Consider the following 57,671-nt stretch of genomic DNA (forward strand, 5'->3'; position numbering starts at 1 on the left):
CCCACCCATGGCGACCCGAAGGCCTGATCGGACGTGACTCGGCCGCCGTTCTGGATGACGATCAAACCTGCTGACCGGATACGACCGGGCGGGACGCCCGGCCGTCCGCCGCGGCCGCACGATTCTGCGAGGACGACCTGCCATGAACCCACCGAGCCGCCCAGGCACCGTGCTGCTCACCGACTACGCCTGGCCTGACGACTCCGTCGAGCGATCGGTCATCGAGCAGGCGGGCCACACCCTGGTGACCGGCCCCGCCGAGCCTGCCGACGCCGAGGCGATCGAGGAACTGGTCGCCGAGCACCGGCCCGCCGGGATCCTGACCTGCTGGGCGCCGGTCTCCGCCACCGCGATCGACACCTCGCCGGATCTTCGCATCGTGGCCAGGCTCGGGGTGGGCCTGGACAACATCGCCGTGGACGCCGCCACCGAGCGGGGTGTGTGGGTCACGAACGTGCCGGACTACTGCGTCGAGGAGGTCTCCGACCACGCCGTCGGCATGGTGCTGGCCTGGACGCGGGGCCTGGCCGTGTTCGACCGAGAGGTCCGCGCCGGCCGCTGGGACCCCGCGAGCGCACGGCTGCGCCGACTGTCGACGCTGACGTGTGGCGTCGTCGGTTTCGGTCGGATCGGGCGCGCCACCGCGCGCAAGCTCGGCGCGTTCGGCTGCCGGATCCTGGCCCACGATCCGCACGCACCCAAGGACACCCCCGGAGTGGAGATGGTGGACCTGGAGGAACTCCTGCGCCGCAGTGACGTGGTGATCCTTCACGTGCCGCTGACACCCGGCACACACCACATCATCGGAACCGAACAGCTCGCGCTGATGCAGCCGGGCGGCCTGCTCGTTAACGTCAGCCGGGGCGGCCTGGTCGACACCGACGCGGTGATCAAGGCGCTCGACAGCGGGCACCTGGACAGTGCCGCCTTCGACGTCCTGGAGACCGAGCCCCATGTCCCCGCCGGGCTGTCGGCCCAGCCAGGGGCACTGCTCACCCCGCACGTCGCGTTCTCCTCCGACGCCTCGGTCACAGAACTGCGCCGCCGAGCCGCTGAGGAAGTGGTACGGATCCTGGCCGGCGAGGCCCCGGCGCACGCCTGCAACAGCCCCCGTGGACTGACCGCCGGGCCGCGTGACCAGCGATGAGCCCGACCCCCGCGCAGGCGGGCCCGGGCCCCGAGCCGGGCACCACGCTGACGGACTTCCTGATCGCCCACAAGCTCGCCGGGCCCGCCGCACCCGCTCGCTGGACGCCGCTGGCCGGCGGCGTCTCGTCCGACCTGTGGCGGGTGGACCTGCCGGGACGCTCGCTCTGCGTCAAACGCGCCCTGGCCAAGCTGAAGGTCGCGGCCGACTGGCAGGCACCGGTGTCACGCAACGCCTACGAATGGGCATGGATGCGGTTCGCGTCCCGACACCGCCCGGACAGCGTGCCCGACCTGCTGGCCCACGACCCCGAAGCCGGCCTCTTCGCGATGGCCTACCTGCCCCCCGAGCGGTACCCGATGTGGAAGGGGCAACTACTGGACGGCGAGGTGCGGGTGGCGACCGCGGCGGCCGTCGGGGAACTCCTCGGCAGCCTGCACGCGGCGAGCGCGGGCGACGCCGCCCTCGCCGCGGAGTTCGCCACCGACGACAACTTCCACGCACTGCGCATCGAGCCGTACCTGTCGGCGACCGCCGCGGCACATCCTGACCTGCGCGACATCCTCCAGGGCCTGGCCGACCGCACGGCCACCACGCACCTGGCCCTGGTGCACGGCGACGTCAGCCCCAAGAACATCCTCGTCGGCCCGTCGGGGCCCGTGCTGCTGGACGCCGAGTGCGCCTGGTACGGGGACCCGGCCTTCGACCTGGCCTTCTGCGTCAACCATCTGCTGCTCAAGAGCCTGGTGGTTCCCGGACGCCGCGCCGAACTCCTGCGCTCCGCGCGGGCGCTGGCCGAAGAGTACGTCCGATGCGTCGACTGGGAGCCTCGGTCCGCCCTCGACGAGCGGGCCGCGACACTGCTGCCGGCGCTGCTGCTCGCGCGCGTGGACGGCAAGTCACCGGTGGAGTACCTCACGGACGACCGGCACCGGTGGCTCGTACGCACGGCGGCAGCGGCCCTGCTGCGGGCGCCCGCTGCCGCGGTGGCGGACGTCGTGGACACCTGGGAAACCGCCCTTGCTCGAGGAGAGACCAATGCGCAGAGTCGTCACGGGGCATGACGAGAACGGCAAGTCGATCGTCGTCAGCGATGGCCCCATACCGCGTAGCCGGGAGTTCACCAGTCTGCCCGGCTGGGTGTCTCGCCTGCCCTGGGCCACCGAGCCCGGCGAACCGGCGAGCAGGACAGGGGAGGACCCCACGCCGAAGGTCACCAGCCTGCTGCCGGCGCCCGGCGGCACGCGGTTCATCGTGCTGACCTTCCCGCCGGAATCCGCGATGGCCGACCCGGCGTTCGACCCTGTCGCCTACGACCGGGAGCAGCGCGCCGACTCACCGGGCATCGCCGAACTCATCGAACCCGACGGCATGCATGCCACCCCCACCGTGGACTACGGCATCGTGCTGCACGGCGAGATCATCCTCGAACTCGACGACGGCCACTGCACTCCGCTCTCGGCAGGGGACATCCTGATCCAGAACGGAACCCGGCACGCCTGGCGCAACCGCAGCGGCCAACCGGTCACGATGGCCTTCGTCCTCATCGGCGCGGAGAACGACGATTGAGGGGTGGGAGACGCAGTCCGACTTCTTCCTGCCCCGGCCCGGATCGGGCGCTGGTGGCCGAGCGCCGCCCCGGCCAGTCGGTACCGCCGCGATCGGGGCGGTTGTGCATCTGCCGGCCTCACTTCAGGTGTCGGTCCAAGAACCGGCACCCGTCCTCCAGCTCACGATGCGCGGCTCGACCACCGCCAGCCGAATGCCGAGGGCGGTCCACCCCCCGGAGTACCCGACCGGGCCGCCGATCCCGGGCAGCAAAGGAGGGCGTCCAGAGTGGTCTGCCATTCCGGGACCGCGTTGTCGACCAGCGGGCCGATGAATGACTCCAAGATCCCACGTCGTACACGGCGCCCATCGACCAGTGCAGGGCGACCGCATAGCCGCCGCAGTCACGCACGACTCCCTTGGGTTTTCCGGTCGTTCCGGACGTGTAGAGGATGTAGAGGGGATCGGTGGCGGCGATGGGAACGCAGTCGGCCGGCGGCGCGGCGGCCACCAGGTCGGCCCAGTCGAGATCGTCCGGCCCCAACTCGGCTGGTTGCTGCGGGCGTTGCAGGATCACGCTCTTCTCCGGCTTGTGGACGGCGAGCTCGATCGCCCGGTCGAGCAAGGGCTTGTACGCGATGACACGCTTGCCCTCGATGCCGCAGGATGCGGAGACCACCACCTTGGGGGCCGCGTCGTCGATGCGGAGGGCGAGTTCGCGCGGGGCGAACCCGCCGAAGACGACCGAATGGACCGCGCCGATGCGCGCACAGGCCAGCATCGCGACGGCGGCCTCGGGGACCATCGGCATATAGATGACCACCCGGTCGCCGTGCCCCACGCCGAGCTGTGCGAGCGCTCCGGCGAAGGCCGCCACCTCGTCCCTGAGCTGTGCGTAGGTGGAGGTGCGCCGGGCGCCGGTGACCGGAGAGTCGTAGATGAGCGCGGGCTGGTCGCCGCGGCCGGCGTCGACGTGCCGGTCGAGCGCGTTGAAGCAGACGTTGAGCCGCCCGTCGGGGAACCAGCGGTAGAAGGGTGCGCCGGAGGAGTCGAGGGCGTGTCGGGGAGCTACGTCCCAGTCGATGGCCTCTGCCGCCTTCAGCCAGAAGCTCTCCGGGTCATCGGTACTGGCGCGGAAGACATCCTCGTACGTTCCCATCGCGCACTCCTTTGTGGCATCGAGGGACGGTGGTGGGGCTGCGTGCGGAATGGTGTCGGACACAAATACCGTATGCCGGTCGGCATGCAGGATGCCGGAGGCCGGTGGACCGGTCACCGGCATGGCGGTGGTGCGGCGGCCCGGCCGTCAGGTGCAGTCGCTGCTCACGCGCCGAGGTGCGGTCCGGCCGGGGACGCCGTCCGCGTCCACGCCTTGGTCCAATAGGCTCCTGAAGGCGCTCCGGGCCATGTGTCAGGAACTCGAGGTGCCCACCCCTGCTCTCTACGCGCAGATCCATACCTGACACCCGGCGAGTGAGGAACGTGATGGCCACGACAGCCAGGTCCGTGCGGAGACGAGATGACGACCGATGACTGATACCGCTGCCGTCGAGATTCTCGCCGACGTCCACCGGGGCGTCGGCCGGATCCTTTTGAACCGGCCCAAGGCGCTCAACGCCCTGACGACAGACATGGTCGTCGCCATCGACCGTGTGCTCACTGAGTGGGAACGCATACCGCTGTCCGCGGTGGTGCTCGCCAGTACCAGTACGAAGGCGTTCTGTGCCGGTGGAGACATCCGCACGATCCGCGAGCACAGCCTCGCCGGGGATGCCGAGGCCAGTGAGCGGTTCTTCGCCTCCGAGTACCGGCTCAACGCCCGGATCGCCGAATATCCCGCGCCGGTCGTGTCGCTCATCGACGGCCTGTGCATGGGCGGCGGCCTCGGCCTGTCCGTCCACGGCAGCTTCCGCGTCGTCACCGAGCGCGCGGCACTGGCGATGCCCGAGACCGGGATCGGGTTCTTCCCGGACGTCGGAGCCAGCTACTTCCTGCCGAGGCTGCCCGGCGCGATCGGCATGTACCTGGGACTGACCGGGCACCGGCTCGACGCGGCCGACGCCCTGTACACGGGGCTGGCGACGCACTTCGTCCCCGCGGACGGGCTCGACGCGATCGGGGATGCCCTGGCCGACCATGCCGGCGACCCGGTGGACGTGGTCCTGAACCGCCTCACCGGCCCTTCCCCGGTGGCGGGCAGCAGGCTGGCGGAGGTACGCGGGGACGTGGACTGGACGTTCGGTGCGTCGACTCTCAGCGAGATGGAGAAGCGCCTGCGCCACCTCGACACCCCCTGGTCGGCAGAGGCGCTGGCCGCCCTGGAGTCCGCCTCGCCGCACAGCCTGGAGATCACTCACGCCCTGCTGGCCCGGGGCAGGCAGCGCACGTTGCGCGAGTGCCTCAGCGCCGAACTCGCCCTCACGCGCACGACCATCCGCACTCCGGACTTCCTGGAGGGCGTGCGCGCGGCCCTGGTCGACAAGGACCGCACTCCCCACTGGCAACGTGGGTCGCTCGACGGACGGGCGTTGCCGTCCTGAGCACCTCCGCCGTGAGCGTCGGGAGCTGCGAGCCGTTGGTGCGTCTCGCCTGACCTGGGCGTGCCGGACGGAGGATCGGTGGCAGGCACGGTCTCAGTCGTTGTCGGACACCATCGAGACCACGACCTTGCCGGCCGTGGTGCGGCCCTGCTCGACGTGTGCCATCGCCTCCAGCGTCTGGTCGAACGGGAAGGTGCGGTCGATGACCGGGCGGAGCTTCCCGCTGTCGTAGAGGGCGCCGAGTTCGCGCAACTGGGAGCCGTTGGCCTGCATGAAGAAGAACTGGTAGCGCACGCCCAGCGCCTTGGCCTGCTTGCGGATCCTGCGACTGAGCGTATTCATGACCAAGCCCATGAATGACGGGGCGCCGAGCTGCTTGGCGAAGCCGGCGTCCGGCGGGCCGACGACGCTGACGGCCAGGCCGCCGGGCTCCAGCACGGTCAGCGACTTCTCGAGGTTCGCTCCGCCCAAGGAGTCCAGCACCAGGTCGTAGCCGGACAGCACCTTCGAGAAGTCTTCCTTGGTGTAGTCGACCACGACGTCGGCGCCGAGGCTCCTGACCAGCTTCTCGGTGCCGGTGTTTGCGGTCGTCGCCACTGTGGCGCCGAGGTGCTTGGCGAGCTGGATGACTGTCGAGCCGAGACCACCGGCACCGGCGTGGACGAGTACCTTCTGACCCGGCTGCAGGTGGGCACGGTCGACGAGGATCTGCCAGGCGGCCAGGGCGACCAGTGGCACCGCGGCTGCCTCGTGGAGGGTGAGGGATGCCGGCTTGGGCGCGACATCGTCCATGTCGATCGCGATGAACTCCGCGAAGGTTCCGATCCGCAGGTCGCGCGGACGGGCGTAGACCTCGTCGCCGACTTCGAAGCCGCGTACGGCGGAGCCGACCCGCGTCACGACGCCGGCCACGTCGTGGCCGAGCACGAACGGAAGCTTGTACTTCAGGAGCTGCTTGAACTCCCCGTTGCGGACCATTTTGTCCAGCGGGTTGATACTGGCGGCGCTCACTCTGACCAGGACGTCTCGGTCTCCGACCGTGGGCTCGGGTGCTTCTGCGGCGCGGGCGCCGTCCTTGCCGTACTTCGCGACGACGAATGCCTTCATGCCGCCCGCCTTTCTGCGTGGGTGTCACCACGCTACTTCCTGAGTATAGGAAAGTAAACTCAGGAGAGGTTGGGGTCACCCCCGGACCCTTGAGGTCGTGGGCGAGGAACTGCTGCCGCGCCGGCCCGGAGGGCCCGGCCGTACTGGCGCGACACCGCGGATGCGGCGTGAGGTGAGCGGTGTGCGCCAGACGCTCGTGGTGGACAGGAGCAGAGTGACGGTGTCTTGGGTGATCAGTGCCGGCGCGGCTGCGGCATCGGTGTCGGATGCTCGTGGTGCCGGCGGGCTCCAGATGTTCGTCGTGACGGCTACTACGCGTGCGTACCGCCGCGCGCGACCAAGCTCGCCGACTCTCGCTTCGCCGTCCGGGCGAGGCTCTGTCGCGTCTGGTCGACAGCGGCTCCGCCGTAGCCGTCGACGACGTACTCACCGTGCCGCGGGCGGTCGGAGCCAAGGTCGCGGTCCAGTCGACGAGCCTCCCCGTCGACATCGTGACCAGCCGGCAGCCGGCAGCCGGCCTTCCCGTCTCTGGTCTTTCAGCTGCGGCGACCGTGAGGTCGATGGCTCACGACCGGAGGCGGGCGCGGGCGCCTGTTCCCAGCCGGGCGGTGACTTCACGGGGAGTGAGGGGCGAGTGTTCCGCGGAGCACTCGACGACGACGCGGACCGGGGCGTCGCACTCGGTGTGACGGACATCCAGTACAGGACTCTCGGAGCCGAGGGCGTATGCCTCGCCCCACTGGCTCAGTGCCATCAGAACAGGCCAGAGATCCCAGCCCTTGCGGGTCAGGCGGTATTCGTTGCGGGATCGGCTGCCGGGCTCCCGGTAGGGGACGGTCTTCAGGATGCCGGCCGAAGTGAGCTTGCGGAGGCGGTCACTGAGGACGGCCTCCGACAAGCCGATGTGGCGGTGGAAGTCATCGAAGCGGCGCACGCCGTTGACGGCATCACGCAGGATCAGCAGCGTCCACTTCTCCCCGATCACGTCGAGCGTGCGCTGGACGGGGCAGTTCTCGGTGCTCGCCTCAAGCCACTCCATCTCGCCATCGTAAGCCAGCTGCCTTCGCTATTGACAGTCAGGTGAACAGAAGCCTAGCTTCATCTGGAAAAGTCAGCTGACAGTCAGAGGGAAGGGCGCTGGATCGTGGGGCGATCGCGTACGTATCAGTGGGACGATCCCGCGACCTCGGCGGAGGCCGCCGGGCGCATGGCCGGCATCGACTTCCTGCGCGAGGTGCAGGCGGGGCGGCTGCCGAGGGCGCCGATCAGCCACACCGTCGACTTCGCCCTGGACGAGGTGGAGCCCGGCAGGGCGGTCTTCTCGCTGGTACCGGGCGAGGAGCACTACAACCCGATCGGCAGCGTCCACGGCGGCGTCTTCGCCACTCTGCTCGACTCGGCGGCGGGCTGCGCCGTCCAGTCCACCCTCCCGCAGGGCGTGGCGTACACCTCGCTCGACCTGACGGTGAAGTTCCTGCGGCGGATCACCGTGGACACGGGCCCGGTGCGCGCCATTGGCACGGTGCTCAACAAGGGCCGCCAAACCGCTCTCGCCCAGGCCCAGTTGGTCGACGCGAACGACCGTCTCCTGGCCCACGCCACCAGCAGCTGCATGCTCTTCCCGGTGCCTGCCCCTCGGGTGTGACTCGGCGGGCAGGTCCCTCGATCCGGCGTTCTCTTCCCTGCTCAAGGACCTCGTCGGCGAACTTGCGGTCGGTGAGGGCGCGGGACGGTTGCGCTTGAAGCGGCGGCCGGCCTTCTGGCTTCTCCTGTGTGGCGAGGTCGAGTGGTCGGCCATGGCGTCGATGGCTGAGTATGTGAAAATAAACTCAATTCGGTTAGGATCGCTCCCATGGATGCGTGGACCGAAGTTCTTCTGGACCCCGGCATGGACCCCCGACTCGACCGGGACACGTCCAACTGCTCGATCGCGCGGACTCTTGAGATCGTGGGCGAGAAGTGGACGATCCTGATCTTGCGTGAGGTGTGGTACGGCTCGTCCCGGTTCAGTGACTTCGAACGTGTCCTGGGCTGTCCTCGTAACCTTCTGGCGACGCGGCTCCGGATGCTGGTGGAGGAAGGGATCCTGGCGACCGAGACATACAAGGAGCCCGGTTCGCGGAGTCGGCCGAAGTATGTGATCACCCCCAAGGGTATGGATCTGGTGCCGGCCGTGATGGGGCTGCTGCAGTGGGGCGACCGTTACCGCGCCGACCCGGAGGGGCCGGCGGTACTGGCGCGACACCGCGAGTGCGGCGCGCACGTCGACGTCCAGATCCGCTGCGAACTGGGCCACCCGGTTGAAGCGAAGGACATCGAGAGCGTCCCCGGCCCAGCCTTTCGTATGAGGTCGTCCGAGGGAGCTTGAGGGCTCCTCCGTCAGTTTTCCGTGAACCACCGGCCTCCGCGCTCACCGAGGCGCTCCCGGCAAGCCGCTCGCCGTCCGCGTCGCCCATCACTTCGTCGTACGCGGCGGGCTCATCGTCCGCTTCGAGCAGTTCGTCGACACCGCGCTGGTGCGCGAGGCGATGAGCGCCCGGACGGTTCCTGGAGGCATCGGCCGCAGCAGGAACAGCACGCGACCTGGAGCTGCGCCCCAGGAGGGAACGCGTGCTCAGGCGTCGTAGATGTGGAAGCCCCGGCCGCTCTTGCGGCCGAGGTGGCCCGCGGCGACCATGCGGCGCAGGAGGGCGGGCGGTGCGTACAGCGGCTCCTTGAACTCCTCGTACATCGACTCGGCCACGGCCTGGGCGGTGTCGAGGCCGATGAGGTCGAGCAGCCGCAACGGACCCATGGGGTGGGCGCATCCGAGTTCCATGCCCCGGTCGATGTCCTCCGGCTGTGCGGAGCCCGACTCCACCATCCGGACCGCGCTGAGCAGGTAGGGCACGAGGAGGGCGTTGACGACGAAGCCGGAGCGGTCGGGCGCCTGGATGGCCTGTTTGCCCAACTGCTCGGCGAAGCCGCGGGTGCGCCGCACGGTGTCCGCGCTGGTGGTGAGGGCGGGGATGAGCTCCACCAGTTGCTGCACGGGCACGGGGTTGAAGAAGTGCATGCCGATGACCTGCGCGGGCCGCTCGGTGACGACGGCGAGATCGACGATGGGGATCGAGGAGGTGTTGGTGGCCAGGACCGCCGCGGGGTCTTCGACCGCCTTGTCCAGGGTGCGCAGGACATCCGTCTTGATGTCGCGGTTCTCGGCGACCGCCTCGACGACGAACTGGCGGTCTGCCATGTCGCTGAGGTCGTGGGTGAAGGAGAGCCTGGCGAGGGCCTGGTCCCGCTGTTCCTCGCCGAGCTTGCCACGCCGTACGCCCCGGTCGAGTGAGGTGGTGAGCCGGCGGCGGCCTGCCTCCAGTGCGTCCGGCGTGGCCTCGGCGACGCGGACGTCGATGCCGCTGCGGGCCGCGACTTCCGCGATGCCGGAGCCCATGAGGCCGCATCCGACAACGCCGAGGCGGGCAACGGGATCCATCTGAGGTCCTATCCGGTGAGTCGCTGCGGGGTGGCTTCCGGGACTACGGGGCTCGGTCAGACGTTGCGGCGGTATTGGCCGCCCACCTCGAAGAAGGCCTCGGTGATCTGCTGGAGGGAGCAGACCCGGGTGGCGTCCATGAGGACGGCGAAGACGTTGTCGCCGTTCGTCGCCGCGTTCTTGAGAGCGGCCAGGGCGTCGTGGGCCCGGTCGCGGTGGCCGGTGTGGAAGTCCCGCACGCGCTCCAGCTGGGACTGCTTCTCCTCCTCGGTGGCCCGGGCGAGTTCCAGCTCCTGAGGCCGGCTGTCGCCGCCGGGGCGGAGGAAGGTGTTGACGCCGATGATGGGCAGGGTGCCGTCGTGCTTGCGCTGCTCGTACAGCATCGACTCGTCCTGGATGCGGCCCCGCTGGTAGCCGGTCTCCATCGCGCCCAGCACGCCACCGCGCTCGCTGATCCGCTCGAACTCCTGGAGTACGGCCTCCTCCACCAGGTCCGTGAGTTCGTCGATGATGAACGATCCCTGGAGGGGGTTCTCGTTCATCGCCAGGCCCCACTCGCGGTTGATGACGAGCTGGATCGCCAGCGCCCGCCGCACCGACTCCTCGGACGGGGTGGTGACGGCCTCGTCGTAGGCGTTGGTGTGCAGCGAGTTCGCGTTGTCGTAGATGGCCGTGAGGGCCTGGAGGGTGGTGCGGATGTCGTTGAAGTCCATCTCCTGGGCGTGCAGGGAGCGTCCGGAGGTCTGGACGTGGTACTTCAGCTTCTGACTGCGTTCGCCCGCCCCGTACTTCTCCTTCATCGCGACGGCCCAGACACGGCGGGCGACCCGGCCGAGGACGGAGTACTCGGGGTCCATGCCGTTGGAGAAAAAGAAGGAGAGGTTCGGGGCGAAGTCGTCTATGTGCATGCCCCGGGCGAGGTACGCCTCGACGTAGGTGAAGCCGTTGGCGAGGGTGAAGGCGAGCTGGCTGATGGGGTTCGCCCCGGCTTCCGCGATGTGGTAGCCGGAGATGGACACGGAGTAGAAGTTGCGGACCTTGTGGGCGATGAACCACTCCTGGATGTCGGCCATCATCCGCAGGGAGAACTCGGTGGAGAACAGGCAGGTGTTCTGGCCCTGGTCCTCCTTGAGGATGTCGGCCTGCACGGTGCCGCGCACGCTCGCGAGCGCCTGGGCCCGCAGCTCGGCCGCCTCCTCGGGCGACGGGTCACGGCCCTCGGCGGCTCGGAACTTCTCCATCTGCTGGTCGATGGCGGTGTTGAGGAAGAACGCCAGGATCGTCGGCGCGGGTCCGTTGATGGTCATGGAGACCGAGGTCGTGGGTGAGGTCAGGTCGAAGCCGTCGTAGAGGGCCTTCATGTCCGCGAGCGTTGCCACCGACACCCCGGACGTGCCGACCTTGCCGTAGATGTCGGGGCGTTCGTCCGGGTCCCGGCCGTAGAGCGTGACCGAGTCGAAGGCGGTGGACAGGCGGGTGGCCGGCTGGCCCTCGGAGAGCAGCTTGAAGCGCCGGTTCGTACGGAACGGATCGCCCTCGCCGGCGAACATCCGCGCCGGGTCCTCGCCGTCGCGCTTGAAGGGGAACACCCCGGCGGTGAAGGGGAAGTAGCCGGGCAGGTTCTCCCCGCGCCAGAACCGCACCAGCTCCCCGTGGTCGGTGAAGCGGGGCAGGGCGACGCGCGGGACCTTGTTGCCGGACAGGGACTCGCGGGTCAGCTTGGTGCGGATCTCCTTGTCCCGGACCGTCACCGCCTGCTCGTCACCGGAGTAGGAGGCGATGACGGCGGGCCAGTTCCCGATCTGCTCCGTGATCTGGTGCGGGAGCTGCTTGCGGGCGTCGTCGAGGAGCGACTGCACGTTCGCCGCGTCGGAGCCGGCCTCGGCGAGTTCGTCTCTGACCGCCTCCAGGTACTGCACCCGCCTGGCCGCCTCGGCCAGGCGCGCGGTCTCGGCGTGGTACGCGCGGACCGTGTCGGTGATCTCGGCGAGGTAGCGCACCCGGCCTGCGGGGACCACCTGCCGGATGCCGGAGGAGTGGCGTACCCCGGCCGGTGCCAGCGCGCCCTCGGACAGCGGCAGTCCCTTCTCGGCGAGGCACGTCTTCAGGTGCTGGTAGAGCGCGGTGACCCCGTCGTCGTTGAACGTCGCCGCCGACGTGCCGTACACCGGCATGTCCTCGGGCCGCATGCCGAACGCCTCGCGGTTGCGGACCAGTTGACGGCCCACGTCGCGCAACGCGTCCTGCGCGCCGCGCCGCTCGAACTTGTTGATCGCCACGACGTCGGCGAAGTCGAGCATGTCGATCTTCTCCAGCTGCGAGGCGGCACCGAACTCCGGTGTCATCACATACAGCGAGGTGTCGACGAACGGCACGATCGCCGCGTCTCCCTGGCCGATGCCCGGCGTCTCCACGATCACCAGGTCGAACCCGGCGGCCTTGACCACGTCGATCACGTCGGACAGGTGCTCGGGCAGCTCGCGACTGCCACGGGTGGCCAGGCTGCGGAAGAAGACCCGGTTCCCGTCCAGGGAGTTCATGCGGATCCGGTCACCGAGCAGTGCCCCGCCGCCGCGGCGGCGGGTCGGGTCGACCGCGATCACCGCGATCCGCAGCTTGTCCTGCTGGTCGAGTCGGAAGCGGCGCACCAGCTCGTCCGTCAGTGACGACTTGCCCGAGCCGCCCGTGCCGGTGATGCCGAGCACCGGCATGACCCGTGCCGCGGCGGCGGCCCGCAGTTGCTCCAGGAGATCGGAGGGCAGCTTGCCCAATTCCGCGCCGGTGACGGCGCGGGCGATCGCGAACCGGTCGCCCGCCAGCACGGCGGCCGCGTCGGCCGGCTGGCCGTCCCAGAGGTCGAAGTCGCAGTCCTTCACCACCGAGTTGACCATGCCGGCCAGGCCCATTCGCTGCCCGTCCTCGGGGGAGAAGATGGTCACCCCGCTGCCGCGCAGCCGGGCGATCTCCTCGGGCACGATGACGCCGCCTCCACCGCCCACCACACGGATGTGCTCGGCTCCCGCCGCGCGCAGCGACTCGACCAGGTACTCGAAGTATTCGACGTGTCCGCCCTGGTAGGACGAGACGGCGACGCCGTGGGCGTCCTCCTCCAGAGCGGCGTCCACGACCTCCCGCACCGACCGGTTGTGTCCGAGGTGGATCACCTCGGCGCCCTGCGACTGGAAGATGCGCCGCATGATGTTGATCGACGCGTCATGCCCGTCGAACAGAGCCGAAGCCGTGACCAGGCGGACAGGGTGCACGGGTCGGTGCAGATCACTCATGGGGGCCTTCCCGGACAGGGCGGTGGGGGTGCTGCTGACGCAATAGATACTAGGACGTCCTAGTAAATTGCTGGGGGTGATCGCCGTCACAGGTCGAGGACGAGACGAGTCCCGCACGAGCGGGAGACGCAGATGAGCATGGTGTCGCCGGCGGCCCGCTCGTCCTCGGTCAGCAGCGAGTCGCGGTGGTCGGGCTTGCCGTCGAGTACGCCGGTCTCACAGGTGCCGCACGTGCCTTCCCGACAGGAGAAGTCGACCGCGACACCGGCCAGTTCCACGGTTTCTAGGATCGAGCGGCCCGGCGGCACCGTGAGGGTGAGCCCGGACCGGGCGAGCTCCACCTCGAAGGCCTCCGCCGCGCCGGTCGCGGCCGTCCGTACCGGGGCGAACCGTTCGACGCCCAGCGTGCCGGGAGGCCAGCTCCCGCAGTGTTCCTGCACCGCCTGAAGCAGGGGCTCGGGACCGCAGGCGTGCACCAGCGTGCCCTCCTCGGGTACGCCGAGGTGGGCCGCGAGGTCCAGCAGGCCGTACTCGTCCTGCGGACGGACGAGTACCCGGTCCCCGTGCCGGGCGAGGCGGTCCAGGAATGCCATGGAGGTACGGGTGCGGCCGCCGTACAGCAGACGCCAGTCACACCCCGCGGCCTCGGCGGCCTCCACCATGGGAAGGATGGGCGTGATACCGACGCCGCCGGCGATGAACAGATGGCGCGCGGCGGGCCGCAGCGGGAAGTTGTTCCGCGGCCCGCGGACCCGCACGGCGGCGCCTTCGCGCAGGTGGTCGTGGACGTACGCGGAGCCGCCGCGGCCCTGCGGCTCGCGCAGCACGGCGATCTGCCAGGAGTCGCGTGCGGCCGGTTCTCCGCACAGGGAGTACTGACGGATCAGACCGCCGTCTTCGCCGTCGTCGCCGGCTTCTCCGTCCAGCAGTACGTCGATGTGGGCGCCCGGCGTCCAGGCGGGGAGCATCCCGCCGTCCGGGCGGCGCAGGGTGAGGGAGACGACGCCGTCGGCGGCGAGGGTACGGGCCGCCACGACAAGGGTCGTGTCGATCGAGGTCAGTTGGACGTTCATGATGTTCGGCTCCGGGGGTCAGTCCTGGGTCGGCACATGCAGCAACAGCGCGTCGCCCTGGCCGCCGCCCCCGCACAGGGCCGCCGCTCCGCTGCCGCCTCCGCGCCGCCGCAGTTCGGCCGCGAGAGTCAGCACCAGCCGGGCTCCGGTCATGCCGACCGGGTGCCCGAGCGCGATCGCTCCGCCGTTGACGTTCACCTTGTCGAGAGGGATGTCCAGCTCCCGTACGGAAGCCAGGGCCACCCCGGCGAACGCCTCGTTGATCTCGAACAGGTCCAGGTCGGCGGTCTTCAGCCGGCCGTCCCGGGACAGGGCGTCGCGGACCGCGCCGGCCGGCTGGACCAGCAGTGAGGGGTCGGGGCCGGCGACCGTGCCGTAGGCGCCGATCTCGGCGAGCGGGGTCAGGCCCTCGCGCCGGGCGCGTTCCGCGCTCATCACGACGACGGCCGCGGCGCCGTCGGAGAGCTGTGAGGAGTTGCCCGCGGTGATGGTGCCGGCGCCCGAGAAGGCCGGCCTCAGGCGCCCCAGGCTCTCGGCGGTGCTTCCCGGCCGTACGCCCTCGTCGGTGTCCACCACCGTCTCGCCCCGGCGTCCCGCCACGGTGACGGGGGTGATCTCCTCGGACAACGCGCCCGACGCTGGCCCGCCTCTTCAGGGAGGTGCGGCCGTTCCGCATCTACGACGGCCCGTCGGAGACGCACCGTTTCGCCATAGCGCGCCGCGCGGTGCGTCCATACCGGCAGCCGCGCACGGGTGCCGCGCCGACGGCTGATCTGACGGCGTCGAGCCAAGACGCAGCCAGGGGTATTGATCCGAGCGTTGCTCATCGTGTCGCTCCTGGTCGGCCGGGTGGCCGGCCGATCGGGCAGGGAAACGAAGGTCACTGACCCAGCTCCACCGTCGTCGTGACCCGTGTGAGGGTGGGTTTCCGGGGCACCGAACCGAACCCGAAGCGCACGGGAGGTTCGACCGGCGCCATGACACCGAGGTCGAGGCCCTCGAAGACCGCGGACACCGCGCCAACGGGCCGCATGTCCCGTACGCCGTACCACTCGCGGCGTCGCGCGCCCGTACGGCCGCGGGTCCGTACGTGGGCCGGCAGCAGGTGGGCGGGCCCGTTTGTCAGAGCAGCCCATGCCGGGCGGGCGGCGAGTGCGCCGGGTACGGCCCGCAGGAGGACGCCCGCCGGCCCTCGCCGGCCGACGGTGAAGCGCAGCTCCAGCGGCCCGGCGGTGACCGTCCAGGTGTCGTCCGCGACGCTCACGCCGACCGGCACGACGCGCACCGTGTCGAAGCCGTAGGTCCCACTGATGAAGTCCGCCGTCCGGGGCGAGGGGGCGAGCAGCAGCCGTTCCCCGTCGGCCCGCTCGATCATCACGTCGCTGAACGGCCCGAACGGCGACCGCTGCCAGTGCCCCAGCACGACGCGCGTCCCGGAGGAGGTGCCCACGCCCGCGATCCAGCCGTCGAAGCGCAGCCGCGGGCGCCGGCCGCGGATGCCGCGCGTGCGGCTCACGGTGCTACTCCCCGGACGGACCCGGCGCCGGGACACGCGGCCTCGACGCCCCGAGCCGCACGTGCCGCACTCCTTCCGAGAAGTGCACCAGGGGCTCGGAGGCGGGCGCGGGAAGGCCTGCCGCGGTGGTCAGCGTCTCCTCGAGCACGTCGACGGCGGCGTACGCCAGCGGCCAGGGCTCGTGTTCGACCGGCGTCTCCCAAAGCACGCCGAGCCGACGGGTGTACGCCCGCCAGCGCGAGGTCAGCCACACGTCCCGCTCCGTGGGCGTGATCGGGTCGCCGGGCCGGACCATCAGGCGGTAGGAGGCCTCGCCGAACCACCTGGACCCCGCGTACGAAACGGCGTCCCCCTTCAGGGAGACGCTCAGCGTGCCCGGGTTGTACGGCGCGCCGACCGCCCGGGCCGCCAGCATCAGCGGGCAGGCCACCTCGATGGACAGGAACCACAGCCCGTCCGTCCCATCCCGGTGCCGGACGTAGGTCCGCAGGTTGGTCTCCGCGAACGTCGGGAGCCCGGGCACCTGGGCGGGCACCGCGGGAGGGCGCACATCCGCCATCAGGAAGGGCGTGAACCCCACCCAGGCGGACCCCTCGTACTCGTCCACCACCAGTTCCTCGGGCAGCAGCGCCTGGACCGCGTCCGGCGGGAACGCCCAGTGGACGAACGTCTGCCTCAGCCAGCCGGCCCGAAGCGCGGGAACGCGCACGCGCTGCTCTGCTCCATACGCGACCACACACGGCGAGTCCCCCGGCGCGGCCGGCGGAAACGCCCGGCCGGTCTTCGACGACTGCTCCTCCGGGGCCGGTCAGGCGCCGGGGTGGGCGAAGCCGGTCTGGTAGGCGATCACCACGAGTTGGGCGCGGTCGCGGACGCCGAGCTTCGTCATGGCGCGGTTCACGTGGGTCTTGGCGGTCCAGGGTGAGACGTTCAGTTTTTCGGCGATGGCGTCGTTGGAGAGGCCGGCGGCCACGAGGACGAGCACTTGGCGCTCGCGTTCGGTCAGGCTCGTCAGCTCCGGGCCGGGAGCGTTCGTCAGGTCGGGTGTGGTCAGGTACTGGGCGATGAGTGCCCGGGTCGCCCTGGGTGACAGCAGCGCCTCTCCGCGGGCCACCAGCCGGACGGCGTCGAGGAGGTCGGACAGTTCCACGCCCTTTCCGAGGAACCCGCTGGCTCCGGCACGCAGCGCCTGGAAGACGTACGCGTCGGCTTCGAACGTCGTCAGGATCACCACCCGTACGCCCGCGAGGTCTTCGTCCGCCGAGATGGCGCGCGTTGCGGCCAGGCCGTCCATGACGGGCATCCGGATGTCCATCAGCACGACATCGGCACGGGTGCTGCGGGCCAGTCCGACCGCCTCGTCGCCCGTCGCCGCTTCTCCCACGACCTCCAGGTCCGGTTCCGAATCGATGAGCATGCGGAAGCTGGCGCGGACGAGGGCCTGGTCGTCGGCGAGCAGAACGCGAATGGTCATCCCGGCCTCCCCGGAACCGCGGTCGCGGGCAGGGTCGTGCCGGACCGACCCGCTGTGTGAGTCTCGGTCGGCGACGCCGCTTCGGGCAGCGGCAGACGCACATCGAGGCGGAAACGACTGTCGGGGTCCGCTCCGGCACGGAAGCTGCCGCCGACCGCGTGGGCGCGCTCGCGCATGCCCGTCAGCCCGTGTCCGGTGCCCGCCGCGGCCGGGACCGGGGACGGACCGGTGTGCAGCAGGTTGGTGATCCGGATGCGCAGTGCGTCGGGCGCGTAGTCGACGAGCAGGTCCGCCTCGGCGGTGGCACCGTGCTTGTGCACGTTGGTCAGCCCCTCCTGGATGACGCGGTAGGCGGCCAGGTCGACGGCGGTCGGCAGGGGGCGCGGCCGGCCTGCCGGTGGCGGACGCTCAGCCCGGCGGCGGTCAGCGATTCGAGGAGCCCACCGAGTCGGGACAGGCCGGGCACGGGTTCGGTCGGCTGCGTCTCGTCCGACGCGTCGCCGGACTGCCGTAGTACGTGCAGCAGCGAGCCCAGTTCGTCCAGAACGGTACGACCGCCGTCGCGGATGTGGCCGAGCGCCACGTCGGCCTGGTCCGGCCGGTCACGCAGGAAGTGCCCGGCGACGCCCGCCTGAATGGTGATCAGGGCGATGTGATGGGCGATCACGTCGTGCAGCTCCCGGGCGATGCGCAGCCGTTCCTCGGCGACGCGACGGCGGGCCTCCGCCTCCTTGCTCGCCTCCGCCCGCAGCGCTCGCTCCTCCACCGCGGCGACGTAGTCGCGCCAGGTGCGCACGGTGCCCCCGACAGCGGCGAACATCCCGGTCCAGGCGAACACGGCGCCGGCCTCCGGGCTGTAGGCCGAACCCATCGCATACGTGATGACGGCGTACAGGACGAGGGACGTGCCCCCCGCGGCGATCAGCGCGGTCCGCCGGGGGACCGTACGGGCCACCGTGTAGATGACGAGCAACACGGTGATCTTGAGCGCCCGCGACGGCTGTGACGCGAGGACGGTGAAGGCCACCTCGCCGAGCACGGTCAGCGCCAGGACGGGCAGCGGTGCCCGGCGGCGCGCCAGCAGCAGCAGGAACGCGGCCACGGCGGCGACGGCGTCGGCGCCCGACGCCCGGTCGCCGTCGGGCCATCGCCCGAACAGCACGGGCAGCATGCCCGCACTGCCCACGAGGGCCGCGAGGGCGGCATCCAGCAGGCGCGGGTGGGCGCTGGTCACCCGTCGCAGCGACGCCGGTCCGAGCACGGCTTCACCGTTCCTTCGTACGGGACCTCGATCCGCACGGACGCGGCTGCCCGCCCCCACGCCCGAAGGCGTACGAGGCGGCCGGCGGGGTGCCCGCGGCAGCCGGACTCACGCGTCGCGCCGCTTGAGCAGGACGGCCGCGCCGGCCAGGAGCACGACGAGGTACACGGCGAACACCGCCAGCCCGGATCCGGACGACAGCGAGTCACCGCTCGTCTGCACGGACATGAACGCGTTCGCCGCGTTGGACGGCAGGTACGGTCCGATGGCGTCGTTCCAGCTGCTCGGCAGGAGCTGGATCACACCCGGCAGCACGAACAGCGCGCCCACCACCGTGGTGATCGCCCCGGCCGTGTTGCGCAGCAGGACGCCGACCGCCAGGCCGATCAGCCCGGCACCGGTGAGGTAGACCGCGGCGCCGATCAGAGCACGGAACACACCTGGATCGGAGAGCGCGGCGGTGGTCATGTCGCGGGAGGACAGGACCGACTGACCGGCCAGGAAGGCCCCCAGGGCCGCGACCAACATGAGCACGAAGCCGACCACGGCGAAGACGATCACCTTGCCCCACAGCACCGGCAGGCGTGACGGGACCGCGGCCAGCGTGGCGCGGATGGACCCGGTGGCGTACTCGCCGGCACTCATCAGCACCCCGAGCACCGCGACGGCCAGCGAGGCGAGCATCACCCCGCCCAGGCTGATCGAGGTCGGGTCACTGAAGTCGTCCTCTCCGGGGCCCTGTCCCGAGCCCACCAGGCTGCTGAACAGCACTCCGAGGCCGATGACCAGGACCACGGTGATCGTCAGCGTGTAGAGCGTCGAGCGCAGTGACCGCAGCTTGATCCATTCCATGTGGACGACACGCGGAAAGGTCACCCGCAGACCGCCCGAAGGCCGGCCGGCGGTCCCGGTCGTCTTCTGTGTGTCCTGCGCGTCCTGTGTGCCGAGGGCAGTCGTGCTCATCGGTACGTCCCTCCAGTGGTGGCGAACTCGGTGGTCGTGGCGTGGTACTCGACGGCATCGCGGGTCAGCTCCATGAACGCCTCTTCCAGCGACGCCTCCTGGACGAACAACTCGTGCAGCACCAGCCCGGCGGCAGCGGCGCGTTCACCGATCTCGGCGGCCTCCAGCCCCTGGACGTCCAGGACGCCGGGCCGGCTGCCGGTGACCGAGACGCCGTCACCCACCAGCAGGTCCCGCAGGGCCCCGGCCTGCGGCGACTGCACCCGTACGCTCCGGCTGGAGGACTGGGCGACGAAGTCGGCGAGCGGGCCCGCGGACAGCAGCCGGCCCCGCCCGATGACGATGAGGTCCTCGGCGATCAGTGCCATCTCGCTCATCAGGTGGGAGGAGACGAAGACGGTCCGCCCCTGGTCCGCGAGATCCTTCAGCAGGTTGCGGATCCACAGCACGCCCTCGGGGTCGAGTCCGTTGACCGGCTCGTCCAGCATGACGATCCGCGGGTCGCCGAGCAGCGCCGAGGCGATGCCCAGCCGCTGCCCCATGCCCAGCGAGAACCCACCCGCCCGCTTGCGGGCCACCTCGGTCAGGCCGACCATGTCGATCACTTCCAGCACCCGCTGCCTGCCGATGCCGTTGCTCGCCGCCAGGGCCAGCAGGTGGTGATACGCCGAGCGTCCCGGGTGGATCGCCTTCGCCTCCAGCAGCGCCCCGATCGTCTCCAGGGGCGCCTCGTGCTGCTCGTACGGGCGGCCGCTGACGCGGACCTTCCCGGACGACGGCCGGTCCAGCCCCATGATCATCCGCATCGTCGTCGACTTGCCCGCGCCGTTGGGCCCGAGGAAGCCCGTCACCACACCGGGACGCACGGTGAAGCTCAGCGTGTCCACCGCCAGCTTGTCTCCGTACCTCTTACTGAGGTCGTTCACTTCGATCACGATCCACCTCCGGGTTGTCCGAGGCCTCAAGGTTCTTGCAAGGCGGTCGGTTCCCGCGTCGCCCCACGGCGGTCACTGCGCATACCACGACCGGAGTACGCCGCTGCCGACGGCAACGACCCTGGGGTGACGCCCGTGGTCACCCGGCGTGGTCGAACGGGGCTGAGCGCCGCCTCCGCAGGGCCGTGAGCTGAGGGTCATGCGGGTATGCAGCGGGAGCCGCAACGCCCAGGTCCCGGCCGACCGAACCCCCCGAAGGGAAATCCACCTGCCCACTTCCTCTTGACGTGTTACGCGTCACACCAGTACCGTCCCGGCAACCTGCATGTTTGAAACGATTCAATACGGAGTTGCCATGGGCGGAAAGCGCTCAGTCCTGCTCGAACTCCTCAGAGGCTTCGCAGTGCTCGCCGTGGTCGGAAGCGTGGCGATGCTGCCGGCGTCCGTGTCCTCCGCCGCGTCAGGGTCCGACGCTCCGTTCACCGTGAAGGCCCTGACCACCAATGGCCGCGTGAACCCTTTGGGCATAGGCGGTGAGGACCCGGTCCTCGGCTGGCAGTTGGCGTCGGCCCGGCGGGCGACGTCGCAGAAGGCCTACGAGATCCAGGTCGGGCGCAGGCCGGGGTCCGCCGACGTCTGGTCGTCGGGCAAGGTGGAGTCCGGCCGTCAGGTCGGCGTGCGGTACGAAGGTCCCGGCCTGGAGGCGGGCACCCGGTACTTCTGGCGCGTCCGGGCCTGGGACGACAAGGGAGCCGCCAGTCCGTGGAGCGCGACCGCGTACTTCGAGACCGGCTTGCTGAACTCCGGCGACTGGGACGGCGCCCAGTGGATCACTCGCCCTGCGGCCCCCGGTGAGCTGGACAAGTGGACCGACTACACCGCCACGGTCGACTTCAAGCTCGACAGTGCCGCGTTCGGGATGTTCCTGCGTGCCCCGGACGCGAGCAACGGTTACATGTGGCAGTTCAACGTGACGGGCTCCACCCCGATGCTGCGACTGCACAAGCAGGTCAAGGGCACCTACACCGTGGTCCAGCAGGTGGATCTCGCGCCCTACGGCTTCACCAACGCCGGTCTCCTCGACGGCCGGCACACCGTCCGCTACGACGTGGCGGGCACCACGATCAAGACGACCCTCGACGGCAAGCCGGTCAGCACCCTCATCGACTCCACGTTCACCAAGGGCTACATCGGCTTCCGCACACACGCCTGTTGCGGCGAACGGGGAACGGTCTACGACGCCGTCGTGACCGGCGCCGACGGCGGCACGCTGCTCGACACCGACTTCGCCTCCGCCCGGAACCCGTTCACCGGCGGTGACATCGCCGACTCCGCCCTCGTCGTGTCCGGCACCACGGACGCCCTCTACGGACCCGCGGCCCGGCCGCTGCCGCTGCTGCGCAAGGACTTCGCGACCGAGCCCGGCAAGAAGGTCGCCTCCGCACGCGTCTACGCGTCGGCACTCGGCCTCTACGAACTGGAAATCAACGGCAAGCGGGTCGGCGACCAGGTCCTCGCCCCGGGCTGGACGAACTACCACAAGCGCATCCAGTCCCAGACCTACGACGTAACGAAGCTGCTCGACGGCGGCGACAACGTACTCGGCGCGTCTTTGGCGGAGGGCTGGTGGGCCGGCAAGGTCGGGCTCGGCTGGAGCCGCCAGTACGGGGACACCCCCGCCCTGGTGGCGAAGATGCGCATCACCTACACCGATGGCTCGGTCCAGTGGATCGCCACGGACGGTTCGTGGAAGGCGTCGGAGGGCCCCTACGCCAAGGCTGATTTGCAGGACGGCGAGACCTATGACGCCCGTCTGGAGCCGTCGGGCTGGAGCCGGCCGGGATTCGACGACGCGACGTGGGAGCCCGCCGCGAGCCTTGAGTCCCGCACCGCCCTGCTGGTCCCGCAGAGCGACGAGCCGGTACGCCGGACCCAGGTGCTCCAGGCCAGGAAGATGACCGAGCCCACCACCGGGACCTACGTCTACGACCTCGGCCAGAACATGGTCGGCGTGTCACGGCTGACCCTCACCGGTTCCGCCGGACAAACCGTCAAGATCCGCTACGCCGAGGTGCTCAACAAGAACGGCACCCTCTACACCGACAACTTCCGCAGTGCCAAGGTCACCGACCGCTACACGTTTGCCGAGACAGGCACGGTCACCTACGAGCCCACCTTCACCCAGCACGGCTTCCGCTACATCGAGATCACCGGGGTGGACGAGCCGCCGGCCCTCTCGGACGTCAAGGGCGTCGTATGGGGATCCGACCTCCCGTCCACCGGCACGCTGAAGACCTCGGACGGCATGCTCAACCAGCTGGTGAGCAACATCTCCTGGAGCCAGCGCGGCAACTTCCTGTCCATCCCCACCGACACCCCGGCCCGCGACGAACGCCTGGGCTGGACGGGAGACATCAGCCTGTTCGCGCCGACGGCCAACTACCTCGTCGACACCCGCGCGTTCCTGTCCCACTGGATGGCGGACGTCCGCAACTCCCAGTACGCCAACGGAGACCTGCCGGCGGTCGTACCCACCCCTCAGGGCCAGTTCGGCGAGAGCGGTGTGGGCTGGTCCGACGTGATGATCACCGTGCCGTACTCCGTGTGGCGCTCCTACGGCGACACCCGGATCCTGCGGGAGAACTACCCCGCCATGCGGAAGTTCTTCCAGTTCGTGCGCGACAGCGCCGGACCGGACCTGCTCGAGCCCGGCCGCACCACCTTCTTCACCAACGACTGGCTGCACCTGGACGACCCCACCGAGCAGGGCATCCTGGGCACGGCCTACTACGCCGAGAACGCCCGCATGATGGCCGAGGTGGCCAAGGCCCTGGGCGACGAAACGGCGGCGTCCGACTACAGCAAGCTCTCCGCCGACATCCGCGACGCCTTCACCCAGGCCTACGTCGCGGCCGACGGCACGGTCAAGAACAACTCGCAGACCGGATACGCGCTGGCCCTCGGCATGGACCTGATCCCGGATCCGGCACTGGTCGAGAAGGCCGGGAGCAAGTTCGTGGCCAAGCTGGCGCTCACCGACTACCACCTGCGGACCGGCTTCATCGGCACACCGCTGCTGCTGCCCGCGCTGAGCAAGATCGGCCGGGACGACCTGGCCTACAAGATGCTGCTGCACAAGGACTACCCGTCCTGGGGCTACGAGGTCGCGGGCGGCGCCACCACCATGTGGGAGCGCTGGAATTCGATCATGCCCGACGGCAGCTTCGGCCCGGTCGACATGAACTCCTTCAACCACTACGCCTACGGTGCCGTGGGCGACTGGATGTTCCAGAACATCGGCGGCCTCTCGGCGATCGAACCCGGCTACAAGCGCTCACGCATCGCGCCGGCACTTGGAGGAAACCTGACGGAGGGCTCCGGAACCCTCAAGACCGTCTACGGCCTCCTGTCGTCTAAGTGGAGCACCGGCAACGGCGCAATCGACCTGAAGGTGACGGTCCCGGTCAACACCGTCGCCGAAGTCCACGTGCCGGCGCGGACCCGTTCGGCGGTCACCGAGGGCGGCCGGCCGGCCGACGCCGCCAAGGGAGTCCGGTTCCTCCGGATGGAAGACGGGGCCGCCGTGTTCGAGGTCGGGTCCGGGTCCTACAGCTTCGGCGTCGACACCGCCTTCGGCGGCCTCGGCGAGGCCGAAGACGCCGCGGGAGAACTGCGTGACCTGGTGTCGGGCCTGGACGCTCCGGGCGCGTGGACCGCGAGCGAGAAGGCTCGGCAGGTCGAAAAGGGCCTGTAACTCGACGACGCGGTAGGGGATGGCTTCTGTCAGTGGAAGCCATCCCATCCGCTCTGGTCTGTCTGCTACTTCTCGACCAGCGACATGTGGTGCGCGTTGTAGCGGTCCCCCTGTACTCCCGAGCCGCGCCTGGACGAACTGGGGGCCTTCCTCAAGGCACGCCGTGCGCAGTTGAGCCCCGGCGAGGTCGGGCTGGCCAGCAGGGGAGAGCCCCGGCGTGTCCTCGGTCTGCGCCGTGAGGAAGTCGCTCGGCTCGCCGTGATCAGCACCGATTACTACACGCGGCTCGAACAGGGCCGCGTCCAGGCGTCCGCGGCCGTCCTCGACGCCCTCTCGCAGGTGCTCCGCCTCGACGGCGATCAACGTGAGTACATCCTGACCCTCGCGGGGAAGACCGCCTTGCCCGCGGTCGGCAGGGGCGCTCGGCAAGAAGTCGAGCCGCAGATGCTGTACCTGCTCAACGGCTTCACTCTGACGGCGGGTTTCGTCATCGAAGGATCCCGAACAGCAGCTCGTCGTGTGGACCGCCGAACCCGGTAGCCGGACTCAGGACGCCTTGCGTTGTCTGGCTGCCGGGATCCAGAGGGCGCCGGATGGGCTGGACGGCGTCGCCTGACTCCGTGCACCCGCCCGCTCGCCCGGGCCGTGGCTTCATCGCGCAGGCGGACACCGGGAAGAATCTGATGAAAACGATTATCATGTATCTTCAGTGCGTTCCGGATCCCGAGAGAAGAAGCGAGGGCATCGATGCTGCGCCCACCGTCGAGACACGTCCGAGGCTGGATCACCGCAGCGATAGTGGGGTCCGTACTGGTCGGATGCGGCGCGTCCACCGAGCCGGCGGGCGAAGAAGCCCCCGCGGCCGGTACCAGGACCGACGTCACGGTGAAACCCATCAAGGCGGCACGGGAGTTGACCGACGCGAATGGCGTCAAGGTCTCCCTGGACAAGGAACCGCAGCGCATCGTCTGCCTGTTCGCGCTCTGCGACGACATCCTGACCGAGCTGGGCATCGTCCCCACGGCCACGAACAGCGAACTCCTCGCCCACCCCGACTTCCTGGGGGAGAAGAAGGCGAAGGAGGTCGACGTCATTCCCGGCGGGTTCATCGCTCCCGAGGTGGAGGCGATCCTCTCCCACAAGCCCGATCTCGTCATCGGCCTGGAGGACACCCACGGCAAGCTCGCCCCGGCCCTGAAGGACGCCACCACGTTCTGGCCCATGCAGCCCGAGACATGGCAGGACAGTGTGGGATACCTGCGCGATGTCGCCGCGCTCACCGGCCGCACCGCCGAGGGTGAGAAGGCCGAGAAGACCTTCCGCACCAAGCTCGCCGAGGCCGAGCGGACCAAGAGCGACAAGACCGCGCTCGTCATCTACGGCAGCGACGAGAACTTCGGTGTCGCCACGCCGGGGACGGACGTGGCCGGCGGGCTGTTCCCCAAGCTGGCGAACTATCCCTGGAAGTCCCGTGGCGTGGAGGGGAGCTACAGCCTCGAAGAGATCCTCGCGCGTGACGTGGACGTGCTGTTCGTCGAGACGATCGCCTTCGGCGACGCGGACGGCAAGCTGTCGGAGAAGCTGGCGAAGAACCCGCTCTGGGAGAAGATCCCCGCCGTGCGGAACGGGGACGTCCACGAGGTCGACTCCGAGGTGTGGGCCAAGGGCCGCGGCACCCGCTCACTGGGCATCGTCCTCGACGAGGCCACGGCCGCACTGCGGTGAGCGCACCGACCGCCACTGACAGCGCGGTGGGCGGGGTGGCGTCGGGCGGGCGGTACCGGCGACATCGCGGGGGCAGGCAACTCGCGGTGCTCATCGGCCTGTTGCTTGCGGCGTCCGCCTGCGCACTGAGCCTGGGCACGCCCTATGTCCCGCTGTACCGGCTGCCCGGTGCGCTGCTGGACGCCGACAGCACGCTCGCCGGGATCGTCGTCACGGAACTCCGCGTGCCCCGGCTGGTGCTGGCGCTGGTCGCCGGGCTCTGCCTGGGCGCGGCGGGGCTCGTACTGCAGGAGGCGCTGCGCAACGCCCTGGCCGTACCCGAGATGCTGGGCGTGTCGTCCGGGGCCGCGCTCGGGGTCGCCGCACCGCTGGTGCTGGCGGTGTCCATCCCCGCCGCCGTCGAGCCCCTGCTGGCCATCGGCGGGGCCGTGCTCGGAGGCGGGCTCACGCTGCTCGCCGCCGGGTGGGGGCGCAGCCCGTCCGCCGTCCTGCTCACCGGGGCCGCGGTCGCCGCCGCGCTGCAGGCCGCGCTGCTCGTGCTCATGGTGATGGCCGACCAGTTCGATCTCCAGTTGATCTACCGGTATCTCCTCGGCTCGCTCTCCGCTCGTACCTGGGACGACGTCACCGGGCTGTGGCCCTGGCTGCTCGTCGCGTTGCCCGCGCTCGTGCTGTGCGCGCCGGTGCTGTCGGTGCTGCGACTGGGGGACGAGGACGCCGAGGCGCTGGGGGTGCGCGCGCAGCGGGCCCGGTTCGGCGCGCTGGCCATCGCCATCGTGCTGATCGCGCCTGTGACGGCCGTGTGCGGGCCGGTGGCGTGGGTGGGGTTTCTCGCCCCGCACCTCGCCCGATGGCTCGACCCTGCGGCCGACGCGGTGCGCTGGCTGCCCTGGTCGGCGGCGTGGGGCGCGGTCGTGGTGGCCGTCGCCGACGTCCCGGCGCGGCTCGCGCTGGCGCCCGTGGAGACACCGGTCGGCGCCTGGACCGCCCTCCTCGGTGTGCCCGTCGGCGTCGCCCTGCTTCGGTCAGGCCCTCGGAAGCCGACGGCTCGGCGAGGAGCGACCCGGCCCGACGCCGCTCGCCCGGAGCCGCGGGGGACGGGTCCCGAAGCCGTTCCGGCCGCCGCGAAGGAGACCCGGTGAAGCGGCGCTTCGCGGTGTTCGCCGCACTCGCCGTCGTGTGCGCCTGCGCGGAACTGCTGGCTGGGAGGGGGATGTCCCCGGCGGTGGTCCGGGACGTCCTCGGCGGGGGYGGAGACGCGACCGAACGGCACATTCTGCTCCAGCTCCGCCTGCCCCGGATGCTGGTGGCCCTCGCCGCGGGGGCCTGCCTGGGCGTGGCGGGCCTGGTTCTGCAGTCCGCCCTGCGCAATCCGCTCGCCGGCCCGGAGGTCACGGGTGTGACGCCGGGCGCGGTGCTCGGGGCCGTCACCGCGACCGCTCTCGGGCTCGCGGGGTGGGAATCACCCCTCGCCGTGGTCGTGGCCGCCTGCGTGGGCGGGTGCACCGGAGCCGCGCTGCTGTGGCTGCTCGCGGGGCGTGGCCGGGGCGACCCCGCGCAGATCGCCTTGCACGGGGTGCTCGTCTCGGCGGTGCTCGGCGGGCTCACCGCCATGGTGCTGCTGGTCGCGCCGGGTGAGCTCGGCAGCGTCGTCCAGTGGCTCGTCGGCACGACCGAGGGCCGCGTGTGGCAGCACTGGCACCTGCTCTGGCCGTGGGCGCTCGCGTGGGGTGCCGTGGCGTGGCTGCTGGCCGGGCCGCTGACCCTGCTGCGGTGCGGCGACGACATCGCCGGTGCCGCCGGGCTGTCCGCCGCGCGGGCCCGGACCCTCGCGCTGCTGTGCGCGGTGGCGCTGACGGCCGGAGCGGTGGCCGCCGTGGGAGCGCTGGGCTTCGTCGGACTGCTCGTGCCGCACCTCGCGCTGGCCGTGTTCGGTGCGGACCTGCGGATGACGCTGCCCGGCGCCGCCCTGGTGGGCGCGGCCGTGGTGTGCGGGTCGGACGCCGCCGCGCAACTGCTGTCGCGGCTGCTGGCCCTCGCGCTGGACTCCGGGCGGCTCACGCTGCCGGTCGGGGCCCTCACCACCTGCGTCGGAGCCGCGCTGCTGCTGGCCGTCGTACGCCGCTCCCCGAGCCGAACGTTCTGATGCCGACGAAGGACAGAATGACCGAACCCGTGGGAATCCGCGCCGAGGGAGTCCACTTCGGCTACCCCGGACGCCCCGTGCTGCGCGGCGTCGACGTGACCGTCGAACCAGGCGAGCTGACCGCGCTCATCGGCCTCAACGGCTGCGGCAAATCAACCCTGTTGCGGCTCGCCGCCGGGCTGCTGCGGCCCGACCGGGGGCGCGTGCTGCTCGGCGGGAACGACCTCGCCCGGCTCTCCCGCCGCGCCACCGCCCGGCACGTCGCGCTGCTGCACCAGTCGGCCCCGGCCGTCCCCGGCATGACAGTGCGCCAACTCGTACGTCAGGGCCGGTACGCGGCGCGCGGCCCGCTCGGCATGCTGCGCGAGAGCGACGACCCCGTCGTACGGCGTGCGCTGCGCGATGTCGGCGTGGAGCAGTGGGCCGAGCGGGACGTCGACGCGCTGTCCGGGGGTGAGCGGCAGCGGGTCCGGCTCGCGATGGCGCTCGCGCAGGACACCCGGGTCCTCCTGCTCGACGAGCCGACCACGTACCTGGACCTGCACCACCAACTCGACGTGCTGCAGACCGTGGTGCGGCTGCGTGAGGAGCGGGGCCTCACCGTTGTGATGGTGCTGCACGACCTGGCCCACGCCGCCCGGTTCGCGGAGCGGATCGTGGCGCTGCGGGACGGCCGCGTGGTGGCCGACGGGCCGCCGAAGGAGGTCGTCACTCCGGGCCTGCTCGCCGATGTCCTCAAGGTGGCGGGGCGGGTCGGCCGGGACCCCGAGGGAGGCTGGCCGGTGTGCTACCCGGATCACCCCCTCCCCGGGGACGCGTATGAGGGGGCCTCGTGATCGTCCACCCCGAACTGCGTCGCGCCGCACGGCACGCACGGCGCCCCCTGCTCGCGGCCACCCTCCTCCAGGGGGCCGTCACCCTCACCCACCTCGCGCAGGCCGTGCTGCTGGCCGTCGCCCTCGCCGACGTGGCCACGGGCGACACCGACCGGCTCCCGCTGCTCGTCGGGGCGGTGCTCGGCGTCGTCGTCGCACGTGCCGGGCTCGGCTACGGGCAGCGGCGCTCCGCCACCCGAGCCGGAGCGCAGGTCAGGGTCCGTCTGCGGGACGAACTCCTCGACCACCTCGGACGGCTGGGACCCGCGCACCTGACCACGGCGCGTGCCGGCGCCGTCCGCACCACCCTGGTCGACGGGGTCGAGGGCGTCGACGCCTATGTCTCCCGCTACCTGCCCCAGCTCCTCATCACCCTCCTCGTGCCGCCCCTGCTGCTCGCCGCCCTGGCCGCGGTCGAACCGGCCGCCCTCCTCGGCCTCGTCCCCGCCCTGCTGCTCGCCCTGTTCGGGCCGCGCGCCTGGGACCGGCTCCTCGCCAGGCGCGGCAGGGAACACTGGGACACCTACGAGCAACTGGGCGCCGACTACCTCGAAGCACTCCAGGGCATGCCCGCCCTGCGGGCCGCGGGCGCCGTCGGCCGCACCCGGGAGCGACTGGAGGAACGCTCGGCGGCACTGCACCGGGCCACCGTCGCCAAGCTCCGCGTGTCGCTCGTCGACACCGGGCTCACCGACCTGGCCATCCAGGGCGGCACCGCGGCGGCCGCGCTGCTCGCCTGCTGGTCGGCCGTCACCGGGTCCACCACGGCGACCGGCACCTATCTGGTGCTGCTCCTGGCCTCCGAGTGCTTCCGGCCCGTGCGCGACCTGTCCCGCGAGTGGCACGCCGGCTACCTGGGCGTGTCGGCCGCCGACGGCCTCGCGGCGCTGCGCACCGCCCGACCCGCCGTGCCCGACACCGGAACGGCACGGGCACACTGGCCGGGCCCGCCCCAGCTGCGCTTCGAGAACGTGGAGTTCGCCTACGACGGCGCCGACGCGCCGGCGCTGCGGGACGTCACCTTCACGGCGGAAGCGGGACGGATCACCGCCGTCGTCGGCCCGTCCGGCGCGGGCAAGTCCACGCTGCTCGCCCTGCTCCTGCGCCATCGCGACCCACAGCGGGGCCGGATCACCGTCGACGGCCAGGACGTCACCGCGTACACGCTCGACTCACTGCGGCAGGGCATCGCCGTGGTCTCCCAGGAGACCTACCTCTTCCACGCCACGATCGCCGACAACCTGCGCCTGGCCCGGCCCGGCGCCCCGGACGACGACCTGATACGCGCCGCACGCACCGCGGGCATCCACGACGAGATCGCCGCCCTCCCCGACGGCTATGGAACGGTCCTCGGCGAACGGGGCGCCACCCTCTCCGGCGGCCAGCGCCAGCGCCTCGCCCTCGCCCGGGCCCTGCTGGCCGACGCTCCGGTGCTCGTGCTCGACGAGGCGACGAGCGCGGTCGACGAACGCCGCGAGGCGGACATCGTCCGCGCACTGCTCGCCGCCGCGGGAGGCCGGACCGTCCTGGTGGTCGCGCACCGGCTCGCCGCCGTCCGGCACGCGGACCGCATCGTGGTGCTCGACGGGGGACGCGTGGACGCCGTCGGTGCGCATGCCGCCCTCGTCGAGGCCGGGGGCGTCTACGCCGAGCTGGTCAAGGCGGGCCACACGTATGAAGGAGGACTCGTCGCATGAGCAGCACCACCGACGCCGACGTCGGCGTCTCGCACAGCAGCACCACCGACGCGTCCGTGCCCGCACGCGGCTCACTGCGTGCCCTGTTGCCGGCCCTCGGCGGACACCGGGCGATGATGGCCCGCACCTGCGCCGCGGCGCTCATGGAACAGGGCTCGCTGGTCGCGCTGCTGACACTGGCCGCGCACACCGTCGGTACCGCCGTCATCGCCGGCCACGCCCCCTCGCCCGGTACGGTCACGGCTCTGGTCCTCCTCGTCCTCGTACGCCCCCTGATGACCTGGCGCGAGATGGACCTCTCCCACGACCTGGCCTATCGGGTGCTGGCCGAGCTGCGAGTGCGGGTCTTCGACGGGCTCGCCCGCAGCGCACCCGCCCGCGTGGCCGGCCGGCGCAGCGGGGACCTGGCCGCGACGGCGATGGCCGACGTGGAGGCGCTGGAGTTCTTCTACGCCCACACCACGGCCCAACTCCTCGCCTCCGGCGTGGTGTTCACCGGCGGAGCCACCGCTCTGGCCACGGTGGAGCCCTGGCTGCTGGCAGCGGTGCTGCCGGTCGCCGCGCTGCTCGCCGTGGCACCCTTCGCCGACGCACGCGGACGCGCCGCACGCGGGGCCCGTACCCGGGCGGCCGCCGCGAAGCTGTCGGCCGACACCGTGGAGGCCGTCGACGGGCTGCGTGAACTGCTCGCCTTCGGCGGGCTGTCCCAGCGGCGCGGCCGTCTCGCCGAACAGGGCCGGAAGGTGGGCAAGGCCCAGCGTGCGGAGGCCACCTGGGAAGCCATGGCCGCCGCCGTACGCGATCTGCTCATCGTGCTCGCGGTCCTCGGCGTGGTCGCCGCCGCCGCGCAGTCCGTGGCCTCCGGACGGCTGGACGGAGCGTGGGCCCCGGCGGCGATGGCGCTCGCCCTGTCGGTGCTGGGCCCGGTAGCCGAGTCGGCCAGGGCGCTGAGCCAGGCCGTGGGGCTGCGTGCCGCGGCCGCCCGCGTCGACGCGGCTGTGAAAGCGCCCGCTCTCGCTCCGCCGCCCACCTCACCGCGCCCGCTTCCCCCCGGCCCGCTGGGCGTCCGGCTGCATCGGGTGAGTTTCGACTACGGGGGCCGGCCGGTGCTGGACGGGGTCGAGTTGACGGTCCCCGCGGGGCAGACCCTCGCCCTGGTCGGTGTTTCCGGAGCTGGGAAGTCCACGTGCGCCCATCTGCTGGCCCGTTTCTGGGACCCGTCCGAGGGAGCAGTCCAGTTGGTGCCCGGCGACGGCGCCGCCGTCGATCTTCGCGACCTGGCCGACGCCGAACTCCGCCGTGCCGTCGCCGTCGTGGGCCAGGACACGCCTCTCTTCCACGGCACCCTCGCCGACAACCTGCGCCTGGCCGCACCGGACGCGGACGACGACCTCCTCGCCGAGACGGCCCGGTTGTGCGGCGTCGACCGGATCGCCCCCATGGACACCCCCGTCTCCGAACGCGGCGCCTCCCTCTCCGGCGGTCAGCGCGCCCGGATCGCCCTCGCCCGCGCCCTGCTGGCCGACCCCAGGATCCTCGTGCTGGACGAGACCACCGCCCACCTGGACAACACCGGTGACGCTCAACTCGCCACCGCGCTCGCCCAGGGCGATCGCACCACCATCGTCATTGCCCACCGCCCCACCACCATTCGCCGCGCCGACCGCATCGCCGTACTCGAAGCCGGCCGCATCGCCGAACACGGCACCTGGGACGACCTCACAGCCCGCCCCGACGGCGCGCTCAACCGCGTACTGACTCCGGCCAGAGCGGCGTGACAAGCGATTACGCGACGAACAGGAGGACGCTGATCGCCGGCATCACCACGACGCTGGCGCCGTGGATGCCGTAAACGGCCGCCTTGGGCCCATTGCTGCGCAGCACGATCAGCGTCCTCGGTTTCGGCGTGCCGGGGATGCCGAAGCCAACCGGGGAGGAACCGCTCGAATTCCTCGTCACTCAGATCGCCGGCACCCCAGCGGCCGACCACGCGACAAAGGGCGTGCGGCACCGACCACTCCACGATCCCCGCCATGACCGAGGCAGTTCACAGCAGGACCACGCAGCCCCGCTGTTCCAGCTCGCAGAGCAGTTGCGGGGAGGGAGTACAGGGGTTCCAGCGCAGATCCAGCTTCTCCAGCGCAGGCATCCGTACGACCCAGCCCGGCAATTGGACGATGCGGTTGCTTCGCAGGTCGAGCTGGCGAAGCCGTGGAAGGCACATCACGGGCTCCGGCAACTCGTCGAGTGCGTTCTCCCGCAGGTCAAGGTGCCGTAGCTCGTCCAGTTCAGCGATCGAGGCCGGCAGACGTGTGAGCTTGTTCGCCCGGAGCCAGAGTTCGCGCAGCTTGCGGAGACAGCCGATGCCGACGGGCAGCGTGGTCAGCCGGCTGTATTGGGCGCGAAGTTCGATCAGCTCGGTCATCCGGCCGATGGTTTCGGGCAGGGCGGTGAGAGGGTTTTCACCGACGTTGAGATAGCGCAGCCGCACCAGGTTTCCCAGCGAGTCCGGGAGCCGGGACAGGTTGTTGTCGTGCAGGTAGAGGCAGCCGCTGAGTTCGGCCAGGTCACCCAGAGAGTCGGGAAGCGACGTGAGCTCGTTGTGGCCGAGATCCAAGGTCGTGAGCCGGTGCAGTTGTCCGATCCTGGAGGGGAGGTCCGTAAGCCCGTTGTCCGCCAGGATCAGCACCTCCAGCTCGGTTCGTCGCCAGACCGGCTCGGGCACTTTCCCGAGCCGGTGGCGCCAGAGGTTGAGTGTGGTGGGTGTGGGCTGCACGGCCGTTGGGTTCCCTTCCTTCGACGCTCCGGATACAGATTCTCGTGCCGGGGCTTGAGGTCCGTGCGGCGACGGGGCAGTTGGCTGGGACGTGCTGCCACGAGCCGACCGCTCACGCTCTCCGACTCTGCTATAGCATGCAGTGAATAATCTACTGTCAAGGAAGGCGACCAGTGGCGTACCGGCAGCGCCTTGACGGTGGTGCGGTGCGACCGTCAACAAACCCTCAGGTACATCGCGGGGCACCCGTCAAATTCGCCGACGAGGATCGGAGCCTCAATCCACTACCGATGAGGGATGCAGGCATGGCTACGCTCTTGTACCGGCTGGGCGCGCTCGGCGCTCGACGGTGGCGAACGATGTTGGTCGCATGGCTCCTGGCTCTCGGAGCGCTGATCGGCCTGGGGTTCGCGTTCGCAGGCTCCTTTCAGGACAGCAGCTCCATCCCCGGGTCACCGGCACAGACGGCTCTGACCAAAATGGACCGCCACTTCCCCTCCCCGGACGTGCAGTCCGCCCAGATCGTCTTCCAGGCCCCCTCCGGGCACAAGGTGACCGATCCGGATCTGCGGAAGGCGCTGGCATCCACCCTCGCGGCGACGAGCGACGTGAGCGGCGTGACCGAAGTCGGCGATCCGGCCGAGGACGGCACCGTTTCCCGGGACGGACGCACCGCGGTCGCGGAAGTCAGCTTCACCACCAAGGCGGATGAGGACGTACCCGCCGGCACGCTCGACGCGGTGAAGGCCGCGGGCAGCCAAGCCGAACAGGCCGGTCTGAAGACCATCTACGGAGGTGACGCCTACGAAGAGTCACATCCGCCCGTCGGGCCCACCGAGTTGATGGGGATGGGAGTGGCACTGGTCATCCTCGTCATCACCTTCGGATCGCTGGCCGCCGCCGGACTGCCGCTGCTCACCGCCATCCTCGGCGTTGTCGGCGCCATGGCCGCGATGATGGGCCTGGCGACGGTGTTCGGCGTGAGCGACAACGCACCCACCCTGGCCATCATGCTGGGTCTGGCCGTCGGCATCGACTACTCCCTGTTCATCGTCTCGCGGCACCGCGCCCAGCTCGCCTCCGGCATGCCTGTAGCGGAGTCCATCGCCAAGGCCAACGCAACCGCAGGCAGTGCCGTCGTGTTCGCGGGCGCCACTGTGATCATCGCCCTCGCAGGCCTCTCGGTCGCCGGCGTCCCCATGCTCACCTCCATGGGCCTTGCCTCCGCGGGAGCCGTCGCCGCCGCCGTCATCCTGGCCCTGGGCCTGCTTCCCCCACTGCTGGGAATGCTCGGCCGCAGGCTCATCCCCAAGCCCAGGACTCGCTCGAGTCGCAGGGCGGCACGGGCCGGCCGGACCCCGCTGGGCGTGCGCTGGACCGAGGGCGTGCTGCGTCGTCCGGTGCGTACCCTGATCATCGGATCCGTCAGCATCATCGCTCTCGCCCTTCCGGCGATGCAGCTGAAGGTCGCGGTCACTGACGAAGGCAACGGCCCCACAACGTCGGCGAGCCGTCAGGCCTACGACGCGGTCAGTGATGCTTTCGGCCCCGGAGCGAACGGTCCTCTCGTCATCCTCGTCGAAGACGACGACCCGACCGTCATCAAGTCCACAGCCACCGCCGTCGAGGACGCGCTGGGTGACATCGACGGCATCGCGGATGTCAGTGGCGTCGACGTGGCCGAGGACCAGACAGCCGCCCGCATCCAGGTGGTCCCCGACACAGGGCCGCGGACCGAGGAGACCAGCAAGCTCGTCTCACTCCTGCGTACCGAGATGCGGCCTCTCGCCCAGTCGAGCGGCAGCTACGTCGCCGTCACCGGCATGACCGCGGTCAGCATCGACGTCGCCGACAAACTCAGCGGCGCTCTGGCCCCCTTCGCGATCGTCGTCGTCGGCTTCTCGCTGCTCCTTCTGATGATCGCCTTCCGGTCTGTCGCCATCCCCGTCAAGGCCACCATCGGATTCCTGCTTTCCGTCGGTGCCGCGTTCGGAGCCACCGTCGCGGTCTTCCAGTGGGGCTGGCTGGCCGGCCCGCTGGGGGTGAGCAGCCAGGGCCCCGTGGCCGGCTTCATGCCCATCATCGTCATGGCCGTCCTGTTCGGACTCGCCATGGACTACGAGGTGTTCCTCGTATCCGCCATGAGGGAGGACTACGTCCACCACCGCAACGCACGCCTCGCCATCGTCACCGGAGCCCGCAACGCCGCCCGCGTGGTCACCGCGGCCGCCCTCATCATGATCTCGGTGTTCATCAGCTTCCTCTTCTCCCACGACGCCGACATCATGCCGATCGCGTTCGCCCTGGCCTTCGGAGTCCTGGTGGATGCCTTCCTGGTCCGCATGACCCTCGTACCCGCGGTCATGGCTCTCCTCGGCGACCGGTCCTGGTGGCTGCCCCGCCGACTGGACCGCGTCCTGCCGCACTTCGACGTCGAAGGCGGGGACGTCCAGGCCCCCGGCACGGTGCCTCAGGTTCCCCTCCAGCCCTCCACCCCAGTGACCATGTGACGCCATGAGACAGCAGGCCGATACCGGGACGTACATCGCTTCCGCCATGACGGCAGAAGCAGTGGCAGACGTCGGGCAACACGCACTCCGCCCGCACAAGGAGCACGTATGAACGCCGTCGACACACCAGGCACCACCGACCGCGTGCTCGTGATCGATGACGATCCCGGTATCCGGCGCCTGTTGATATCGGCCCTAGGCTTCGCCGGTTTCGAGGTCGACGTGGCAGCTGACCTGACGGAAGCCCTTCAGCAGATCGAGCGCCGGCCCCCCGACGTCATCGTTCTCGACGTCATGCTCCCGAGGGCCGACGGGTTCGAGATCCTCCAGCTGCTCAGGGCCCGTTCCGTGGACGTACCGGTCCTCTTCCTCACTGCCCGTGACGCGGTTGAGGACCGGGTACGCGGGTTGCGCCTGGGCGGGGACGACTACGTCACCAAGCCTTTCAGCGTCGTCGAAGTCGGCGCTCGTCTTCAGGCCCTCCTGCGCCGCACACGCAGTGAATCCCCCGCCCCTGAGGACACACCGCTGTGCTGCGCGGACCTCACCATGGACGATCGCCGTCACGAGGTCCACCGCGCAGGTCAGGCCGTCGAACTCTCACCCACCGAATACCGCCTCCTGAACTACCTTCTGAGCCACCAGGGCCAGGTTCTCTCCCGCGCCCAGATCCTCGAAGCCGTCTGGCAGTACGACTTCGGCGGCGACACCGTCGTCGTGGAACGCTTCATCTCCAACCTCCGCCGCAAGATCGACCAGGGCCATGCTCCGCTGCTGCACACCGTCCGAGGCATCGGCTACACCCTCCGGGAACAGGCCCAGAAGTGAACCTCCGCAGTCGCCTCACGTGGTCCCGCTCCAGCGTCCGTCTGCGCTTGCTGGCCGGCCTCGCCGTCCTCCTCGTGTGCGGCCTCACAGCCAGCGCGGCCATCAGTGCCTTCCTTCTGGAGGAGTTCATCGACAAGCGCTACGAGAGGACCCTCCGGCACAGTGCCGACCGCCTCACCGAAGTGATCGCACAGGGACCCCAGACCGCTGACGCAGACCAACTCGCCGCCCTGCTCGGAACCCCCCTCGGCATCGTCGCCGTCGATCCGGATGACAACGTCCTGGAAAGCACCGGATCCGCGACCCGGGCAGCCGACAAGATCGTCGAGCTCTGCGCGACGGCACCGGTCGGCAGCATCGTCACCTACGAAGGGGACGAAGGGCAGCACGGCCTCGCAGCGATCCGCATCCCCAGTCCCGGACTCATCGTCGACCGCGGAGGCGCCGACGACGTCGTCAAGCCGGCCGCCCTCGTCCTCACCATCGACACCTCCGTCGACGACAGCACCATCGGCTCTCTGATCAAGCGCCAACTCGCCCTGGTCGGTGCCGCTCTGCTGGTCCTGCTGGGACTCGCCGTCGTCGTTCTGCGCCTTGGCATGAGGCCCTTGGCCCGAATGGCCCGCAGTGCCGATGCCATTGCCGAGGGCCACCTCACGGAACGCCTGCCGGCCAAACGGAACGGCAGCGAAGTCGACCGACTCGCCGAAGCCGTCAACCGAGCCTTCGACGCACAGGCCCGAGCAGAGGCGACGGTGCGCTCCCTGGCCGCCGACACCTCTCACGAACTGCGCACCCCGCTCTCCACCATCTCCGGCTGGCTCGACCTGCACCGCCAAGGCGGTGTCTCAGGACCCGGCCTGGAAACAGCCCTGGATCACATCGAGAACGAAGTCGGACGGATGCGCCTGCTCGTGGAAGACCTCGCTCTGCTCGCTCGCCTGGATGCGGGCCGCCCCGTCGAGCAGGGCGACGTCGATCTCACCGCGCTGGCCGCCGGCGTCATCGAGGACGCGCAGATCATTTACCCGCTACGCAGCATCAGCATGACATCGGCACCGCCTGCTCCCGTCCTCGGCGATGCCAACCGTCTGCAACAGGTTCTGCGCAATCTCGTGGGCAACGCCGTCCAGCACACTCCCGCCCGGACCGCCGTACTGGTCGAGATCAGTCACCACCGTGATGACGTGCAGCTCTCCGTCATCGACGACGGCCCGGGCATCTCGCCTCAGGATCTGCCGCGTGTCTTCGAGCGATTCTGGCGCGCCGAGGCCAGCCGCAGCCGCGCCTACGGCGGCTCGGGTCTCGGCCTGGCCATCGTGGAAGCCATCGTGCACGCCCACCACGGCCAGGTGAACGTGGAGTCGGCGGTGGGAGTCGGGACCACCGTCACCATCCGGCTTCCTCACAGGCAGCGTAGGAGCTGACGGCTGGCAGCCCGTCACCTTGAGTGGCGACGAGGAATCCCGCATCGGCGACGTCGCGGACCCGAGCTCCCGCTTGTCAGCCGGAGAAGCGTGCGGCGAGGCGGGACGTGTTGGAGGTTCGGCTGTGCACGCGCATCAACTGCTCCGCGCGCTCGCCGTCTCCCGCCGCGATGGCATCGTAGATGGCGCGGTGCTGGCGGTAGCGGTCCCGCACAGCGCTGCGCCGGTCGCTGTTGACCTCGTGCAGGACACTGCCGCGCCGTTCGTCCGCGCCGAACGCGTCGACCATGTGCAGCATCTGAAGCAACGTGGAGTTACCACTTGCCTGGTCGATCACCGTATGGAACTGACGCATGCAGTCCAGGATCTCGACGACCAGCTCGCGTTCGCGTTCGCTGCCCGCACCGACTCCGTCGGCCTCGATGAGCAACTCGTCGGCCCTGTCGAGCAGTTCACACATGGTCCGCCGCTGTGCCACGGTCGACTTCTGCGCGGCGAGCCGCGCGGACAGTGCGCGCAGTGAGTCCTCGATCATGGTGAACTCGCGCAGTTCGCTCTCGTCGAACTTGGCGATCCGCACGGAGCGGGGACCGACCCTTTCAACGAGTCGGTCCTGTTCGAGGCGCCGCAGTGCTTCCCGGACAGGAGTGGCGCTGATGTCCAGCGATTCGGCCAGTCCCCGCTCGGTCACCTTCTCGCCGCGCTTGAGCGAGCCTGAGATGATTCCTTCGCGGATCGCTCGGTAGGCCTGGTCCCCCAAGGTCTCGGGCGCCATGAGTTGCGGCAGCTCTCCCATAGGCGGGATGTTATTTGCTGTAGCGTGTTCGGTCAACCGCAGCGGACGCGGTGGCTGTCGATGGGGGATCGCATGAAGATGTCGATCGACGACTTGCGGTTCTTCCAAGTCGTCGCTGCCAGCGAGACACTCACGGCGGCATCGCATCAACTCGGATGTTCGGTTTCCGTCATCAGCAAGCGCCTGAGGGCACTCGAGGAACGCCTCGACGTCCGGCTGGCCCAGCGAGGCACCCGCCGCCTGGTCCTGACCTCGGAGGGCGCCCTGTATGCGAGCAGACTCGACTCGATCCTCGATCAACTCCGGGAACTGGAAGAGCTTGTGACCGACAGCTCCGGGGAACTGCGCGGCTCCCTTGTCGTCCGGGCGACCCTCGGTCTGGGCCGAGCGCACGTGGCTCCGCTGCTGGCGGAGTTCGCAGCCCTGCACGCCCAGCTGCAGGTGCGACTCGACACGTCGGCGCTGCCTCTGCGGCCTCATCGGCGCGAGTTCGACGTGGCCGTTCACGTCGGCAGCCCGCCCGACTCCTCGATGCGGATGCGCCGGCTGGCGGAGAACCGTCGCGTGCCGTGCGCGGCACCGTCCTATCTGGACCGGCGCGGAACTCCCACCCGGGTAGAGGATCTCGCGCAGCATGACTGCATCGTGCTGCGCGAGAACGAGAGCGACTTCGCGCTCTGGCGGTTCGGTGATGTCACTGATCCGCGACATGTGCGGGTGCGCGGCTCCCTGTCGAGCAACGACGGGGACGTAGTGACCAACTGGGCCCTTGAGGGCCGCGGCGTGATCATGCGTTCCGAATGGCATGTCGGTCCCCATATCGAGAGAGGTGAGCTCGTTCGCGTCCTCCCTCACGTGCCGACGCCCGCGGCCGACATCTACGCCTTGCTCGAGGACGACGGACACGTTCCCCGCCGGGTGACGGAGCTGATCGATCATTTCGCGGCCCGCCTGCCTGCGCGTCTGGGGCGATCAGGGTGATGTGACAGAGCAGCCGAGCGCTCACAGCAGGCCGGTGCACGGGCTTTGGCCGCGCAGCGACCGGAACGGCACAGGCTTTCCAGAAGGGAAAACCCACCTTGCCGGTTACGGGCTTGTAACGCCCGTCGCCGCTGGCCAAGGTGGGCTCACGCCACGAGGTGGCCGCGACGCACCGGACCGGGCGTCCCCCACAGGCGTTCCCCACCGAACGAGCGCATCGACCACGCAGGCTGAGGAGTTGTTTCGTGCCGAAGACTTATCGCATCGCGGCGATCCCGGGCGATGGGATCGGCCGAGAGGTCGTCCCCGAGGGCCTGAGGTGTCTCCAGGCCGCCTCCGAGGTCCACGGATTCCGGCTCGACGTCACCGAGTTCGACTTCGCCAGCGCCGACTACTGGCTCGAGCACGGCACGATGCTGCCCGAGAACTGGCGGGAGCTGCTCGGCGCCTATGACGCGCTCTACTTCGGTGCGGTCGGATGGCCGGAAGTGGTCCCGGACCACGTGTCGCTGTGGGGCAGTCTCCTGCAGATCCGGCGAGGGTTCGACCAGTACGTCAATCTGCGTCCGGTCCGGCTGCTGCGCGGAGTGCGCAGCCCTCTGCGCGACTACCAGCCCGGTGACATCGACTTCTACGTCGTCCGCGAGAACACCGAGGGTGAGTACTCCAGCATCGGTGGCCGGATCTTCGAGGGCACCGACCGCGAGACCGTGATGCAGGAAACCGTGATGACACGGACGGGCGTCGACCGTGTGCTGCGCTACGCGTTCGATCTCGCTTCCACCCGCCCCCGCAGGCACCTGACCTGGGCGACGAAGAGCAACGGGATCTCGATCTCCATGCCCTACTGGGACGAGCGCGCCGCCGAGATGGCGGCCCGGTACCCCGGAGTGACCGCGGACAAGGACCACATCGACATCCTCACCGCCAAGTTCGTCCTGCAACCCGACCAGTACGACGTGGTCGTGGCCAGCAACCTCTTCGGCGACATCCTCTCGGACCTCGGTCCTGCCTGCACCGGCACGATCGGCATCGCCCCCAGTGCCAACATCAACCCGGACCGTACCTACCCCAGCCTGTTCGAGCCGGTCCACGGGTCAGCCCCCGACATCGCCGGCCTCGGCGTCGCCAACCCCGTGGGCCAGATCTGGAGCGGCGCGATGATGCTCGCGCACCTCGGCGAACACGAGGCCGCCGCGCGCGTCGTGGAGGCGATCGAGGCCGTTCTCGACGCACAGCCCGGTGTGCTCACCCCCGACCTCGGAGGCACGGGCACCACGGCCGAGCTCGGAAAGGCCATCGCGGACCGGGTCGTGGCGGACCTGCCCGCAGACGACAACGGGGGAGCGGTGGCCGTCGACCCGGCCGGAGAGGACACCTCGGCATCATGATCAGGCCTGTCTCCGACCCGATCGGCCTCGAAGTGCGATGGGACCGGCTCGCCGCCGCCACCGACGAGGCAGCCTCCACCATGCTCCGCACGGCCTTCTCCACGATCATCCGGGAGTCCCACGACTGCACAATCGTCCAACTCCCCGGTCATGACATGTCAGCAGAAAACGTCCCTGCGCGAGGGGAGGAGGCGAGCCGCGGTGTCCGGTCGATCCACTTCCCGGGACATGGGCTGACAGAGGCGACTGTCTGGAACCGATATGCGCTGACGGCCGGGACCGAACTGGCCGGCCCTGCCGTCTTCCAGGAACGAGAGGCGTCCTGCTCCTTCGGACCGGACTGCCGGATCAGGGTCGCTGACGACCTGCCCCTTCATCGTCGAGATCGGCCAGTGACTGTCCTCCGACACAGAGGGAGGGACGACCCCTCATGACGACGACGTCGGTAGGGCAGCGCTCACGGACCCGGCGCATCACGTTCCTGGTCGCTCTCGCGGTCTTCGCGCAGGAGTCGACCTGGAACTTCTACGAATCCCAGGTGCCACCGCTCCTGCGGGAACACATCAGCAGCGCAGCCGTGGTGGGTCTGCTGATGGGCATGGACAACCTGCTGGGCATTTTCATCCAGCCGTGGATCGGCAACCGGTCGGACCGCACGAGGACCTCCTGGGGGCGGCGCATGCCGTATCTCGTGGTCGGGATGCCCATCGCCGCCGCACTGTTCTTGACCATCCCGCACACCTCGGCGTCACTGCCCCTCCTGATCGCGACCATGTTCACGTACGCACTCGTGGCGAACACCTTCAAGCCGATCGCCGAAGCGCTCGTTCCGGACTTCATCGCGCCCGAGCGACGCAGCCGGGCCAACGCCGCAGTCAAGATCGCATCGAGTCTGACAGCCATCGTTGCGGCGGCCCTCAGCATTTTTCTGGTCGACAACCATCTGAGCATCGCGTTCGCGATCCCCGCGGTCATCATGCTGCTCTCCATCGGGGTGCTCGCGGCCACCGTGCGCGACAGCAGGTCCCCGGCCTACCGGGCCGCGGTGGCGGAAGGCCTTGAGATCCAGCACGCCGAGCGTAAGGAGCCACGCGTCCGGGACACCTTCTTCGAGATCCTCAGGGACACCGACCGCAGTCGGCTCCTGCTGCTCGTCGCGATCTTCCTGTTCGGCAGCGCGTGGGCCGCGTCCCGGTCGTTGATGACGCCGTACGGAACCGAGGCTCTCGACATGTCACGGGGAGCCGCCGGTGGCCTGACACTGCCCAGTGGTATCGCCTTCATCGTGGCGGCCTATCCGGCGGCGGTACTCGCCGAACGTTATGGACGTCTCCGGGTCATGGCCATCGGTATGTCGGTCTTCGCCGCGGCCATGGTGCTGGGGACGATCGTCCCGACACCGGCGGGCGCCGCCGTGGCCTTGTGCATCGCCGCAGCCGGCGCGACGTGTTTCCTGGTCAATGCGGTCGTGGTCCTGTGGAACCTCGCCCCTTCCGCCCGGGTCTTCGGGACCTACGCCGGCATGTACACCGTCGGCTGGGCCGGCGGTGGCTTCCTGGGCCCGGCACTGGTCGGCGCGATGGTCGACGTCACCGGCTGGCCCTTGATGCTTCTGGACGTCGCCGTCGTCGCCGCGCTGTCGATCGTCGTCGTCGTCAGGATCAGCGCCCTGCAGCGCCGAACCGCCCTGACCCTCGCCAAGTGACGAACCGAGTCCTGCGGCCCCATGCCATCCAGGCGACGGGCGCAGCCAGAGATGGGGAACGTGTGCCTCGCATCCTGATCACCACGGACTACCTACGGCCCGGCGACGAGGTCGACCAGTACCTTCGGACACACGGTCACACGACGGTCCACTCGCCCCTGGCCGGCCGACGCGAGCCGGAGCAACTCGTAGCCGCCCTCGACGGGGTCGACGCGGCGCTCGTCGCGAACGAGCCCTTGACCGCCGAGGTCCTGTCCCGAGCGCCCATGCTGCGGGCCATCGTGCGCACCGGCGTGGGCTACGACTCGATCGACGTCGATGCCGCGGCCGAGCTGGGGATCACGGTGAGCAATCTGCCGGGGATCAACGCCAACGCCGTGGCTGAGTACACCATCGCTCTGATGCTGGCTGCGGCCCGGCGCCTGGTGCAGAGCGCGGCGGGTGTCGAGGCCGGCGGCTGGCCGAGGGAAGACGGTCATGAACTGCGCGGCAAGACTCTCGGCCTGCTCGGGTACGGGGCCGCCGCGCGCGCCGTTGTGCCGCTTGCGCGGGCTTTCGGCATGCGGGTGCTCAGCACGACCGGTGTGCCGGAGAAGGAGCGAAGCGATGCGTCGGTGCGGTTCGTCGAGCTTCCCGAACTGCTGGCAACCGCCGACTACCTGTCGGTGCACACCGCGCTGACGGAACGGACGCGAGGTCTTCTCGGCGCCCCCGCTTTGCGTCAGATGAAACCGACAGCGGTCCTGATCAACACCGCGCGCGGAGCGATCGTCGACGCGCGGGCACTCGCCGATGCCGTGCGCACCGGACAGATCGCCGCGGCGGCTCTCGACGTGGTGAGCGACGAGCCGCTCGCGGCCGACAGTCCGCTGCGGAATGTGGACGGGATCGTTGTCTTCTCCCACCTGGCGGGGCAGACCGCCGAGGCCCGGGCGGCCGCCGGGCTCCAGGGCGCGGCAGAGGTGGTGGCCGCACTCGCGGGGCGCCCCCGGTTCCCGGTGAACGCTCACCTGTTGCCACAGACCTTCGCCGCAGAGTGAGCCGAGGGAGCCGAGTGACACCTAAGCGACAAGTGCCGAATGCCGATCGGAAAGATTCAGGAAGAGGAACGATGCGAAACGAACCGGATGGCTGCGTCAGGGTCCTGGCACCGACCGGCATGCTCGGGGCCGGCTTTCCCGAATCCACGATCGAGCACGGTCTGGAACTCGGCGCCGACGTGATCTCCGTGGACGGCGGGAGCACCGACTCCGGGCCCTACTACCTCGGCTCGTCCCAGCCCAAGACCACGCGCGCGGCAGTCGCCCGCGACCTGCGTGTGCTGCTGAAGGCCGCGGCACGTGCCGGCATCCCGCTGATCGTGGGCTCGTGCGGCACCAGTGGCACCGACCATGGTGTCGACTGGGTCGCGGGCATCGTCGCCGAGATCCTTTCGGACGAAGGGCTGCGCCTGCGGGTTGCCCGGATCTACAGCGAGCAGGATGCCGACACCCTCAAGGAGCGTCTGGCGTCAGGGCACATCCATCCTCTGCCTCCGTTGGGGGACCTGCAGCCCGAGACGATCGAGAACTGCACCCACATCGTGGGCATGATGGGACATGAGCCGATCGTTGCCGCGCTCGAAGCCGGCGCCCAGGTGGTGCTCGCAGGCCGCGCCACCGACACCGCCGTCGCGGCCGCCTATCCCCTCATGAAGGGGATGCCGTCCGGACCGACGTGGCATGCCGCCAAGATCGTCGAATGCGGCGGACAGTGCACCAGCAACCCACGTGCCGGTGGGGTGCTGGCCACCATCGACGCCGACGGCTTCACCATCGAGCCGCTCGACCCCGCCGTCTCCTGTACGCCGATCCTGGTTGCCGCGCACATGCTCTACGAGACGGCGAACCCCTTCCAGATGCGCGAGCCCGATGGAACCCTGGACGTCCGCGAGGCCACGTACACGGCTCTCGACGACCGCACGGTGCGGGTCGAGGGCTCGCGGTTCCACGTCGCCGACCAGCACACCATCAAGCTGGAGGGCGCCCGGATCACCGGCTACGAGACGCTGTCGTTCAGCGCTGTCCGCGATCCGCACATCCTTGCGAACATCGAGGACTGGGCCGATCTTCTGCGCGTGATGCTCACACAGCGGGTGGAGCAGACGCTCGGTCTCAGCGAAGACAAGTACGCCTTCGACGTACGTCTCTACGGCTACAACGCGGTACTGAAGGACCTCGACCCGGGCCAGGAGGCGCCTCGTGAGGTGGGAGTCATGCTTCTCGTCAACGCGCCGGACCAGGAGACCGCCACAGCCGTGGCGAAGATCGCCAACCCGTTGATGCTGCATCTGCCCACACCCGACATGGACTACCTGCCGAGTCTCGCGTTCGCCACCTCCCCGGCCGAGGTCGAGCGCGGGCCCGCGTATGAGTTCGTGCTCAACCATGTCGTCGACAGCATCACCCCCACCGACATGTTCCGCATCGAGATCGAGGAGACCTCACACCATGGCTGAGACCGGCCCCACCACTCTCGGAGACCTGGCGTTCGAGGTCCGGTCGAAGAACGCCGGGCCCTTCTGGGTCACCATGGAATTGTTCATGCGTGACTCGGACGGTTACGGCATCGCGGCTGACGAGTCGTTCCTCAACGAGCGCACGGTCGCCGAGCTCTACGGAGTCGACGAGAGCGAGATCCAGATGTTCCGCATCCCGTCGCTGAACGTCGTCAAGATCTCTTTCCCTCGTCCCGTCAGCCAGGCTTCGCTTCGCGACCGTGACATCCACTCCGGTCAACACCATGTGCCGCTTGCGATGTTGCCCGTGCCCCCTGCCGACGGCACCCGGGAGCGGTGAGCGCGGGAGGAGCCGATCCATTGGCCGCGGCGGCCTGAGTGAAGGACTGCGGACATGGGCGCCGAAGAACGTATAGACCCGCAGGTGCGGGCTCGCCTTGACCAGTATCTCAGCCTCGTCGGCCCTCAGGGGCTGAGCGGCATCGACAGCATCACGGCCCGACGGCAGAGGCAGGCTGAACTCTCCGCTCTCCGGCCCAAGGCCGCCGCACACCATGACGTCGATGTCCGTGACTTCTCGATCCGGTCCGACACCTCCCCGCATACCGCCGTTCAGGTGCGGGCCTACCGACCTGCAGGAAGTGCCGTGCCCGCGCCGTGCATCTGTTACGTCCACGGTGGAGGACTGGTCACGGGAAGCATCGCCGGTGACGAGGCGAAGGCCGTCGAGCTCGCACAGGCGACAGACTGTGTCGTCGTCTCGGTGGAGTATCGCCTGGCACCTGAGAACCCTTACCCCGCTGCGGTCGACGACTGCTATGCGGCTCTCGCCTGGACAGCGGCACGTCAGCATGAGCTGCGCATCGACCCGCACCGCATCGCTCTCTACGGACCGAGTGCGGGCGGCTGCCTGGTCACGGCCGCCGCCCTGCTCGCCCGTGACCGAGGCGGTCCTGAGATCGCTTACCTGACGCTCGTCTCGCCCATGCTGGACGACCGGCAGACGACACACTCAAGTCACGTCAACACCGGGTTCGGGGCATGGAGCCGCGAGGCGAACCGCCAGTCCTGGCAGGCGTATCTGGGAGAGGACTTCGGTACCGAGAGGGTGTCGCCCTACGCGGCACCGGCACGTGCCGGCAATCTCACGGGGCTTCCGCCGACGTACATCGACACTGGTGACCTCGACTTGTTCCGCGACGAGGCCATGGACTTCGCGCAAAGACTCATGTGGGCAGGAGTGCCGACCGAACTGTATGTCTACCCTGGCGGCATTCACGGCGGTGAGAGTCTTGCCCCCGAGGCCGATCTGAGCGTGCGAGTCCGGTCACGCCGTCACAGCGCACTGCGCAGGGTGCTCGCGACACCTCCGTCCACCGACATCGGCCCCGCCATGGTCAGGTGAGCTGGGCGGCGAGGAACTCCTTGACTGCCGCCAGCACCGCGAAGTGGTCGTGGGCTACGCCGGGGATGACATCGAGACGTGTATCGATTCCGTGGGCGCGCCAGTTGGCCCGCAGAGAGTTGATGCGGTCCATGCGGCTGGTCCCGGTGGGCGCGGCTCCGCCGGCGTCGGGAGGTGGCAGATCGGCGGTGCCGTTGTCGTCCTCGCCGATGACCAATTGCACGGGCAGGCCGCGCAGGGCGGCCGGGTCGGCATCGGTCGAGAACTGCTCCTTCATGTCGGCTGTGCCGTGCGGCCAGGCCCGTGTGGGGTCCAGGAGGGTGATGCGTCCGGGCGCGCCGATGGACAGCGAGGCCAGTCGGTCGGAGTGCAGGTAGGCGAAGCGGTGGGCGAACTGGCCGCCGCCGGAGAAGCCGTGCAGGTGGAAGCGGTCGGTGCGCACGTGCCAGCGAGCGGCGGCTTCTTCGACCATGTCCAGCAGCAGCTCGTCGGGGCGGAATCCGGTGGTGGACAGGAGCTTGTAGCTGTCCACGTCGTTGGGGCCGGTGATCCCGGCGGGGAAGAGCGGGGCGAGGACGACACAGTCGTGGGCCTCGGCGAAGTCGGTGAAGGCGTTGCGGAGCGTTTCGCTGCGCCGCCGCGTTCCGTGGACGGTGACCACCAGAGGGCGAGGCGGGACGTCGGGGCTGTGGTGTCGGGGGACGTAAAGGCAGTAGGAGAAGCGCGGGTCGCGGGCGAGGGCGAACTGCGCTGTGGGGCCGGTGAGGAACGAGATGCCGGGGTGGCCGGCGGGCAGGTCCCAGGGCGCCAACGGGCGTTCGGCGGTCATGCGGTGTGCTCCTTGCCCACGGAGAGGTCCATCAGCGGTGCGTACTACTGGTCTGCGTAGCAGTCGTTGTCACGCAGGTCGCCCGTGACCGTCGGGCGGGGGAGGGAGACTCCTTGCTGAGGAAGCCGCCGACTACGAGGGCGTCGTAGAAGGCTTGATCGTGGCACATGAAGTCGAAGGTGCTCACGTGGTGTCGAGCGCCGTGGCCCGGAGAAGCGGTGACAGGTCGGGCAGATTCTCGACGCCCCAGGCGAGGGAGAGGATCTCCTCGCGTTGGGCTTCGGGGGCGAGGGCTCGCAGCAGGCCGTGGAACTTCTCCTCGAACTGCTCGTCGGTCATCGCCACTCGCCCTCCACCGGGGGCGTCACGAACCTCCTCCGTCAGCACCTCACCTGAAGTGAGCGTGACGGCCACCCGGTTGGGGATGTACTCGGGAAAGATCTCGGTCAGGGCCGGATCCTCCCGTACCGAGATGCGTTGCATCAGGGTCAGAGCCGCTGGATCCCTGATCGCCTCGTCGCTGTAGGACTCGATGGTGATCGCGCCGTCCAGCAGCGCCCGGGCCACGGTGTACGGGAGGCTGTGGTCAGCGGTCTCTCGCGTAGTGGGCTTCCACTTCTCGGGGTCCTTGCCCAGGAACTTGTAGCCGACGTGGGTCGTGTCGACCTGCACGGAGTCGATGGCGTCAAGGTCCGCGATCCTGTCCCGCACCGAGACCGCAGCCCAGACCGCGGTCTGCATCTCCCCGTTCGTCGGCAGCATCTTGGTCAGTGTCCGTGAAATGGCATAGGACTGATTGTCCCGGTTCCCGAACTCGCCGACATCGAGGGAGAAGATGCCGGTGATCTGGTTCATGAATCCCATCTCACCTTCGAAGATCGGCGAGGGGCCGGTGAAGTCGTGCTTGGCGAGCTCCGCCGCGACAATGCCGTTCCGTGCGGCGTTGGGGGCGGAGCACCCCTTCCACTGGGAGAGGTTTCCGGACCGCACCTGCCGTAGGGCGATGTGGCTGTTCACGGCTATGTTGATCGCCTCGGTCAGCTGTTGCTGCGAGAGCCCCATCAGCCGGCCGGCCGCAACGGCCGAGGACACAAGCACGAAGTTGACGTGGTCCCACCCTCCGCTGTGGAGGTTGGCTGCGTCCTGGAACCTGCACTGCATCTCGTAGGCGAGGACGATCGCGAGGATGAGGTCCTCTCCGGACGCCTTCTGGGACTCGCCGACGGCCAGACAGACCGGGATGTTGTCACTGGGGTGCCCGACCTCCTTGCCGATGTAGCCGTCGTTGAAGTCGAAGTAGCGCACCATCGTCCCCGTGACGAACGCGGCGATGTCCGCGGTGGTGGTCTGCCTGGTTCCCAGAATGGTGGCTGCCGTGGAGGGGTGGGCCTCGGCGAAGGCCCGGCCGTTCCGCGAGGGCGGCGCGTGGAAGGCGCCGAGTCCGCAGCCGAGGCTGTCGACGAGGCGCTGCTTGGTCGTGTGGATGGCGTGCGGGCTGAGATCGGAGTAACGCAAGGACGTGGCGTACGAACTGAGTTCATCGGCGAGAGCCATGGGGTGGTCTCCTTCGGGCGGGACGACGGAGAGCTGCGGCCGTCGCTCTGTTTCGCTCCTGCTGTTTGCTATAGCTTTAGGGGTGGGAATGAAAACTCGTGAGCTGTAGCCTATTTGCTACAGCAGTGCTGTCAACAGAGCTTTGTGGTCACGGCTCCATGCCCTTGGAAGGCCGCAGAGCAACGTCGGCAGCTCCGCCTGGCTTTGCGTACCCGGCGCAGTGATCATCCTGCGGCAGCGTCCGAATGCACCCTGAAACTGCGTCGGCCTCGGATGACGCATCCACCGACGCACCAGCAAGGAGTGACACGCCCATGACCCTGTCCGCGTCTTCCACCCCCACAGCACCTGGCGCCCTCCCGGTCATCGGACACGGCCACAGACTGGCCCGCGACCCTCTGAGTTTCATGCGGTCCCTGCGTGACTACGGCCCCGTCGTCCGGATACGTATCGGTCCCACTCCGGCGTACGTCGTCACCGACCCCGCACTGGCACGGCACGTGCTGGTGACCGACGCTGCCCACTACATCAAGGGCGGGAGAATCTTCGATGCTCTTCGCACGTTCTTCGGCGATGGCATCGCCACGATCGCGGACGGCGATGCCCACCTGCACAACCGGCGTCTGCTCCAGCCGATGTTCAACCGGGCCCACATAGCCGAACGCACGGACCCTATGGTCGAGCGCGTCCGTGCCATGGTCCTTTCCTGGGGCGAAGGCCAGGAACGTGACGTCCATGCGGACATGAACGAGGTCACCCTGGCCGCCTTCCTCGTAGCCTTGTTCGGCACGAATCTTCCCGACCGCCTGGCAACCGAGTTCCCACAGCTCATGCCAGTGATCATGCGAGGGACCATCCGGCGGACGATCCAGCCTCCTTGGGTCACTCGACTGCCGTTGCCCGCCAACCGAACCCACGAACGCAACGTGCGGCGACTGCGTGTGATCGTCGGTCAGGCCATCGACCACGCCCGCGGGTCACACAACGCAGACCCTCTGCCGGCCGCCCCCATGACAAGTGGCTGCCCACACCACGCCCAGCAGGGAAAAGGGCTGCTGCAGGCCCTTCTCACAGCCAAGGACCCCCTCACCCCGCAGCAACTCCAGGACGAGGTCATCACCCTGCTCGTCGGCGCGATCGAGACCTCGGGAACGACGCTGGCCTGGACGCTGTACGAGTTGTCCCAGCATCACGAGATCACAGCGCGCCTGCGAAAGGAACTGGACACCGTATGCGGGCAGCGGCCTGTACGCCACGAGGACCTGGACAGCCTGCCGTACACCCGCCAGGTTCTGCAGGAGGCCATCCGGATGTACGGGCCCGTATGGCTGACCACCCGCCGGACCACTCGCGCCGTCGACCTCGACAGGCACCGGATCCCGGCGGGCGCCGATGTCGTCTGGAGCCCCTACCTCTACCAGCATGACCCTCAGGTCTTCGCTGACCCGGACCGTTTTGACCCGGACCGCTGGGCCCCGGAGCGCGCCAAAGAAGTCCGCGGCTCCTTCCTCGCCTTCGGCGCCGGCCGCCGCCAGTGCATCGGGGAAGCGTTCGCATGGACGGAACTGGTGATCACCCTCGCGACCATCCTGCAGACCTGGTCCGATTTCCGTCTGACGTCACGCGCTCCCCGGCAGCAGGCAGTCATGACTGTCACTCCGGATGTGCTGACCATGGCCTACTACCTCCAGGAGCCGGGGAACTGACCTGCGGTGGCCGATTTCAGAATGCCGAGCTTCGACCTGCCTTTCCCGGTGGAGTGCAATCCGTACCTGGAGCAGGCGTCCCCGGCGATGTGGGCGTGGATCGACACTTACGGCCTGGCGCCGACGGAGAAGGCACGCGCCAGAATGCTGCGCACGGGAGCCGACCTGTCAGGGGCTCATGTGTGGCCTCGTGCCGACCTTGGCATGCTGACCACCGGTCTTCAGTGGCTTGCCCTGACCTTCCGGATCGACGACCAGATGGACGAGGACGGCCTGACGGAAAGGCCGCAAGCACGGGTGGCAGCCATCGACGAGCTCTGCGACATCCTGCGGGGCCAGCCGGCTCCTGGCCCCTCTCCGGTCGCCCGGGCGCTGAGCGACCTGTGGGCCAGGACGTCCGTGGGCCGGCCCATCGCCTGGCGCAACGCCTTCCTCCGGCACTTCCGGGCGTTCCTGCAGTCCTACGCAACGGAAGCCAGTCTCAGTGCCCTGGGGACCACACCCCGCCTGGACGCATACCTCGGCTGGAGGATGTACTCCGTCGGGATGCCCTGGCTGTGGGACCTGGACGAGCTGCGCCTTCCCGTGTTCCTACCCGACTCCGTGCGCATGTGCGGTCCGATGTACAGACTGCGCCGCGCCGGCGCGGTGCACGTCGCTCTGGTCAACGACGTCTTCTCCGTCCACCGCGAAACCCTCGTCGGCTATCAGTACAACGCGGTCACCATCATCCGGGACACACACCACTGCTCTGTGCAGGAAGCCGTGGACCGGGTGGCGGAGCTGGCCGACGCACACGTCCACGCGGTCGTGACAGCACGGCAGGAACTCTCCGAGGAACTCGACAGGCAAGCTGTGCCGCGCCAGATCCGCGCTGCGGCATCCGATTACGCGGACAACATCGCTGCCAACCTGAGCGGGCAACTCCTATGGCACTCTTCGGTCGAGCGGTACGCCGTCGACGACCTCCAGCCTTCCGGCCGCTCCGCGAGCTACCCCGACGACCTGCTTCGCGGGTGACCTCGACTGCCGAACAGCCACGACGCGGGTCATGAGCGGGTGGGGCGCACGTTCGCGATCACGCTGATGCCCGCAGGCCGCAGCTCGAACCGCGATTCGGTTGTCACCCGTCAAGGTTGGTCATCGCTCGGTCGGGTGGCGGTCGAGGCCGGGTCGGGTCCTTCCTCAGGGGCGGCCCCTCTGGGGGGCGGTAACGGGGTGGCGGCGGGAGAAGCCGGGAGTTGAGACGCGGGCGGGTTTACCGAATGCGTGGGACGGTCGGCAGGGCGGACCGGGCTGTCCGGAGTGCTGTTCGTGAGGAAGAGCAATGCGAAGGCAGCAGCGGCAGCCAGACCCAACAGCACGATGACGGCCCGACGAGGGGGAAGCAACGGCCGCCTGGGCACCGTGGGAAGGACGGCAGGCCGCAGGTGTTCCGGGCCAGCGGTGTTGGCCCTGGCTTCCAGGGCGTCGCGCAGTCGTTGCTCGAGCGTCTCGTGGCGTATCTCGCCGAGGCTCATCGTCAGATCTCCGCGAAGTGCCGGCAGCGGGAAGGACAGGAACGGGGCCGATCGGGGTGTTCGGTCATCGAGATATCTCCAGTTGTCTGCCCAGAGCGTTCAGGGCTCGGTTGGCAGTTGACTTGACCGTTCCGCGGGAGACTCCGAGGGTGTCGGCAATCTGTGCTTCGGTGAGATCCGACCAGTAGCGCAGCACCAAGACCTCGCGTTGCCGACGGGTGAGATGCTGCAACGCGTTGATCACTTCCTGATGGGTCTCGGCAAGGAGCACGCTCTGGTCGGCGGACGGGACATGGTGTTGACGCTCAGGAATGTAGGCACGTGCAGTACGGCGGCGGCGCAGAACGGACCGAGCTGAATTCACCACGCTGGTGCGCAAGTACGCTTCGGGATCGTCCAGGCCCGAGAGTCGACGACCGTGGCGGTGCAGGAGCGCTGCGAAGGCGTCCTGTACCACGTCCTCTGCCGTTGGGAGGTCGTCCACCAGAAGCAGTGCCAGCCGCACCAGTGCCAGTCGGCGGTGATGGTAAAGCTCGCTGAAGCCATGTTCTTCCCCGGCTGCCGTCGCACTGAAGGACTCGGCTTTGAACTGCCATGTGCCACGGCCCTTCCGACTCGCCAGTGAACGCAGAGCGAGCCCGTCCCGCGTTCGGCTCATCAGATCCGCTCCGCTGCAGAGCAAGCGGTGCACCGGCCTGCACATGCTCCGCCACCGGATGACCGACGGTGCGGCGGTGGGGATCGTCGCGGTTCTCACATGTCTCCTGGACGTCGCGGTACTGGCCCGTCCGCCCGGAGCCCCGGGCGGACGGGTTGTGCTGCTCGGCCTGAGCCGTGCAGCGTGCATTCACGTGGTGTCGCCGAACGACCTGGAGCCGATCAGCGGGTCAAACGCTGGAGAGCCTCACTCGGCAGGAGTCGCCCGCTGCACCGGCTTGGCGGGCTTCGCGTCCCGCGGGACGTCGGTCTCCGAGCCAGGTACGTAGGGCTTGGCGGGCTTCGCGTCCCGCGGGACGTCGGTCTCCGAGCCCGGCACGTGTGGCTTGGCGGGCGTCTCGGAGCCAGGCACATAGGGCTTGGCGTGCTTCCCGGTGGAAGTGGACTTCATGGGAGTGGCCGCGCGCGCCTTCTGCGCACCGGCGGGAGCATCCTCCGCGGCTGAATCGGCATGCGCCGTGAAGGCTCCACCGAGAGCCAGCGCGGCGCCCACAACCGAGACGCTCAGCGCGGCGCGGACCCGGCCCGGGCGGGAGCTGCGGACAGCAGCGTGACGTACTGACATTTCCAGTCCTCGAATCATCGGTTCGATTTGCTCGGCTGACCGACCGTCAGGGGTGGCTTCCTCTGCGGCGGCCCTCTGCTGGAGGCGCATCCAATCCGACAGACGTCCGAAGGCCCCTGGGGTTGTCGGTCGGGCGAGGCGGATTCGGGGAATTCTCAGTGATCTGCGTCACTGCCATGAGGCCGGTCCACGGGCCGACCGGACGGCGTAGCGAGACGGAGTCCATCTCTGTTCGCGTCGTCCACGGGACCCAGCTCCGGGGCCGTCTTGTGGATCCCAGGCCCCCGGCGACCTCGGGGAACGACCTACCGGTCTCCGTCGTGACTTGCCATGTCGTGGCTTGCTCGTGTGCCGGACACGTTCGCTGCACCGACCGCCGCAGAGACTTCACGCTGAGGGGAGCGGGGCCTCACAGGTGCGGTGCGGCCGTGGAACCAATCTCAGCGGAGCGGCTTTGGCGCTTGGGTCAGCCCCGACCGCATCACGCCAGCCATCGAGGGCGTGGACGCGTGGGATGCGGTGAAAAGAGCTCCGTGGACGGCTGAGGACGCCGCGCGTCTGGCGTAGCGATCGGTATCCGGAGGCCAGGCGTCACGATCTTGGTGGATCAGAAGAGAAACCGCCCCGTGCACGCTGGCGCACAGCAATCTGGCGGTTTCGGTCTTGCTCTTGACCGGTACCCCGGCATCCAGACAGGCTGCCACCTTGTCCCGGAAGTAGCGGAAGCAGGCGTCCTCGTTCTGGCGGCTGGCTTCGGTGGCCTCGCCATCCATCACCAGTCGGTACTGGGAGGGGTGGCGAAGTCCGAATGCGATGTAGGCAATGCAGGTTTCATAGAGCGCCGTCACAGGATCCGAGACCGTTCGGGACACCGCTTCCAACTCGACGAACAATGAGCTCCACACGCGCAGGCACGTCGCATGGACGAGTTCCTTCTTCGAGGGGAAGTGGAGATAGACGGCTGGTGGGCTGACTCCCGCACTTGTTGCCACTGCGCGGATCGTAAGGGCGTCGGCGCCACCGCTTTCAAGTAGCTGATCAGCGATGTCGAGAAGCTGGGTTCGGAGCAGACCGCCCTGGCCCTTGGCGGCGCGAACTCGGGGGCCGGTCACGGGCGTCAAGATGTTTTCGGTTTGACGGCGGTCATCACTTGGGTCACCCGGACGCATAGTTCGCCCTCGGCATCATGAATGTCGACCTCGACGACAGCGTTGCGTCCCAAACGCAGGGGGCGAGCTGTCGCAAGGACGCTCGTGCGTGCCGGCCGAAGGAAATGCGTGCTCGACTCCACGGTGGCCGGTGCGGCGCCGGCTGGACCGTTGAGGGCGGCGCAAACGGCGGCACACACATCGGCGAGCCCCATCAACGCCCCTCCGTGGAGGCCGCCGCCCACCGTGGACAGGGAGAGATCGTGCTCCAACCTGGCTTGCACCCTGGCCGCTGTGATCTCCTCGAACACGACTCCGAGCGTCTTGGCATACGGCGCGAGCGCGTAGACGTCTTCGGCTTCAAGTGTGAGCACCGGCTACTCCCAGTGTAGATTAATGCCGATAACTTATCGGCGTTAACTCAGGCCGTCAACCCAGCTGGCTTCTGGTCTCTTCAGGGGCTACGTAACGGAGTTGAGGCAGTGTGACCTCCGCTCAGTCTCGGCCCCCAGGGCAGAGCTGCGCGCGCACCCATTCAGGATCGGGGTTGGTGTGCGGCCGGCCCGCTACGACGACAGTCGGCACTGTCTCATTGCCGGCGTTGGCCGTCCTCACTGCCGCGGCTCCTGCCGGGTCACGCCAGATGTTGACCCAATGCAACTGGCGGGCGCTGCGGCCCAGCCGGATGCGCAGTCGGTCCAAGCGCGCATCATGGTGACGCACGCTACCTCTGCACACCACGGTCCGGGGACCGGCGGATCAACCGCTGCCACCTCTACGAGGACAGCTACGCCGTTGCCAAGGCCTACTTCGACGACTGACGGAGCCCAGGCCGGCGGAGCCGCGCACCACCAGGATGTCGTCGGCGTCACCCCGGCCGGCCGCAGGGCAGGCGGGCCCCGGTGCCCATTCCGGCCTTCGGCGGGCGGAACTCACCGGTCTCCCTTCGTCCTTCGGGCGTCCATCCAGGCGCGGATCGCCGACACGGTTGTCTCCGCGTGTTCCCGCATCATCGTCAGATGGTCGCCGGGGACGGCCACGACGTCGTGAGCCGCCGGCCAGGACGTCCGCCAGTCGTCCGCGTCGGCGGAGGTCGCCATGGCGGGCGTGGGCCGCTGCGCGCGCACGAGGAGCGTGGGCGTGGCGATCGGCTCGGGGGACCAGCCGAGGAAGATCCGGTTGTAGGCGCCGATCGCGGCCAGGGTGCTGTCGTCGTCCCCGGTGAAGAGGGGTTGCCGGGTGTCCTGAGGCGGTGGAACGGCCAGGGACAGCAGCCAGTCCTTGTCGCTGTTGTCCGGCGTGATGTGGTAGGTGTCCAGCAGCACCAGACCGGTCGGTGCCCGGCCCGTGTTCTCCAGGTGGTGCGCCACCAGGTGCGCCACATTGCCGCCCGCCGACCGTCCTACGACCACGAAGGGCCGGTCCCCGACGTGCCGCAGCACGTTCTCGGCATGCGTACGCGCCAGCGCGGCGCGGTCCTGCGGTACGGCGGCCCCGGCGCCGATACCGGGGTGCGGGAACTCCAGGACCTCCAAGGCATCCAAGGCATCCAAGGTCTCGGGGTCGTCCTGGAAAGCGCGGTGGAACCGGGGGAAGTCTCCGCCGTCCGTCGTGAGCGACGGCTGGTAGGCCGGGAAGTAGACGACCGTCGGCCTTCCGGAGCCGGAGCCGGAGCCGGAGTCGGAGTCGGAGTCGGAGCCGCCGGGGGAGCGGCGGATCGGGGACAGTGCGTGCTCGCGGCCCTGGGCGGCCGTGAAGGTGGGCAGCGCCCAGGACGCGGTGACGAGCAGGTGCATCGCCGCCACAGGCTGTCCGGCGGCACTGACCGCCCGGAACAGCGAGGAGAGGGTGTACGCGGGCCGCTCGGGCCCCGTGGGCCCTGCGCCCTCGGCGGCTCCTGCGGCCTCGGGGGCGGCCGTGGTGGCCGCGGCGGCCGGTTCGCCGTCCAGCAGGCCCAGCAGGTGGCGTGCCAGTTTCTCGGCCGTGCGGTGCTCGAACACCACCGCGGCCGACAGCCGTAGCTTCAGCCCCATGCTCAGCCGGTTGCGGAGCTGCACGGCCGTGAGGGAGTCGAACCCCAGGTCGGTGAGGGATTTGCCGACCGGGAGCGCGTCGGCGTGCGGGTAGCCGAGCACCGCGGCCACGTCGGCCCGCAGCAACTCCACGAGCGCCGCCTCCCGTTCGCCCGGGTGCATGTCGGCGAGCCGCTTCCGCCAGGCTCCCGGCACCGGCATCTGCCCAGGGGAGCCGGCGGAGCCGCCCGAGGCCGTCGCCGCGGCGGGCGGCCGGTGCTGCCGGACGAGTCCGCGCAACGGCGGTGGCAGGTGCCCCGCACCGGACCGAAGCGCCGCCCGGTCCAGCAGGATCGGTGCCAGGACCGGCTCCGTCGAGCGCAGTCCGGCATCGAACAGGGCCATGCCCTGCTGTGTGGACAGCGGCACGAGCACGTCACGTGACTGTGGGTGCTGTGGGGGCTGCCCCACCGCCATGCCGTCGGCGTGCTCCCACGGGCCCCACGCCAGCGAGACCGCCGGCAGTCCCTGGGCGGCGCGGCGGTGGGCGAGGGCATCGAGGAACGAGTTCGCGGCCGCGTAATTGCCCTGGCCCGGCCGGCCCAGCAGACCGGAGACCGAGGAGAACAGGACGAACGCCGAAAGACCCATGTCCCGGGTCAGTTCGTGCAGGTTCCAGGCCGCGTCGGTCTTCGGCCGCAATACGGCCGCCAGCCGCTCGGGGGTCAGCGAGTCCAGCACGCCGTCGTCCAGAACCCCGGCGGCGTGCACCAGCGCGGTCAAC

At 69.5% G+C, this 57,671-nt stretch carries 48 protein-coding genes and 6 pseudogenes (1 of these 54 running past the window's edge); 29 read left to right on the forward strand and 25 right to left on the reverse strand.

The genetic code is table 11. The features are described 5' to 3' along the window. The first annotated feature begins 142 nt into the window (after window positions 1-142). The 3 genes from CA983_RS00520 to CA983_RS00530 are packed head-to-tail and all read left to right on the forward strand — an operon-like array spanning window position 143 to window position 2,716. Window positions 143-1,147, forward strand: a complete 1,005-nt coding sequence (locus CA983_RS00520) for a C-terminal binding protein (RefSeq protein WP_086598863.1) — start codon at window positions 143-145, stop codon at window positions 1,145-1,147. Further along, window positions 1,144-2,211, forward strand: coding sequence for a phosphotransferase family protein (locus CA983_RS00525; protein WP_086598864.1), 1,068 nt, complete (start codon window positions 1,144-1,146; stop codon window positions 2,209-2,211). Before CA983_RS00520 ends, CA983_RS00525 begins: the two co-directional genes overlap by 4 nt. After that, on the forward strand, window positions 2,186-2,716 hold the full coding sequence (locus CA983_RS00530) for a cupin domain-containing protein (protein ID WP_086598865.1): 531 nt from the start codon (window positions 2,186-2,188) through the stop codon (window positions 2,714-2,716). The genes CA983_RS00525 and CA983_RS00530 overlap by 26 nt, the downstream gene beginning before the upstream one ends. A 135-nt stretch (window positions 2,717-2,851) precedes the next feature. Here the strand turns inward: CA983_RS00530 and CA983_RS47485 are convergent. After that, window positions 2,852-3,081: pseudogene (locus CA983_RS47485) on the reverse strand (alpha/beta hydrolase); the annotation flags it as partial. Beyond that, window positions 2,973-3,854, reverse strand: a pseudogene (locus CA983_RS00540) (AMP-binding protein); the annotation flags it as partial. The pseudogenes CA983_RS47485 and CA983_RS00540, both read right to left, overlap by 109 nt. Window positions 3,855-4,224: 370 nt before the next feature. Between CA983_RS00540 and CA983_RS00550 the strand changes: the two are divergent. Further along, on the forward strand, window positions 4,225-5,235 hold the full coding sequence (locus CA983_RS00550) for an enoyl-CoA hydratase/isomerase family protein (RefSeq protein WP_086598867.1): 1,011 nt from the start codon (window positions 4,225-4,227) through the stop codon (window positions 5,233-5,235). Between the two features lie 93 nt (window positions 5,236-5,328). Here the strand turns inward: CA983_RS00550 and CA983_RS00555 are convergent, their stop codons facing one another. Both CA983_RS00555 and CA983_RS00560 read right to left on the reverse strand, forming a co-directional pair. Beyond that, window positions 5,329-6,342 (reverse strand): NADP-dependent oxidoreductase, encoded by a 1,014-nt coding sequence (locus tag CA983_RS00555; RefSeq protein ID WP_086598868.1) that lies wholly within the window; start codon window positions 6,340-6,342, stop codon window positions 5,329-5,331. A 565-nt stretch (window positions 6,343-6,907) separates the two neighbouring features. Then, window positions 6,908-7,381, reverse strand: coding sequence for a winged helix-turn-helix transcriptional regulator (locus tag CA983_RS00560; protein WP_086598869.1), 474 nt, complete (start codon window positions 7,379-7,381; stop codon window positions 6,908-6,910). Window positions 7,382-7,486: 105 nt separating this feature from the next. Here CA983_RS00560 and CA983_RS00565 point away from each other — a divergent pair, with 105 nt between their 5' ends. From CA983_RS00565 to CA983_RS47490, 3 genes and pseudogenes are all read left to right on the forward strand, one after another. Next, complete coding sequence (locus CA983_RS00565; RefSeq protein ID WP_086598870.1) at window positions 7,487-7,987, forward strand: PaaI family thioesterase; 501 nt, start codon at window positions 7,487-7,489, stop codon at window positions 7,985-7,987. A 243-nt stretch (window positions 7,988-8,230) separates the two neighbouring features. Then, window positions 8,231-8,710: a winged helix-turn-helix transcriptional regulator gene (locus CA983_RS00570; protein ID WP_086598927.1), complete on the forward strand. Its 480-nt coding sequence runs from the start codon at window positions 8,231-8,233 to the stop codon at window positions 8,708-8,710. Between the two features lie 52 nt (window positions 8,711-8,762). Next, a pseudogene (locus tag CA983_RS47490) lies at window positions 8,763-8,876 on the forward strand (nuclear transport factor 2 family protein); the annotation flags it as partial. A gap of 80 nt (window positions 8,877-8,956) precedes the next feature. Here the strand turns inward: CA983_RS47490 and CA983_RS00580 are convergent. The 4 genes and pseudogenes from CA983_RS00580 to CA983_RS00595 form a co-directional block, all read right to left on the reverse strand. Then, window positions 8,957-9,817: a 3-hydroxybutyryl-CoA dehydrogenase gene (locus CA983_RS00580; protein ID WP_086598871.1), complete on the reverse strand. Its 861-nt coding sequence runs from the start codon at window positions 9,815-9,817 to the stop codon at window positions 8,957-8,959. 56 nt (window positions 9,818-9,873) lie between these two features. Then, window positions 9,874-13,101, reverse strand: coding sequence for a fused isobutyryl-CoA mutase/GTPase IcmF (icmF, locus tag CA983_RS00585; RefSeq protein WP_086598872.1), 3,228 nt, complete (start codon window positions 13,099-13,101; stop codon window positions 9,874-9,876). An 86-nt stretch (window positions 13,102-13,187) separates the two neighbouring features. Next, window positions 13,188-14,174 (reverse strand): PDR/VanB family oxidoreductase, encoded by a 987-nt coding sequence (locus CA983_RS00590; RefSeq protein WP_086598873.1) that lies wholly within the window; start codon window positions 14,172-14,174, stop codon window positions 13,188-13,190. 18 nt (window positions 14,175-14,192) lie between these two features. Continuing rightward, window positions 14,193-14,810, reverse strand: a pseudogene (locus tag CA983_RS00595) (acetyl-CoA C-acyltransferase); the annotation flags it as partial. A gap of 2 nt (window positions 14,811-14,812) precedes the next feature. Between CA983_RS00595 and CA983_RS49080 the strand changes: the two are divergent. Further along, window positions 14,813-14,926 (forward strand): annotated as a pseudogene (locus tag CA983_RS49080) (acyl-CoA dehydrogenase family protein); the annotation flags it as partial. Between the two features lie 128 nt (window positions 14,927-15,054). On the opposite strand, the gene CA983_RS00605 reads toward CA983_RS49080, so the two are convergent. From CA983_RS00605 to CA983_RS00635, 7 genes are all read right to left on the reverse strand, one after another. Then, a complete protein-coding gene (locus tag CA983_RS00605; RefSeq protein ID WP_086598928.1) occupies window positions 15,055-15,690 on the reverse strand; it encodes a hypothetical protein in 636 nt (211 codons plus the stop codon). A gap of 4 nt (window positions 15,691-15,694) precedes the next feature. After that, on the reverse strand, window positions 15,695-16,399 hold the full coding sequence (locus CA983_RS00610) for a YqjF family protein (protein WP_208636851.1): 705 nt from the start codon (window positions 16,397-16,399) through the stop codon (window positions 15,695-15,697). Window positions 16,400-16,498: 99 nt separating this feature from the next. Next, entirely contained in the window at window positions 16,499-17,164 is a 666-nt protein-coding gene (locus tag CA983_RS00615; RefSeq protein WP_086598876.1) for a response regulator, read from the reverse strand. Next, window positions 17,161-17,484, reverse strand: coding sequence for a sensor histidine kinase (locus tag CA983_RS00620; RefSeq protein ID WP_086598877.1), 324 nt, complete (start codon window positions 17,482-17,484; stop codon window positions 17,161-17,163). Before CA983_RS00620 ends, CA983_RS00615 begins: the two co-directional genes overlap by 4 nt. A gap of 5 nt (window positions 17,485-17,489) precedes the next feature. Then, window positions 17,490-18,425 (reverse strand): sensor histidine kinase, encoded by a 936-nt coding sequence (locus CA983_RS00625; protein ID WP_086598878.1) that lies wholly within the window; start codon window positions 18,423-18,425, stop codon window positions 17,490-17,492. A 108-nt stretch (window positions 18,426-18,533) separates the two neighbouring features. Next, window positions 18,534-19,388: an ABC transporter permease gene (locus CA983_RS00630; protein ID WP_086598879.1), complete on the reverse strand. Its 855-nt coding sequence runs from the start codon at window positions 19,386-19,388 to the stop codon at window positions 18,534-18,536. Then, window positions 19,385-20,323: an ATP-binding cassette domain-containing protein gene (locus CA983_RS00635; RefSeq protein WP_086598880.1), complete on the reverse strand. Its 939-nt coding sequence runs from the start codon at window positions 20,321-20,323 to the stop codon at window positions 19,385-19,387. The genes CA983_RS00630 and CA983_RS00635 overlap by 4 nt, the downstream gene beginning before the upstream one ends. Before the next feature lie 355 nt (window positions 20,324-20,678). Between CA983_RS00635 and CA983_RS00640 the strand changes: the two genes are divergently transcribed. From CA983_RS00640 to CA983_RS00675, 8 genes are all read left to right on the forward strand, one after another. After that, window positions 20,679-24,077: a family 78 glycoside hydrolase catalytic domain gene (locus CA983_RS00640; protein WP_208636852.1), complete on the forward strand. Its 3,399-nt coding sequence runs from the start codon at window positions 20,679-20,681 to the stop codon at window positions 24,075-24,077. Between the two features lie 138 nt (window positions 24,078-24,215). After that, a complete protein-coding gene (locus CA983_RS00645) occupies window positions 24,216-24,617 on the forward strand; it encodes a helix-turn-helix domain-containing protein (RefSeq protein ID WP_425276407.1) in 402 nt (133 codons plus the stop codon). A 207-nt stretch (window positions 24,618-24,824) separates the two neighbouring features. Further along, on the forward strand, window positions 24,825-25,802 hold the full coding sequence (locus tag CA983_RS00650) for an ABC transporter substrate-binding protein (RefSeq protein ID WP_208636853.1): 978 nt from the start codon (window positions 24,825-24,827) through the stop codon (window positions 25,800-25,802). A gap of 101 nt (window positions 25,803-25,903) precedes the next feature. Continuing rightward, window positions 25,904-26,944, forward strand: a complete 1,041-nt coding sequence (locus CA983_RS00655) for a FecCD family ABC transporter permease (protein WP_244206537.1) — start codon at window positions 25,904-25,906, stop codon at window positions 26,942-26,944. Then, window positions 26,941-27,948, forward strand: a complete 1,008-nt coding sequence (locus tag CA983_RS00660; RefSeq protein WP_086598882.1) for a FecCD family ABC transporter permease — start codon at window positions 26,941-26,943, stop codon at window positions 27,946-27,948. The genes CA983_RS00655 and CA983_RS00660 overlap by 4 nt, the downstream gene beginning before the upstream one ends. Window positions 27,949-27,965: 17 nt before the next feature. Further along, a complete protein-coding gene (locus CA983_RS00665; protein WP_086598883.1) occupies window positions 27,966-28,784 on the forward strand; it encodes an ABC transporter ATP-binding protein in 819 nt (272 codons plus the stop codon). Beyond that, window positions 28,781-30,520, forward strand: coding sequence for an ABC transporter ATP-binding protein/permease (locus CA983_RS00670; protein ID WP_086598884.1), 1,740 nt, complete (start codon window positions 28,781-28,783; stop codon window positions 30,518-30,520). The genes CA983_RS00665 and CA983_RS00670 overlap by 4 nt, the downstream gene beginning before the upstream one ends. Beyond that, window positions 30,517-32,298 (forward strand): ABC transporter ATP-binding protein, encoded by a 1,782-nt coding sequence (locus CA983_RS00675; protein WP_107500184.1) that lies wholly within the window; start codon window positions 30,517-30,519, stop codon window positions 32,296-32,298. The genes CA983_RS00670 and CA983_RS00675 overlap by 4 nt, the downstream gene beginning before the upstream one ends. 269 nt (window positions 32,299-32,567) lie before the next feature. On the opposite strand, the gene CA983_RS00685 is transcribed toward CA983_RS00675, so the two are convergent. After that, the gene (locus tag CA983_RS00685; protein ID WP_425276406.1) at window positions 32,568-33,245 is read right to left on the reverse strand and encodes a leucine-rich repeat domain-containing protein; all 678 of its coding nucleotides are present in this window, start codon (window positions 33,243-33,245) and stop codon (window positions 32,568-32,570) included. Window positions 33,246-33,601: 356 nt separating this feature from the next. On the opposite strand from CA983_RS00685, the gene CA983_RS00690 reads away from it, so the two are divergent. The 3 genes from CA983_RS00690 to CA983_RS00700 all read left to right on the forward strand — a co-directional run bounded on the left by CA983_RS00690 (window position 33,602) and on the right by CA983_RS00700 (window position 38,061). Next, complete coding sequence (locus CA983_RS00690; RefSeq protein ID WP_244206530.1) at window positions 33,602-35,806, forward strand: MMPL family transporter; 2,205 nt, start codon at window positions 33,602-33,604, stop codon at window positions 35,804-35,806. 108 nt (window positions 35,807-35,914) lie between these two features. Continuing rightward, a complete protein-coding gene (locus CA983_RS00695; protein WP_086598887.1) occupies window positions 35,915-36,634 on the forward strand; it encodes a response regulator transcription factor in 720 nt (239 codons plus the stop codon). A 47-nt stretch (window positions 36,635-36,681) separates the two neighbouring features. Then, on the forward strand, window positions 36,682-38,061 hold the full coding sequence (locus CA983_RS00700) for a sensor histidine kinase (protein ID WP_158101814.1): 1,380 nt from the start codon (window positions 36,682-36,684) through the stop codon (window positions 38,059-38,061). A gap of 76 nt (window positions 38,062-38,137) precedes the next feature. Here CA983_RS00700 and CA983_RS00705 read toward each other — a convergent pair whose 3' ends face one another. Continuing rightward, window positions 38,138-38,857, reverse strand: a complete 720-nt coding sequence (locus CA983_RS00705) for a GntR family transcriptional regulator (protein ID WP_086598889.1) — start codon at window positions 38,855-38,857, stop codon at window positions 38,138-38,140. A 72-nt stretch (window positions 38,858-38,929) separates the two neighbouring features. On the opposite strand from CA983_RS00705, the gene CA983_RS00710 reads away from it, so the two are divergent. The 8 genes from CA983_RS00710 (at window position 38,930) to CA983_RS00745 (ending at window position 46,836) form a co-directional block, all read left to right on the forward strand. After that, on the forward strand, window positions 38,930-39,838 hold the full coding sequence (locus CA983_RS00710; protein ID WP_086598932.1) for a LysR family transcriptional regulator: 909 nt from the start codon (window positions 38,930-38,932) through the stop codon (window positions 39,836-39,838). Between the two features lie 245 nt (window positions 39,839-40,083). Next, complete coding sequence (locus tag CA983_RS00715; protein WP_086598890.1) at window positions 40,084-41,229, forward strand: tartrate dehydrogenase; 1,146 nt, start codon at window positions 40,084-40,086, stop codon at window positions 41,227-41,229. Continuing rightward, on the forward strand, window positions 41,226-41,663 hold the full coding sequence (locus CA983_RS47035; protein WP_086598891.1) for a hydantoinase B/oxoprolinase family protein: 438 nt from the start codon (window positions 41,226-41,228) through the stop codon (window positions 41,661-41,663). The genes CA983_RS00715 and CA983_RS47035 overlap by 4 nt, the downstream gene beginning before the upstream one ends. Further along, window positions 41,660-42,934, forward strand: a complete 1,275-nt coding sequence (locus CA983_RS00725) for an MFS transporter (RefSeq protein WP_086598892.1) — start codon at window positions 41,660-41,662, stop codon at window positions 42,932-42,934. The genes CA983_RS47035 and CA983_RS00725 overlap by 4 nt, the downstream gene beginning before the upstream one ends. After that, window positions 42,931-43,974, forward strand: coding sequence for a phosphoglycerate dehydrogenase (locus CA983_RS00730; protein ID WP_244206531.1), 1,044 nt, complete (start codon window positions 42,931-42,933; stop codon window positions 43,972-43,974). Before CA983_RS00725 ends, CA983_RS00730 begins: the two co-directional genes overlap by 4 nt. A gap of 71 nt (window positions 43,975-44,045) precedes the next feature. Continuing rightward, window positions 44,046-45,431: an acyclic terpene utilization AtuA family protein gene (locus CA983_RS00735; RefSeq protein ID WP_086598894.1), complete on the forward strand. Its 1,386-nt coding sequence runs from the start codon at window positions 44,046-44,048 to the stop codon at window positions 45,429-45,431. Further along, a complete protein-coding gene (locus CA983_RS00740) occupies window positions 45,424-45,771 on the forward strand; it encodes a DUF4387 domain-containing protein (RefSeq protein ID WP_086598895.1) in 348 nt (115 codons plus the stop codon). The genes CA983_RS00735 and CA983_RS00740 overlap by 8 nt, the downstream gene beginning before the upstream one ends. A 54-nt stretch (window positions 45,772-45,825) precedes the next feature. Beyond that, window positions 45,826-46,836, forward strand: coding sequence for an alpha/beta hydrolase (locus tag CA983_RS00745; RefSeq protein ID WP_086598896.1), 1,011 nt, complete (start codon window positions 45,826-45,828; stop codon window positions 46,834-46,836). Here CA983_RS00745 and CA983_RS00750 read toward each other — a convergent pair. Together CA983_RS00750 and CA983_RS00755 are read right to left on the reverse strand one after the other, a co-directional pair. Continuing rightward, entirely contained in the window at window positions 46,829-47,665 is an 837-nt protein-coding gene (locus CA983_RS00750; protein ID WP_086598897.1) for an alpha/beta hydrolase family protein, read from the reverse strand. The genes CA983_RS00745 and CA983_RS00750 overlap by 8 nt on opposite strands. 183 nt (window positions 47,666-47,848) lie before the next feature. Further along, complete coding sequence (locus tag CA983_RS00755; protein WP_086598898.1) at window positions 47,849-49,219, reverse strand: MmgE/PrpD family protein; 1,371 nt, start codon at window positions 49,217-49,219, stop codon at window positions 47,849-47,851. A 314-nt stretch (window positions 49,220-49,533) separates the two neighbouring features. Between CA983_RS00755 and CA983_RS00760 the strand changes: the two genes are divergently transcribed. Both CA983_RS00760 and CA983_RS00765 read left to right on the forward strand, forming a co-directional pair. Continuing rightward, window positions 49,534-50,925 (forward strand): cytochrome P450, encoded by a 1,392-nt coding sequence (locus tag CA983_RS00760; RefSeq protein ID WP_086598899.1) that lies wholly within the window; start codon window positions 49,534-49,536, stop codon window positions 50,923-50,925. Between the two features lie 6 nt (window positions 50,926-50,931). Beyond that, window positions 50,932-51,945, forward strand: a complete 1,014-nt coding sequence (locus tag CA983_RS00765; protein WP_086598900.1) for a terpene synthase family protein — start codon at window positions 50,932-50,934, stop codon at window positions 51,943-51,945. A 564-nt stretch (window positions 51,946-52,509) separates the two neighbouring features. Here the strand turns inward: CA983_RS00765 and CA983_RS00775 are convergent. The 6 genes and pseudogenes from CA983_RS00775 to CA983_RS44860 form a co-directional block, all read right to left on the reverse strand. After that, window positions 52,510-53,103: a SigE family RNA polymerase sigma factor gene (locus CA983_RS00775; RefSeq protein WP_244206533.1), complete on the reverse strand. Its 594-nt coding sequence runs from the start codon at window positions 53,101-53,103 to the stop codon at window positions 52,510-52,512. Between the two features lie 246 nt (window positions 53,104-53,349). Then, complete coding sequence (locus CA983_RS00780) at window positions 53,350-53,553, reverse strand: hypothetical protein (protein WP_143645429.1); 204 nt, start codon at window positions 53,551-53,553, stop codon at window positions 53,350-53,352. Window positions 53,554-54,167: 614 nt separating this feature from the next. Continuing rightward, the gene (locus CA983_RS00785; RefSeq protein WP_244206535.1) at window positions 54,168-54,839 is read right to left on the reverse strand and encodes a TetR/AcrR family transcriptional regulator; all 672 of its coding nucleotides are present in this window, start codon (window positions 54,837-54,839) and stop codon (window positions 54,168-54,170) included. A gap of 5 nt (window positions 54,840-54,844) precedes the next feature. Next, window positions 54,845-55,249, reverse strand: coding sequence for a PaaI family thioesterase (locus CA983_RS00790; RefSeq protein ID WP_086598904.1), 405 nt, complete (start codon window positions 55,247-55,249; stop codon window positions 54,845-54,847). Between the two features lie 121 nt (window positions 55,250-55,370). Then, window positions 55,371-55,571: pseudogene (locus CA983_RS47500) on the reverse strand (thioredoxin domain-containing protein); the annotation flags it as partial. Between the two features lie 236 nt (window positions 55,572-55,807). Beyond that, window positions 55,808-57,671, reverse strand: the final stretch of a protein-coding gene (locus CA983_RS44860) for a type I polyketide synthase (RefSeq protein WP_107500185.1). The gene runs 6,611 nt beyond the window's last position; only the last 1,864 of its 8,475 coding nucleotides appear in the window; the start codon falls outside the window, past its right edge; it ends in the stop codon at window positions 55,808-55,810.

The organism is Streptomyces swartbergensis, assembly GCF_002148965.1.
Classification (GTDB): domain Bacteria; phylum Actinomycetota; class Actinomycetes; order Streptomycetales; family Streptomycetaceae; genus Streptomyces; species Streptomyces swartbergensis.

Excerpts from the sequence above, each read along its gene's own strand:
- CA983_RS00745 (WP_086598896.1), top strand. The coding sequence starts at position 45,826 with ATGGGCGCCGAAGAACGTATAGACCCGCAGGTGCGGGCTCGCCTTGAC.
- CA983_RS00530 (WP_086598865.1), top strand. The coding sequence starts at position 2,186 with ATGCGCAGAGTCGTCACGGGGCATGACGAGAACGGCAAGTCGATCGTC.
- CA983_RS00760 (WP_086598899.1), top strand. The coding sequence starts at position 49,534 with ATGACCCTGTCCGCGTCTTCCACCCCCACAGCACCTGGCGCCCTCCCG.
- CA983_RS00675 (WP_107500184.1), top strand. The coding sequence starts at position 30,517 with ATGAGCAGCACCACCGACGCCGACGTCGGCGTCTCGCACAGCAGCACC.
- CA983_RS00690 (WP_244206530.1), top strand. The coding sequence starts at position 33,602 with ATGGCTACGCTCTTGTACCGGCTGGGCGCGCTCGGCGCTCGACGGTGG.
- CA983_RS00695 (WP_086598887.1), top strand. The coding sequence starts at position 35,915 with ATGAACGCCGTCGACACACCAGGCACCACCGACCGCGTGCTCGTGATC.
- CA983_RS47035 (WP_086598891.1), top strand. The coding sequence starts at position 41,226 with ATGATCAGGCCTGTCTCCGACCCGATCGGCCTCGAAGTGCGATGGGAC.
- CA983_RS00555 (WP_086598868.1), bottom strand. The coding sequence starts at position 6,342 with ATGAAGGCATTCGTCGTCGCGAAGTACGGCAAGGACGGCGCCCGCGCC.
- CA983_RS00550 (WP_086598867.1), top strand. The coding sequence starts at position 4,225 with ATGACTGATACCGCTGCCGTCGAGATTCTCGCCGACGTCCACCGGGGC.
- CA983_RS00560 (WP_086598869.1), bottom strand. The coding sequence starts at position 7,381 with ATGGAGTGGCTTGAGGCGAGCACCGAGAACTGCCCCGTCCAGCGCACG.
- CA983_RS00775 (WP_244206533.1), bottom strand. The coding sequence starts at position 53,103 with ATGAGCCGAACGCGGGACGGGCTCGCTCTGCGTTCACTGGCGAGTCGG.
- CA983_RS00735 (WP_086598894.1), top strand. The coding sequence starts at position 44,046 with ATGCGAAACGAACCGGATGGCTGCGTCAGGGTCCTGGCACCGACCGGC.
- CA983_RS00630 (WP_086598879.1), bottom strand. The coding sequence starts at position 19,388 with ATGAGCACGACTGCCCTCGGCACACAGGACGCGCAGGACACACAGAAG.
- CA983_RS00525 (WP_086598864.1), top strand. The coding sequence starts at position 1,144 with ATGAGCCCGACCCCCGCGCAGGCGGGCCCGGGCCCCGAGCCGGGCACC.
- CA983_RS00705 (WP_086598889.1), bottom strand. The coding sequence starts at position 38,857 with ATGGGAGAGCTGCCGCAACTCATGGCGCCCGAGACCTTGGGGGACCAG.
- CA983_RS00615 (WP_086598876.1), bottom strand. The coding sequence starts at position 17,164 with ATGACCATTCGCGTTCTGCTCGCCGACGACCAGGCCCTCGTCCGCGCC.
- icmF (WP_086598872.1), bottom strand. The coding sequence starts at position 13,101 with ATGAGTGATCTGCACCGACCCGTGCACCCTGTCCGCCTGGTCACGGCT.
- CA983_RS00640 (WP_208636852.1), top strand. The coding sequence starts at position 20,679 with ATGGGCGGAAAGCGCTCAGTCCTGCTCGAACTCCTCAGAGGCTTCGCA.
- CA983_RS00590 (WP_086598873.1), bottom strand. The coding sequence starts at position 14,174 with ATGAACGTCCAACTGACCTCGATCGACACGACCCTTGTCGTGGCGGCC.
- CA983_RS00580 (WP_086598871.1), bottom strand. The coding sequence starts at position 9,817 with ATGGATCCCGTTGCCCGCCTCGGCGTTGTCGGATGCGGCCTCATGGGC.
- CA983_RS00740 (WP_086598895.1), top strand. The coding sequence starts at position 45,424 with ATGGCTGAGACCGGCCCCACCACTCTCGGAGACCTGGCGTTCGAGGTC.
- CA983_RS00710 (WP_086598932.1), top strand. The coding sequence starts at position 38,930 with ATGAAGATGTCGATCGACGACTTGCGGTTCTTCCAAGTCGTCGCTGCC.
- CA983_RS00780 (WP_143645429.1), bottom strand. The coding sequence starts at position 53,553 with ATGAAGTCCACTTCCACCGGGAAGCACGCCAAGCCCTATGTGCCTGGC.
- CA983_RS00650 (WP_208636853.1), top strand. The coding sequence starts at position 24,825 with ATGCTGCGCCCACCGTCGAGACACGTCCGAGGCTGGATCACCGCAGCG.
- CA983_RS00520 (WP_086598863.1), top strand. The coding sequence starts at position 143 with ATGAACCCACCGAGCCGCCCAGGCACCGTGCTGCTCACCGACTACGCC.
- CA983_RS00725 (WP_086598892.1), top strand. The coding sequence starts at position 41,660 with ATGACGACGACGTCGGTAGGGCAGCGCTCACGGACCCGGCGCATCACG.
- CA983_RS00755 (WP_086598898.1), bottom strand. The coding sequence starts at position 49,219 with ATGGCTCTCGCCGATGAACTCAGTTCGTACGCCACGTCCTTGCGTTAC.
- CA983_RS00570 (WP_086598927.1), top strand. The coding sequence starts at position 8,231 with ATGGACCCCCGACTCGACCGGGACACGTCCAACTGCTCGATCGCGCGG.
- CA983_RS00750 (WP_086598897.1), bottom strand. The coding sequence starts at position 47,665 with ATGACCGCCGAACGCCCGTTGGCGCCCTGGGACCTGCCCGCCGGCCAC.
- CA983_RS00665 (WP_086598883.1), top strand. The coding sequence starts at position 27,966 with ATGACCGAACCCGTGGGAATCCGCGCCGAGGGAGTCCACTTCGGCTAC.